The organism is Limnoglobus sp., from assembly GCF_059499385.1.
The window spans coordinates 55,230-110,585 of sequence record NZ_JCABYM010000153.1; the positions used below are offsets into that span (position 1 = coordinate 55,230).

The 55,356-nt window shown below is 66.5% G+C and carries 57 protein-coding genes and 1 tRNA gene (3 of these 58 only partly in view); 22 read left to right on the plus strand and 36 right to left on the minus strand.

Going from position 1 to position 55,356, the window contains the following annotated elements:
• A protein-coding gene (locus AC5JJ2_RS26490; protein WP_495861065.1) for a DUF932 domain-containing protein crosses the window boundary here: on the plus strand, positions 1-181 show its final stretch. Its footprint begins 959 nt before the window's first position; 181 of the gene's 1,140 nt are visible here — the last part of the coding sequence; the start codon falls outside the window, past its left edge; its stop codon occupies positions 179-181.
• A 105-nt stretch (positions 182-286) separates the two neighbouring features.
• Here AC5JJ2_RS26490 and AC5JJ2_RS26495 read toward each other — a convergent pair whose 3' ends face one another.
• Both AC5JJ2_RS26495 and AC5JJ2_RS26500 read right to left on the minus strand, forming a co-directional pair.
• Complete coding sequence (locus tag AC5JJ2_RS26495) at positions 287-586, minus strand: type II toxin-antitoxin system Phd/YefM family antitoxin (protein ID WP_495861066.1); 300 nt, start codon at positions 584-586, stop codon at positions 287-289.
• A 39-nt stretch (positions 587-625) separates the two neighbouring features.
• Complete coding sequence (locus tag AC5JJ2_RS26500) at positions 626-1,108, minus strand: YbaN family protein (RefSeq protein WP_495861067.1); 483 nt, start codon at positions 1,106-1,108, stop codon at positions 626-628.
• Positions 1,109-1,144: 36 nt separating this feature from the next.
• Here AC5JJ2_RS26500 and AC5JJ2_RS26505 point away from each other — a divergent pair, with 36 nt between their 5' ends.
• Positions 1,145-2,077 (plus strand): aldo/keto reductase, encoded by a 933-nt coding sequence (locus AC5JJ2_RS26505; RefSeq protein ID WP_495861068.1) that lies wholly within the window; start codon positions 1,145-1,147, stop codon positions 2,075-2,077.
• A 4-nt stretch (positions 2,078-2,081) separates the two neighbouring features.
• Here AC5JJ2_RS26505 and AC5JJ2_RS26510 read toward each other — a convergent pair whose 3' ends face one another.
• Positions 2,082-3,722, minus strand: coding sequence for an HD domain-containing phosphohydrolase (locus tag AC5JJ2_RS26510; protein WP_495861069.1), 1,641 nt, complete (start codon positions 3,720-3,722; stop codon positions 2,082-2,084).
• 499 nt (positions 3,723-4,221) lie between these two features.
• On the opposite strand from AC5JJ2_RS26510, the gene AC5JJ2_RS26515 reads away from it, so the two are divergent.
• Positions 4,222-7,626, plus strand: a complete 3,405-nt coding sequence (locus AC5JJ2_RS26515; RefSeq protein WP_495861070.1) for a hypothetical protein — start codon at positions 4,222-4,224, stop codon at positions 7,624-7,626.
• A gap of 268 nt (positions 7,627-7,894) precedes the next feature.
• Here the strand turns inward: AC5JJ2_RS26515 and AC5JJ2_RS26520 are convergent, their stop codons facing one another.
• Together AC5JJ2_RS26520 and AC5JJ2_RS26525 are read right to left on the minus strand one after the other, a co-directional pair.
• Positions 7,895-8,947, minus strand: a complete 1,053-nt coding sequence (locus AC5JJ2_RS26520; RefSeq protein ID WP_495861071.1) for a DUF6807 domain-containing protein — start codon at positions 8,945-8,947, stop codon at positions 7,895-7,897.
• A gap of 59 nt (positions 8,948-9,006) precedes the next feature.
• Positions 9,007-9,147, minus strand: coding sequence for a DUF2256 domain-containing protein (locus AC5JJ2_RS26525; RefSeq protein WP_495861072.1), 141 nt, complete (start codon positions 9,145-9,147; stop codon positions 9,007-9,009).
• 112 nt (positions 9,148-9,259) lie between these two features.
• On the opposite strand from AC5JJ2_RS26525, the gene AC5JJ2_RS26530 reads away from it, so the two are divergent.
• Together AC5JJ2_RS26530 and AC5JJ2_RS26535 are read left to right on the plus strand one after the other, a co-directional pair.
• Complete coding sequence (locus AC5JJ2_RS26530) at positions 9,260-9,811, plus strand: 3'-5' exonuclease (RefSeq protein WP_495861073.1); 552 nt, start codon at positions 9,260-9,262, stop codon at positions 9,809-9,811.
• Positions 9,812-9,828: 17 nt separating this feature from the next.
• Positions 9,829-10,185: a VOC family protein gene (locus AC5JJ2_RS26535; protein WP_495861074.1), complete on the plus strand. Its 357-nt coding sequence runs from the start codon at positions 9,829-9,831 to the stop codon at positions 10,183-10,185.
• Between the two features lie 50 nt (positions 10,186-10,235).
• Here AC5JJ2_RS26535 and AC5JJ2_RS26540 read toward each other — a convergent pair whose 3' ends face one another.
• Positions 10,236-11,831 (minus strand): hypothetical protein, encoded by a 1,596-nt coding sequence (locus AC5JJ2_RS26540; RefSeq protein WP_495861075.1) that lies wholly within the window; start codon positions 11,829-11,831, stop codon positions 10,236-10,238.
• A gap of 81 nt (positions 11,832-11,912) precedes the next feature.
• Here AC5JJ2_RS26540 and rsgA point away from each other — a divergent pair, with 81 nt between their 5' ends.
• The 7 genes from rsgA to AC5JJ2_RS26575 all read left to right on the plus strand — a co-directional run bounded on the left by rsgA (position 11,913) and on the right by AC5JJ2_RS26575 (position 16,803).
• Positions 11,913-13,016 carry a ribosome small subunit-dependent GTPase A gene (gene rsgA, locus AC5JJ2_RS26545; RefSeq protein ID WP_495861076.1) on the plus strand — a complete coding sequence of 368 codons (1,104 nt, stop codon included), beginning with the start codon at positions 11,913-11,915 and terminating at the stop codon, positions 13,014-13,016.
• Positions 13,017-13,550: 534 nt separating this feature from the next.
• The gene (locus tag AC5JJ2_RS26550) at positions 13,551-14,873 is read left to right on the plus strand and encodes a hypothetical protein (RefSeq protein ID WP_495861077.1); all 1,323 of its coding nucleotides are present in this window, start codon (positions 13,551-13,553) and stop codon (positions 14,871-14,873) included.
• Positions 14,874-15,086: 213 nt separating this feature from the next.
• Positions 15,087-15,575, plus strand: coding sequence for a hypothetical protein (locus AC5JJ2_RS26555; protein WP_495861078.1), 489 nt, complete (start codon positions 15,087-15,089; stop codon positions 15,573-15,575).
• Between the two features lie 40 nt (positions 15,576-15,615).
• Positions 15,616-15,744, plus strand: a complete 129-nt coding sequence (locus AC5JJ2_RS26560; protein ID WP_495861079.1) for a hypothetical protein — start codon at positions 15,616-15,618, stop codon at positions 15,742-15,744.
• Between the two features lie 211 nt (positions 15,745-15,955).
• Positions 15,956-16,028, plus strand: a tRNA-Ile gene (locus AC5JJ2_RS26565).
• A gap of 185 nt (positions 16,029-16,213) precedes the next feature.
• A complete protein-coding gene (locus AC5JJ2_RS26570; protein ID WP_495861080.1) occupies positions 16,214-16,588 on the plus strand; it encodes a hypothetical protein in 375 nt (124 codons plus the stop codon).
• Positions 16,585-16,803 (plus strand): hypothetical protein, encoded by a 219-nt coding sequence (locus AC5JJ2_RS26575; protein ID WP_495861081.1) that lies wholly within the window; start codon positions 16,585-16,587, stop codon positions 16,801-16,803. The genes AC5JJ2_RS26570 and AC5JJ2_RS26575 overlap by 4 nt, the downstream gene beginning before the upstream one ends.
• A gap of 276 nt (positions 16,804-17,079) precedes the next feature.
• On the opposite strand, the gene AC5JJ2_RS26580 is transcribed toward AC5JJ2_RS26575, so the two are convergent.
• Positions 17,080-17,661 carry an SRPBCC domain-containing protein gene (locus AC5JJ2_RS26580; protein WP_495861082.1) on the minus strand — a complete coding sequence of 194 codons (582 nt, stop codon included), beginning with the start codon at positions 17,659-17,661 and terminating at the stop codon, positions 17,080-17,082.
• Between the two features lie 177 nt (positions 17,662-17,838).
• Between AC5JJ2_RS26580 and AC5JJ2_RS26585 the strand changes: the two genes are divergently transcribed.
• Positions 17,839-19,845 carry a hypothetical protein gene (locus AC5JJ2_RS26585; protein WP_495861083.1) on the plus strand — a complete coding sequence of 669 codons (2,007 nt, stop codon included), beginning with the start codon at positions 17,839-17,841 and terminating at the stop codon, positions 19,843-19,845.
• A 309-nt stretch (positions 19,846-20,154) separates the two neighbouring features.
• Here AC5JJ2_RS26585 and AC5JJ2_RS26590 read toward each other — a convergent pair whose 3' ends face one another.
• Positions 20,155-21,552 carry a tyrosine phenol-lyase gene (locus tag AC5JJ2_RS26590; RefSeq protein WP_495861084.1) on the minus strand — a complete coding sequence of 466 codons (1,398 nt, stop codon included), beginning with the start codon at positions 21,550-21,552 and terminating at the stop codon, positions 20,155-20,157.
• A 94-nt stretch (positions 21,553-21,646) separates the two neighbouring features.
• Here AC5JJ2_RS26590 and AC5JJ2_RS26595 point away from each other — a divergent pair, with 94 nt between their 5' ends.
• Positions 21,647-22,783 carry a Gfo/Idh/MocA family protein gene (locus tag AC5JJ2_RS26595; protein WP_495861085.1) on the plus strand — a complete coding sequence of 379 codons (1,137 nt, stop codon included), beginning with the start codon at positions 21,647-21,649 and terminating at the stop codon, positions 22,781-22,783.
• A gap of 6 nt (positions 22,784-22,789) precedes the next feature.
• Here AC5JJ2_RS26595 and AC5JJ2_RS26600 read toward each other — a convergent pair whose 3' ends face one another.
• The 7 genes from AC5JJ2_RS26600 to AC5JJ2_RS26630 form a co-directional block, all read right to left on the minus strand.
• Positions 22,790-23,710 carry an RpnC/YadD family protein gene (locus AC5JJ2_RS26600; protein ID WP_495861086.1) on the minus strand — a complete coding sequence of 307 codons (921 nt, stop codon included), beginning with the start codon at positions 23,708-23,710 and terminating at the stop codon, positions 22,790-22,792.
• Positions 23,707-25,446 carry a redoxin domain-containing protein gene (locus AC5JJ2_RS26605; RefSeq protein ID WP_495861087.1) on the minus strand — a complete coding sequence of 580 codons (1,740 nt, stop codon included), beginning with the start codon at positions 25,444-25,446 and terminating at the stop codon, positions 23,707-23,709. The genes AC5JJ2_RS26600 and AC5JJ2_RS26605 overlap by 4 nt, the downstream gene beginning before the upstream one ends.
• Positions 25,447-25,795: 349 nt before the next feature.
• Positions 25,796-26,059, minus strand: coding sequence for a hypothetical protein (locus AC5JJ2_RS26610; protein WP_495861088.1), 264 nt, complete (start codon positions 26,057-26,059; stop codon positions 25,796-25,798).
• Positions 26,056-26,331 (minus strand): hypothetical protein, encoded by a 276-nt coding sequence (locus AC5JJ2_RS26615; protein ID WP_495861089.1) that lies wholly within the window; start codon positions 26,329-26,331, stop codon positions 26,056-26,058. The genes AC5JJ2_RS26610 and AC5JJ2_RS26615 overlap by 4 nt, the downstream gene beginning before the upstream one ends.
• 135 nt (positions 26,332-26,466) lie before the next feature.
• A complete protein-coding gene (locus AC5JJ2_RS26620; protein WP_495861090.1) occupies positions 26,467-28,011 on the minus strand; it encodes a glycosyltransferase family 39 protein in 1,545 nt (514 codons plus the stop codon).
• A 169-nt stretch (positions 28,012-28,180) separates the two neighbouring features.
• Positions 28,181-28,483: a hypothetical protein gene (locus AC5JJ2_RS26625; protein WP_495861091.1), complete on the minus strand. Its 303-nt coding sequence runs from the start codon at positions 28,481-28,483 to the stop codon at positions 28,181-28,183.
• A 197-nt stretch (positions 28,484-28,680) separates the two neighbouring features.
• Positions 28,681-29,133, minus strand: a complete 453-nt coding sequence (locus AC5JJ2_RS26630; RefSeq protein ID WP_495861092.1) for a tRNA (cytidine(34)-2'-O)-methyltransferase — start codon at positions 29,131-29,133, stop codon at positions 28,681-28,683.
• A 214-nt stretch (positions 29,134-29,347) separates the two neighbouring features.
• Here AC5JJ2_RS26630 and AC5JJ2_RS26635 point away from each other — a divergent pair, with 214 nt between their 5' ends.
• Positions 29,348-31,585, plus strand: coding sequence for a DNA translocase FtsK (locus AC5JJ2_RS26635; protein ID WP_495861093.1), 2,238 nt, complete (start codon positions 29,348-29,350; stop codon positions 31,583-31,585).
• A 10-nt stretch (positions 31,586-31,595) separates the two neighbouring features.
• Here the strand turns inward: AC5JJ2_RS26635 and AC5JJ2_RS26640 are convergent, their stop codons facing one another.
• Genes AC5JJ2_RS26640 through AC5JJ2_RS26650 form a run of 3 tightly spaced genes read right to left on the minus strand, consistent with a single transcriptional unit; the run spans position 31,596 to position 34,472 of the window.
• Complete coding sequence (locus tag AC5JJ2_RS26640) at positions 31,596-32,174, minus strand: hypothetical protein (RefSeq protein WP_495861094.1); 579 nt, start codon at positions 32,172-32,174, stop codon at positions 31,596-31,598.
• Positions 32,171-32,611, minus strand: coding sequence for a hypothetical protein (locus tag AC5JJ2_RS26645; RefSeq protein WP_495861095.1), 441 nt, complete (start codon positions 32,609-32,611; stop codon positions 32,171-32,173). Before AC5JJ2_RS26645 ends, AC5JJ2_RS26640 begins: the two co-directional genes overlap by 4 nt.
• 28 nt (positions 32,612-32,639) lie before the next feature.
• A complete protein-coding gene (locus AC5JJ2_RS26650; RefSeq protein ID WP_495861096.1) occupies positions 32,640-34,472 on the minus strand; it encodes an L-lactate permease in 1,833 nt (610 codons plus the stop codon).
• A gap of 246 nt (positions 34,473-34,718) precedes the next feature.
• Between AC5JJ2_RS26650 and AC5JJ2_RS26655 the strand changes: the two genes are divergently transcribed.
• Both AC5JJ2_RS26655 and AC5JJ2_RS26660 read left to right on the plus strand, forming a co-directional pair.
• Positions 34,719-35,120 (plus strand): hypothetical protein, encoded by a 402-nt coding sequence (locus AC5JJ2_RS26655; RefSeq protein WP_495861097.1) that lies wholly within the window; start codon positions 34,719-34,721, stop codon positions 35,118-35,120.
• Positions 35,121-35,318: 198 nt separating this feature from the next.
• A complete protein-coding gene (locus AC5JJ2_RS26660) occupies positions 35,319-36,317 on the plus strand; it encodes a DUF3500 domain-containing protein (RefSeq protein ID WP_495861098.1) in 999 nt (332 codons plus the stop codon).
• Positions 36,318-36,944: 627 nt separating this feature from the next.
• Here AC5JJ2_RS26660 and AC5JJ2_RS26665 read toward each other — a convergent pair.
• Positions 36,945-39,857: a WD40 repeat domain-containing serine/threonine protein kinase gene (locus AC5JJ2_RS26665; RefSeq protein ID WP_495861099.1), complete on the minus strand. Its 2,913-nt coding sequence runs from the start codon at positions 39,855-39,857 to the stop codon at positions 36,945-36,947.
• A 375-nt stretch (positions 39,858-40,232) separates the two neighbouring features.
• On the opposite strand from AC5JJ2_RS26665, the gene AC5JJ2_RS26670 reads away from it, so the two are divergent.
• The 3 genes from AC5JJ2_RS26670 (at position 40,233) to AC5JJ2_RS26680 (ending at position 42,254) form a co-directional block, all read left to right on the plus strand.
• Positions 40,233-40,811, plus strand: a complete 579-nt coding sequence (locus tag AC5JJ2_RS26670) for an RNA polymerase sigma factor (RefSeq protein WP_495861100.1) — start codon at positions 40,233-40,235, stop codon at positions 40,809-40,811.
• A gap of 103 nt (positions 40,812-40,914) precedes the next feature.
• Positions 40,915-41,718 (plus strand): hypothetical protein, encoded by an 804-nt coding sequence (locus AC5JJ2_RS26675; RefSeq protein ID WP_495861101.1) that lies wholly within the window; start codon positions 40,915-40,917, stop codon positions 41,716-41,718.
• A gap of 2 nt (positions 41,719-41,720) precedes the next feature.
• Complete coding sequence (locus AC5JJ2_RS26680; RefSeq protein WP_495861102.1) at positions 41,721-42,254, plus strand: hypothetical protein; 534 nt, start codon at positions 41,721-41,723, stop codon at positions 42,252-42,254.
• A gap of 95 nt (positions 42,255-42,349) precedes the next feature.
• Here AC5JJ2_RS26680 and AC5JJ2_RS26685 read toward each other — a convergent pair whose 3' ends face one another.
• Positions 42,350-43,096 carry a ComEC/Rec2 family competence protein gene (locus AC5JJ2_RS26685; RefSeq protein ID WP_495861103.1) on the minus strand — a complete coding sequence of 249 codons (747 nt, stop codon included), beginning with the start codon at positions 43,094-43,096 and terminating at the stop codon, positions 42,350-42,352.
• Positions 43,097-43,300: 204 nt separating this feature from the next.
• Here AC5JJ2_RS26685 and AC5JJ2_RS26690 point away from each other — a divergent pair, with 204 nt between their 5' ends.
• Together AC5JJ2_RS26690 and AC5JJ2_RS26695 are read left to right on the plus strand one after the other, a co-directional pair.
• On the plus strand, positions 43,301-43,789 hold the full coding sequence (locus tag AC5JJ2_RS26690) for a hypothetical protein (protein WP_495861104.1): 489 nt from the start codon (positions 43,301-43,303) through the stop codon (positions 43,787-43,789).
• A 366-nt stretch (positions 43,790-44,155) separates the two neighbouring features.
• Positions 44,156-44,773 carry a hypothetical protein gene (locus tag AC5JJ2_RS26695; RefSeq protein ID WP_495861105.1) on the plus strand — a complete coding sequence of 206 codons (618 nt, stop codon included), beginning with the start codon at positions 44,156-44,158 and terminating at the stop codon, positions 44,771-44,773.
• On the opposite strand, the gene AC5JJ2_RS26700 is transcribed toward AC5JJ2_RS26695, so the two are convergent.
• On the minus strand, positions 44,767-45,063 hold the full coding sequence (locus tag AC5JJ2_RS26700; RefSeq protein ID WP_495861106.1) for a hypothetical protein: 297 nt from the start codon (positions 45,061-45,063) through the stop codon (positions 44,767-44,769). The genes AC5JJ2_RS26695 and AC5JJ2_RS26700 overlap by 7 nt on opposite strands.
• 133 nt (positions 45,064-45,196) lie before the next feature.
• The gene (locus tag AC5JJ2_RS26705) at positions 45,197-45,472 is read right to left on the minus strand and encodes a hypothetical protein (protein ID WP_495861107.1); all 276 of its coding nucleotides are present in this window, start codon (positions 45,470-45,472) and stop codon (positions 45,197-45,199) included.
• Positions 45,469-45,648, minus strand: a complete 180-nt coding sequence (locus AC5JJ2_RS26710) for a hypothetical protein (protein WP_495861108.1) — start codon at positions 45,646-45,648, stop codon at positions 45,469-45,471. The genes AC5JJ2_RS26705 and AC5JJ2_RS26710 overlap by 4 nt, the downstream gene beginning before the upstream one ends.
• Positions 45,649-46,235: 587 nt before the next feature.
• A complete protein-coding gene (locus AC5JJ2_RS26715) occupies positions 46,236-47,120 on the minus strand; it encodes a glycosyltransferase (RefSeq protein WP_495861109.1) in 885 nt (294 codons plus the stop codon).
• Entirely contained in the window at positions 47,117-48,592 is a 1,476-nt protein-coding gene (locus tag AC5JJ2_RS26720; protein ID WP_495861110.1) for a hypothetical protein, read from the minus strand. Before AC5JJ2_RS26720 ends, AC5JJ2_RS26715 begins: the two co-directional genes overlap by 4 nt.
• Positions 48,593-48,595: 3 nt before the next feature.
• The gene (locus AC5JJ2_RS26725; RefSeq protein WP_495861111.1) at positions 48,596-49,513 is read right to left on the minus strand and encodes a hypothetical protein; all 918 of its coding nucleotides are present in this window, start codon (positions 49,511-49,513) and stop codon (positions 48,596-48,598) included.
• A gap of 13 nt (positions 49,514-49,526) precedes the next feature.
• Positions 49,527-50,900 carry a hypothetical protein gene (locus AC5JJ2_RS26730; protein ID WP_495861112.1) on the minus strand — a complete coding sequence of 458 codons (1,374 nt, stop codon included), beginning with the start codon at positions 50,898-50,900 and terminating at the stop codon, positions 49,527-49,529.
• A gap of 3 nt (positions 50,901-50,903) precedes the next feature.
• Positions 50,904-51,155: a phage tail assembly protein T gene (locus AC5JJ2_RS26735; protein WP_495861113.1), complete on the minus strand. Its 252-nt coding sequence runs from the start codon at positions 51,153-51,155 to the stop codon at positions 50,904-50,906.
• Positions 51,156-51,223: 68 nt separating this feature from the next.
• A complete protein-coding gene (locus AC5JJ2_RS26740) occupies positions 51,224-51,466 on the minus strand; it encodes a hypothetical protein (protein ID WP_495861114.1) in 243 nt (80 codons plus the stop codon).
• A gap of 52 nt (positions 51,467-51,518) precedes the next feature.
• Positions 51,519-51,956: a phage tail protein gene (locus tag AC5JJ2_RS26745; protein ID WP_495861115.1), complete on the minus strand. Its 438-nt coding sequence runs from the start codon at positions 51,954-51,956 to the stop codon at positions 51,519-51,521.
• A gap of 43 nt (positions 51,957-51,999) precedes the next feature.
• Entirely contained in the window at positions 52,000-52,494 is a 495-nt protein-coding gene (locus AC5JJ2_RS26750; protein WP_495861116.1) for a hypothetical protein, read from the minus strand.
• 158 nt (positions 52,495-52,652) lie between these two features.
• Entirely contained in the window at positions 52,653-52,985 is a 333-nt protein-coding gene (locus AC5JJ2_RS26755) for a phage head completion protein (protein ID WP_495861117.1), read from the minus strand.
• Complete coding sequence (locus AC5JJ2_RS26760; protein ID WP_495861118.1) at positions 52,978-53,514, minus strand: head-tail connector protein; 537 nt, start codon at positions 53,512-53,514, stop codon at positions 52,978-52,980. The genes AC5JJ2_RS26755 and AC5JJ2_RS26760 overlap by 8 nt, the downstream gene beginning before the upstream one ends.
• 71 nt (positions 53,515-53,585) lie before the next feature.
• Entirely contained in the window at positions 53,586-54,773 is a 1,188-nt protein-coding gene (locus tag AC5JJ2_RS26765; RefSeq protein WP_495861119.1) for a phage major capsid protein, read from the minus strand.
• Between the two features lie 48 nt (positions 54,774-54,821).
• Positions 54,822-55,356, minus strand: partial view of an HK97 family phage prohead protease gene (locus tag AC5JJ2_RS26770; RefSeq protein WP_495861120.1) — the 3' portion only. Its footprint extends 17 nt past the window's final position; only the last 535 of its 552 coding nucleotides appear in the window; the start codon falls outside the window, past its right edge — the gene reads right to left on this strand; its stop codon occupies positions 54,822-54,824.
• Positions 55,336-55,356, minus strand: partial view of a phage portal protein gene (locus AC5JJ2_RS26775; protein WP_495861121.1) — the 3' end only. It continues 1,167 nt past the right edge of the window; only the last 21 of its 1,188 coding nucleotides appear in the window; its start codon lies beyond the right edge, outside the window; its stop codon occupies positions 55,336-55,338. The genes AC5JJ2_RS26770 and AC5JJ2_RS26775 overlap by 38 nt, the downstream gene beginning before the upstream one ends.

Below are 55,356 nucleotides of genomic sequence, written 5' to 3' on the forward strand. Positions count from 1 at the left end.
CGCGAGCGAGCTGGCGACGCACCACGCGAAGCCGGCCGGCGGGCGGAAGCTGCAGGCGTTCATCGGCGACCTGGTGAGCGGCGAGTTCGACCTGGAGGGCACGGCCGACCAGTTCGCGGACTGGAAGGACTTCTTCGTGGACGGCTCGGCGCGAACGGTGGCGGCGAAGAAGAAGCGGTGAGTGTTGCATTTATTTAGCCGCCGGCTTGCCGGCGGGGTTTTGCGACCCCCGAAACCCCGCCGGCAAGCCGGCGGCTATATATCGTGATTTCCACCCGCTCGGCGATCACGACTTCTTCCCGGACAGTTTGTACTTCTTCGCGAGCTTGTCGAGCGCCTCCAGTGCCGGGACCGTCCGCCCCGCGTCCGCGTCGGCCTTGCTCGCCTGGAGGAACGCCATCATCTCCGCCCGCTCGGCCAGCTCCGCGAGCCGCTGGTACGCTTCCGCGTCCAGCACGACGGCCTCCGCCTTGCCGTTCACCGTCAGCACCATCGGCCGGCCGCTCTTCTTCAACTTCGCCATCACGTCCGGCGTGTTCCGCTTGAAGTGACTGAGCGATTGAATGTCGGTCGTAACGTCCAACATGGCCGGCCTCCGGGGATGAAATTCGCACCCGATTGGATGCTACTCGATTTCGGCCCCGGCCGCCACATCCGGTTTGGCCGTCGGCACGACGAAGAGGATCGTGGACACGCCGATCACCGCCCACAGGCCGATCATCCACTTCACGAACTCCGGCAACCCGGACAGCGTGATGCTCAGCGTCACGACCGTCACCACGGTGCAGACGGCCAGCACCTTCACCGGCCGCCGGATGCCGCGGTATTTCTCCCAGTCGGCGATGATGCGGCCGAACACCGGGGCGCGCCGCAGCCACCGGTCGAGCCGGTCGGACGACCGCGCGAAGCAGTAGCTGGCGAGCAGCACCCACGGCGTCGTCGGCACGCCGGGGATGAGCGCCCCGCTGACCGCGAGCGTCACGCACACGACGCCGACGCACACGAACGCGAGCCGCTTCGCCCCGCGGGCGCGGGGCGGCTTCGGCTTCGCTTCCAGGACCGGGTCGGACACGCGCACCTCGCGGACGAGCAGCCGGTAGTTTAGCACAATGACCTTGGGAATCCGCCCCGCGAGGTCACCGCCATGCAGCTGCGTCCGCTCGGTTCCACCGGCCTGAACGTGTCCGTCATCTCGCTCGGCGGGGCGGCGCTCGGCCAGCAGTACGGCCCGGTCAGCGTCGCGGACGCGGCCGACACCGTCCACGCCGGCATCGACGCCGGCATCAACCTCATCGACACGTCCGCGTTCTACGGCGAGGGCACGTCCGAAGAGATTCTCGGCGAGGTGCTGGCCGGCGGCTGGCGGGAGAAGGTGCTGATCTGCACGAAGGCCGGGCGGCACACGCGGGAGAGGTTCGACTTCACCCCGGCCGGGATGCGCTCCTGCCTCGAAGGCTCGCTCCGCCGCCTGCGGGTCGATTCCGTGGACATCCTTCTCGCCCACGACATCGAGTTCGCCGACGACTCCGAGCGGGTCTTCACCGACACGGCCGACGTGCTGCATCAACTCAAGAAAGAAGGCAAGACGCGGTTCGTCGGCATGTCGTGCTACCCGCTGCCGCTGCTGCGGACGGCGATCCAGCGGTGCAAGCTCGACGCGGTGATCTCGTACTGCCACTTCAACCTGCAAAACCAACGGCTGCTGACGGAGCTGCTGCCGGTTGCTGAAGCACACGGCGTCGGCGTGTTGAACGCCAGCCCGCTGGCGATGGGCCTGCTGACGAACCAGGGGCCGCCGCCGTGGCACCCGGCCGGCGAGGACGTGAAGGCCGCGTGCGCCGCGGCGGCGCAACTCTGCCGCGGCCGTGGGGCGGACGTGTCGGTGCTGGGGATGCAATTCTGTTACGGCGAGGAGCGCATCCCGAGCACGATCACCGGCACGGCGAAGCGCGACGAACTGGAGGCGAACCTGCGGGCGCTCGCGACGCCGACGGACGAAGCCTTGTTGAAGGAGGTGCGGGCCGTGCTGGAGCCGGTGCGGGACGCGACGTGGCCGAGCGGGCAGTTCGTCGCGTGAGGTCTCACCCCAGCACCACGTCGCCGCCGTAGGACTCGCCGGTGATGACCGTGCGGTCCATCGGCTGCGGCGGCGTCGGCGGGTCGAGCTTCGGCGGGCCGGCCGCCACCTCCACGTTCGGCATCAGCTCGTACATTACCCGCAGGATGTTGTCCCGAATCTCCAGGAACGCGGCGGCGCACTGCGGGTCGAACTGCCGGCCCATCTGCCGGGCGATCTCCGCGAACGCCACCTCCGGCGGCTTCCCCTTCTTGTCCTCGTGGTACGGCCGGTCGCTCGTGATCGCGTCGAACGCGTCACAAACGGCCACGATGCGGGCGAGCAGCGGAATCTCCTCGCCGGCCAGCCGGTCCGGGTAGCCGGTCCCGTCCCACCGCTCGTGGTGGTTCCGCACGATCGGGGTGATCGACGCCAGCTCCGGGATGCCGGCCAGGTACTGCGCCCCCAGCGTCGTGTGCGTCTGCATCTCGGCGAACTCCTTCGCCGTCAGCCGGCCGGGCTTCTGCAGGATCGCGTCCGCGATCCCGATCTTGCCGATGTCGTGCAGCGGCGTGCCGAGGCGGATCAGCTCCATCTGGTCGTCCGGCAGGTCGAGCTTCTCCGCCAGCATGACCGAGTACTGCGTCACCCGCCGGGTGTGGCCGCCGGTGTACCGGTCGCGGAGTTCCACCATGTCCGCCAGCGTCGTGATCGTCTTCAGGAAGAGTTCGCGCTGTTGGCGGAGGAGGTGCGAGCACTCGACGGCCGACGACATGTGCGCCGCCAGGGCGTCGGCGAACACCAGGTCGCTCTCGGAGAACGGGGCCTGGTAGACGCTGCGGTCCAGGTGGAGGACGCCGATCTTCCGCCGCGGCGTCCGCAGCAGCACGCACAGGACGGACCCCATCGCGCCGTCCGAGATGCTCTGCGTGACCTGGAACTCCTCCTCGCGGACGTTCTTGAACAGCATCGACTCGCCGGCCGCGAACGCCCGCTGCGCGAGCCGGCGGCTGAACGGGAAGCGGCCGCCCGGCTCCCGCGGGCCGACGGCCAGCGACCGCAGCCGGAGGCGGGGTTCGAGCAGGTTCTCCCCCTCGGCCAGGACGATCGCGCCGCGCTGCGCGTCGAGGACGCTGACGGCGTCGTTCAGGATCGTGTCGAGGAGCTGGTCTTCGCTCTGGAGGTGGACGAGGTGCTGGCCGGCGCGGAGCAGCGCGATGAGCTGGTCCCCGGCCCGCGGCGTCTGCTCCGTGTCCGGGGCGACGGCGGACCGGCTCGGCGACAGGGCCGCGGACGACATCGGCAGCGCGAGCTTCGCCGCGAGCGTCAGCTGGTCCGACGGCGGGCCGTCGAGCGTCGCTTCCGTGAACTCGACGATCATCGCGATCTTGCCGAACTGGACGATGTCCCGCGGCTTGATCGGCTGCTCGGCGTTCGGCGGGATCCGCTGGCCGTTGATGTACGTGCCGTTGGTGCTGTTGAGGTCGATGACGGACCAGCAGCCGTCGTTCCCGGCCCGGACCTCGGCGTGCTTTCGACTGACGGAGCTGTCGTCCAGGACGATTTCGAGCGTGTTCAGCCGGCCGGACCTAAGCAGGTGTTCGGAATGCCAAACCTTGCCCTTGATCGTGCCGCTGACACCGCGTAACCGGATGCCGCGCTTCACGTTGTGGCCCTCACCCCGGTGTCTACGGTCGGGCGATCCTCGGACAATGAAAGGTCCGGAACACCCGGAATGATCGGAGAAAGCGTAGAACACGAACGCGCGGATTGTGAGAGGGCGTATGAATAATGACGGAAAAACAGAGGACGCGGATTCTCCCGCCGCCCCAGATTTCGCAAGTTCCGGCGGTCGCGACAGGTCTCGTAGGGCGGGTCAAAGCTTTCGGCCGACCTACACCCTCTCCCCCGGCTTTGCGGGGGGGAGGGCCGGGGTGAGGGGGAAGACGCTCGCCGCGCCGGAAACGTCCCTTCCTGGTAAGGGAGGCGTTCCCCCTCACCCTAACCCTCTCCCCCGCAAAGCCGGGGGAGAGGGGATAAGAGTGTCGGCGGGTCGGCGGAAAGCCTTGACCCGCCCTACGTGAAGGCGTGACCCCCGGATTGTTGCGATCGCCGGGAAAACTGAGTACAGTAGTTCCATTTCCCTCGTCGTGCGAGTCACCCCGATGCCGGCCAAACTCGTTTGCGCGGATTGCCACTTCGTCATCGACGCGGCCGAGAAGGACCGGCCGAAGAACTGCCCGCAGTGCCACGCGCCCATCCACTCGTTCGCCCCCGAGGTCGCGCCGGCGAAGGCCGACGACCCGCCGAAGAGGGCGAAGCCGGCGACCGCCCGCCGCGCCCCGAAGGACGACGAGGACGACGCCCCGCGGCCGCGGCGGTCGCGGCGGCGGGACGACGACGATGACGACCGGCCGTCGCGGCGGGCCGCGCCGAGCGGGTCGCCGGTGCTGCTGCTCCTCGGCATCGGCGGGTTCCTGATCGCGGCGCTCGGCGGCCTCGGGTACGCCGCGTGGTCGCGGATGCGGGACCCCGGCCCGGCCCCGGTGCCGGTCGTCGTGGCACCGCCCGCCCCGCCGATCCAGCCCGTCCCGGCCGCGCCGTTGCCGGAGGCGAACGCGCCGCGGCCGGCCCTGCCGGACGCGGGCATGGCCAAGCCGATGGAACAGGAGAAGCAAGGCCCGGTCGCCGGACTCCCGGTCCCGCGGAACCCGCGGAACCCGCGGGTCGCGATCGAGCCGCCGAAGGCCCCGCCGGCCCCGCCGAAGCCGGAGGCCCTGCCGCTGAAGTTGCCGCCGGTCGATCCGCTGCCGCTGGCGGCCGCCCACGACGTGACCGACCGCCGCGAGATGTCGCTGCCCGGCGAGGTGACGGCCGCGTGCGTCGGCGGCGGCGGCCGGTTCGTCTGCCTCCACTTCGAGAAGCTCCGGCAGATCGGCCTGTTCGACACCACCGTCGCGAAGATGGTGAAGTACCTGCCGGTGACGAACGAGGGCGTGGCGATGGCCGCCAACATGGACCGGCTCATCGTCCACGACAAGACGGCCGACGTGTTCGTCCGGTGGAACCTCCGCACGTTCGAGAAGGAGGTCACGCTCCCGAACCCGACCGGCGTGACCGTCGGCCGGCTGCTCATGGGGTCGGCGACCTCCGGCCCGCTCGTCGTCGTGCCGAAGCAGGACCCGAACGCCTACCTCCAGGGGGAGGCGAAGTTCCTCGACCCGATCTCGCTGAAGGCGTTCGCGGTCGAGAAGTCGGCGAACGCCGGCGGGGTGAACGCGCTCAACGGCTACCTGTCGGAGAACGGCAAGCTGCTCGTCGGCCACGGCGGGTGGCACAACGAGTACTACTTCGGGCAGGTCGGCCCGACGTTCGACGTGAAGAAGGTGCAGATCAACGTCGTCGGCCAGCCGCGGCCGTCCGCCGACGGGCGGTTCGTCTACACGAACAACGGCATCTACACGGCGTCCGGGGCGGCCGTCGGGTCGCCGACCGCGACGAACTCCGCCGCCGTCGAGCCGGCGGTCCAGGGCGGTCTCGTCGTCCGGGCGTTCGCCCGCGAGACGCCCGGCTACGGCGGCCCCCGGGACCGGGGCGGCGACGCGGACGCGGACCTGAAGTTCTACCTGGACGGCCAGTCGGCCCCGTTCCTGACGTGGTCGAAGGTGGCCGTCCCGCTCCCCGGCGGCTACCAGCCGCCCGGCGGGGCGCTCGACCGCCGGTTCTTCCTCGTCCCGGACGCGAAGCTGTTCGCCGCCCTGTCCGCGACGAACACGAAGCTCATCCTCCGCCGGTTCGACGTGCTCGAGGAGCTGGAGAAGTCCGGCGTGGACTACTTGCTCGTCGCGTCCCGGCCGACGCCCGCGGTGCTCGGCAAGCAGTACACGTACCCGATCGTCGTGAAGTCCAAGAAGGGCGGCGTGAAGTTCAAACTCGAAAGCGGCCCGGACGGGATGAAGGTGGCGGACGACGGGAAGCTGACGTGGTTCGTCCCGCTGGACGCGTCGCCGGCGAGCGTGCTCATCACCGTCTCGGACGCGACCGGGCAGGAGGTGTTCCACAACTTCACCCTGGACCCGGTGTCCGCGGACGCGGTGGCGACGGCCCCGGCCCCGGCGGTCGCCCCGGCGTCGGCCGACCCGCCGAAGGCGTCCGTCTCCCCGGTCGCCGAGGCCGGCGCCGCGGTCGTCGAGGTTCCGACGAAGGTGTTCCCGCTGACGCCGACGAAGGCGGCCGACGGCGCGGAGGTGAAGCTGCCGGGCGCGGCCGACGCCGCGTGTACCGCCGGCGGGGGGCGGTTCGTCGTGTTGCGCATCCCGTCCGTGAAGCAACTCGCGATCCTCGACGTGTGCGAGGGGAAGGTCGCGAAGTACCTGCCCGTCGCGGAGGACAAGCCGCTCATCGCCGGCGGAATGAATAAGCTGTTCGTTTTGAACACGACGGCGAACGTGATCCAGCGGTACGACCTGCGGACGTTCGAGAAGGAGCTGACGGTCGCGAACCCGGTGGACGGCGGGACGCCGAAGCAGATCGTGATGGGCCACGCCGTGGACGGGCCGCTGCTCGTGACCCACGCCGACCCGACGCGGGGGTGGGGCGGCAAGCACGCGTTCCTCAGCCCGAAGACGCTCAAGCCGATCGAGGTGAAGGCCGGCACGAACATGGGGCACGGCGGCGGCGGCCTCAACGGCCTGACCGAGGGCCTCGTGCGGGCGTCCGCCGACGGCCGGGTGTACGGCCACTGGCGGCTGAACAGTTCGCCGACCGGCCTGTCGTGCGTCGTCCTGGCGGACGACGGCACGGCGGCCGGGCACTACGAGCACACGTCCGTCGGCCCGATCCTGCCCGGCCCGGACGGGACGCTGCACACGAACAACGGCCTGTACACGGCCCAGTTGAAGCCGGTCGGCACGGGGCACGCCCAGTACGCCACCGGCCCGGCCCGCGTCCCGGCGGCGCACGGCACGTTCTACCTGGAGTTCGAGACGACCGCGACCGCCCCGCGGCCGGGGACGACGATCCCCAAGAAGAAGGGGGCGGCGGACCCCACGCCCGGCGTCGTCGGGCCGACGGTGCGGATGATCGGCGAGGCGACGCCGCTGGTGAAGCTCGACAAGATGGCCGGGTACACGACCCCGGCGGACCGGGGCGAGCAGATGTTCTACCGCGGCGACGGGATCGCGTTCTACGACCGGTTCCACCTCGTCCCGGCGGCGAACGTGCTCGTCGTCCTCGACGCGGCGAAGACCTCGGTGTTCTTCAACAAGTTGAACATCAAGGAGAAGCTCGCGGCCGGCGGCTCGGACTACCTGATGGTCGTGAGCAAGCCCGGCGGCGCGGTGCGGGGCCAGACGTTCGCGTACAAGCCGGAGGTCTGGTCGAAGGGGGCCGGGGTGAAGTTCAAGGTGGAGACCGGCCCGGAGGGGATGACGGCGACGGCGACCGGCGTGGAGTGGCCGGTGCCGAAGGACGTGGGCCTGGGCACGGTGGACGTAATCCTGACGGTGACGAACGCGGCCGGGAAGGAAGTGTTCCACACGTTCAAGCTGGCCGTGACCGACGGGAAGTGACCCGACTTCCGAAGTCCGGCTTCGACTTCGGAAGTCGGACGGGGCCGGCAGCTATGGCGGACAGCGACCGGTTCCGGGTAGGTCGGCCGAGCCGAGGCCGACCAAGCTCCGCGCGGGAGAGGCGGTCGGCGGAGTCCGGACGACGCCCTGGGCGAGGCTCCCCGGTCGGCCTCGGCTCGGCCGACCTACCCGGAACCGCCGGCCGGTCGGAATCGCCCCTGCGCGACCTCGACTTCCGAAGTCGAAGCCGGACTTCGGAAGTCGCTCGCTACTTCGCGAACCCCGCGAACGCCTCGGCGACCTGGCCGGCGGCCGCGTCGCCGGCGTGGGCGTACACGCCGTACCGCAACTTCAGGTGCTCGCCCTTCGCCAGCTTCACCAGGTCGGCCTTGCCCTTCACGTCCGGGAACCCGGAGTCCTTGCGGCCGAACGGGTTGGCGGCCATCAGCCCGTAGGCGCGGGTGTGCCACGCGGACGGGTGGGCGTTCTTCGGGTCGGCGAAGATCGCCACGCCGACCGGCTTCCCGCCGACCGTGCCGCTGTAGTCGTGCCACGCCGCGAATTTGCCCCACACCGGCAGGTTGTCCTTCGCCTTCCCCTTCACGGCCGTGCCGTCGGCGCTCGTCACGACGCCGGCCGTGCCGTCCCGCTCCAGCCGGAACTCGTCGCTCACCCGCACGCCCATCGAGCCTTCCTTCGTGTCGCCGAACGTGACCGGGCAGACGCCGGCGTGCAGGTCGATGTCCAGCACGATCAGGTTTCCGGCCGGCCCGGCGGTGACGGTGATGGTCCGCACCTCGTCCAGGATCGTCACGCCGTCCGGCGTTCGCCACTCGTTGAGCGTGGTGACGCTGTTGCCGGCCGGCTCCTTGACGAGCGTGCAGACGATCCGCCCGTGCCCGGCCGACTCGGCCCAGAAGTCCACGCCGTGGATTCGCTTGTCGGACGACTTCGTCTTCATCGTCACGCCTTCCGGGATCACGTCGCCGTGGCAGAACCAGACGGACTTCTGGTGGAAGTGGTCCACCTTCTCGCCGGGCGTGCCGCGGACCATCGGCCACCCGCGGGTGACGGCCGTGCCGCCGGGGGCGTTGAGCGGGTAGAAGAACGGCTTCGCGAGCGGCTTCGTGCCTTCGCCCTTCTCGACCTGCACCGTGCCGGCGTACTGGTACTTCGCGACGACGGCGTCGCCGGCCTTGAACTCCAGGTGCGTGTCGGTCTTCGCGATCGTCACGTCGGCGGCGGCCCCGGTGGGTCCGAAGCCGACCGCGAACAGCAGGCCGAGTACCGAGTACCGAGTACCGAGGGGAAGGCGGCGCATGAGTTGATCCTTCGGCGGGAGGGGAGCGAGTGGCAGTATCGGCGGCGGCCGCGGCCGCGTCAAGGACGCGGCTTCTTCCGCCGGCAGCGGTCGGAGCAATAGCGGACGGCGTCCCAGGTCTTCGCCCACTTCTTCCGCCACGCGAACGGCCGCCCGCAGGCGGCACAGACTTTCGTGGGCAGGTCGGGTTTCTTGGGCATGTTGCCTTTGTAGAACCCGGAGCGGCAGCGACGGGGTGATGGTCTACCCCGTCGCTTCCGCTCCGGGTTCCACCGACTCGCCGCCACAAACTCACGCCCGTACACTGACGGGATGCCATCCCCGACGGGCCGATTCGCGGCGATCGACTTCGAGACGGCCGACCACGGCCGGGACAGCGCCTGCGCCGTCGCCGTCATCGTCGGCGAGGGGACGCGGATCGTCCAGGCGGCCAGCTTCCTCATCCGCCCGCCGCGGCGACAGATGCTGTTCACCCACATTCACGGCATCACCTGGGATCGGGTCAAAGACCTACCAACTTTCGGCGACCAGTGGCCGGCGGCCGCGAAGCTGCTCGACGGCGTCGAGTTCATCGCCGCACACTCGGCGGCGTTCGACCGCGGCGTCCTCCTGGCGTGCTGCCACGCGGCCGGGCTGGTTCCGCCGCCGCAGCCGTTCTACTGCACGGTGAAGCTGGCCCGGAAGGCGTGGGACGTTCGCCCGACCCGGCTGCCGGACGTGTGCCGCCACCTGGGGCTGTCGCTCAAGCACCACGACGCGGAGTCGGACGCGACGGCGTGCGCGAACATCGTGATCGCGGCGCGGAAGGAAGGCCACCCGCTGCACGGCCGCCTCGGCGACTACCGCGGGTGGCTGCGAAGGTAATACCAGGGGAAGGGAACATGAACCCGAACAACCACCGCATCGACTACGTCGAGCTGTCCGTCGCGGACATCCCGGCCGCGAAGGCGTTCTACCACGCCGCGTTCGGGTGGCCGTTCCAGGACTACGGCCCGACGTACGCCGCGTTCAACGACGGCCGGTTGGACGGCGGCCTCCAGAGCGATCCGGCGGAGCGCGGGAAGGCCCCGCTCGTCATCCTGTACGCGACGGACCTGGAAGCGACGCTGGAACGGGTGACGGCCGCCGGCGGCACGGTCGTGAAGCCGATCTTCGCGTTCCCCGGCGGCCGGCGGTTCCACTTCACCGACCCCGCCGGCAACGAGCTGGCCGTCTGGTCCGACCAGGGGCTGACGTAGGGTGGGTCGAGGCTTTGCGGGCCGCGAAGGCCCGGCGCCGCGCCACCCAATTACTGCGCCGGCACTAGCCACTCGGCCGCCAGGATTCTCAGCCCGGCCGACGGCGACGACGCCCCCAGCCGGACCCGCGTGGGGAGCCGCGTCGTTTCGAAGACGAGGTCGTGCCGCTGCCCGGCGGACGTGGCCGGGTGCGCGACCTCGCGATGCGCGACGCCGCCGTCGGACCAGACGAGCGCGACCTCCTGCCAACCGACGGTCGCAAGTTGCTCGACCCGCACGCGGAGGCCGAGGACCGGCCGCGGCGCGTCCGGGACGGCGACGGCCCCCGGTTCGCCGTCGCCCGCCGGGAGCGCCTCGGCCACGGCGACCGGGACGGCGACGAACGCCGGGTCCGGCGGCGTGCGGCGGAACGGGCCGACCCCGGCGTCCCGCAGCGCCGCGTAGTGCGTGCCGGTCGGGTCGGCGATTTGCCACTGGCCGCCGTGCTTGCCGGTCAGGAACAGCGCGGGCGTCCCGCGTCCCGCGTCGGCGAGCAGACCTTCTTGAATCGTGTGCTGGAACCGGGCCTGCCAGTACGCGTCTTCCGCGTTCATCCAAACGACGCCGCCCGCCGCGACGGCGACGAGGACCGTCACCCCCCGCGGCGGCCGGGCGTGCCGGCGGACGGCCAGCCACGCGACGGCCAGCCCGACGGCGCTGGGGGTGACGAACCGCTCGCCCAACCCCTCCCCGCGGTACCACGCGACCGACCCCGCGACGGCCAAGTGCCCGACCAGCCCCGCGACCAGCCCGGCCGCGCGGACCCGCTCCTCCGGCCGGACGAGTATCGCCCGCCCCGCCGCGAGCAGCCCGGCGACCGGCAGCAGCACCGCGGCCGCGGCGAGGACCGCCCGTAGTCCCGCGGAGCCTTCTAGCCCGGCCGGGCCGAACCCGAGCCCCAGGTAGCCGACGGCCGCCGTCAGGAACCCGGCCGCGTCCGGCCGGGCGTGCCGGCTGACCGGCGCGGGGGTCGTGAGTAGCACGAACGCGAGGTGCGCCGCCGCGAGGAGCGGCACGACCGCCAGCCCGACCGACCGCCGCCGCCACGCGACCCACCCCACCCACAAGGCCATCGGCCCTCCCCAGCCGACGCCGAACCCGCCGTTCAAGACCGCGAGCGCCAGGAACGCGGACGCGAACCCGGCGGCCCGCTTTTCGCATTCCAACGTGACCGCCCACGCGAACCCGGCGGCGCAGAACACGACGGCACTGAACGCCATCTGGTAGCTCATCAGCCACGCGAACCAGTGGCCCCAGTGCAAGAGGACCGCGGGGATGAGCACGTCCGCGACGGACCACCCGCCGCGGCGGACGGCGGCGAGCAGCAGCGCGACCGCCGCCCCGACGAACGCGAGCGTCGCGAACATGCCGGCCCGGAAGTCGAAGTCGGTCAGCCGCAGCGACGCGTACCAGAGGGACTTCGCCAGCACGTACCGGTGCTCGTTGTGGTGGGCCGTCACCCACGCCCACGAGAAGTCCGGCCGGAGCACCTCGGCCATGAGGTACCACTCGTCGCTGTGCGGGCAGTTGCTGCCGAACGCGGCGACGAACCCGACGGCGGCCGCGAATAGCCCGGCGGCGGCGAGCGGAACGACACGGGCGGTCATGAGCGGGCCTTGCGAATGCGCGAACCGGACGGCCCGGACCGCCCTCCGGGTCCGTATGCTGCCATCAGGCGGAGGAATCTTATGGGCGAGAAGAAGAAAAAGGTCCGCGTCGAGCTGCGGCGGAACCGGTCGAAGCCGCCGCGGGGGAACGACCTGACCCGGCAGTTCCAAGAGAACGCGGCCGAGGACGTGGCCAACACCGAGCGGGTCCGGGCGAAGGGGGACATCTCCCGCCACCGCACGATCGTCGTCGGCGACGACGCGGCCATGCCCGGCGTCGATGCCGCGTGCGTCCGCGGCCGCGTGTTCCGGGTCCACGGCCTGCACAGCTTCGTCGAGCTGGACGACGGCCGGACCGTCCGCTGCACCGTCCGCCGCGTGCTGAAGAGCCTGCAAACCGACGAGCGGAGCATCGTCACGACCGGCGACTGGGTGTGGGTAGCGGTCGGCAGCGACGGCGAGGGCGTCATCGAGCGCATCGACCCCCGCCACGGCGTGCTGACCCGCGCGTCCCGGCGGCGGGAGCACGTCCTCGTCGCGAACGTGGACCAGCTCGTCATCGTCATCTCGCTCGTCGAGCCGGACCTGAAGCCGCACCTCATCGACCGGTACGTCGCGTCCGCCGAGAAGGGCGGGCTGAAGCCGATCCTGGCGCTCAACAAGATCGATCTGACCGACCCGGTGCCGTTGCAGCCGCTCGTCGGCGCGTACTCGCGGCTCGGCGTCCCGACCGTGCTGACGAGCGCCCGCACCGGCGTCGGCATCGACCGGCTGCGGGGCTTGTTGAAGGGCCGCGCGTCCGTCTTCTCCGGGCAGTCCGGCGTGGGCAAGTCGTCGCTCTTGAACGCGATCGAGCCGGACCTGTCGCTGCGGGTCCGCGAGGTGAGCGAGACGACGAACAAGGGGAAGCACACCACGACGACGGCGGAGCTGATCCGCCTCTCGTTCGGCGGGTGGGTGGTGGACACGCCGGGCGTGCGGCAGCTCCAGCTGTGGGACACGCGGCCGGAGGAGGTCGAGGGGTACTTCAGCGACCTCCGGCCGTTCGTGGCGCTGTGCCGGTTCCCGGACTGCACGCACACGCACGAGGCCGGCTGCCGGGTGAAGGACGGCGTCGCCCGGAAGCAGATCAGCGACCGGCGGTACGTCAGCTACCTCGGCCTGTTCAACGGCGTGGAGGAGTGACCCATAGTAGTAGGCACACTCCGTGTGCCGTCTGCTGTCGGTCGCAGCGGCTTCCACGAACCCGCCGACACGCCAAAGAGACGGTACACGGAGTGTGCCTACTACTATTACAACCCGCACGTCCGCCGCAGAGTTGCTCGTTCGCCCAGCGTTTTCAGCCCCCCGCGGCCGGTTGAGTGCAAATCGACCCCGCGCAACTGGTATGCCACGGTAGCGTCGGCGTGGCGCGGTTGCGCCGGTCCTGGCGCGCGACGACCGGCCCGACCGGCACAACGTCGCTAGCTTCCGCCGGGCGCGCCCCGCAAGGTTTCGCGCACCCGCCCGCTTTGCCGGAATCGAACGACCCGCACGACGGGCGCATTCACATCCAGATAGGCGAGATTTCTCGGCTTCGCCGTCCTCGTTCGCTTTCCCATTCCCCGTTTGCGCGTCATCTTTCCGCAAGCACACGGCTTGCCCCATCGCGTTGGTCAGCGGCAAACGGAAGGTCGCGGCGGGGGGCGGGCGGTGTGTGGGGAACAGGGAGTGAGAGAGATGAACGTTCGCCGATTGAAGGTCTGTACGCTGACGGCGGTGGCCGTCGGCCTGACCGCGGCCGACGCCTCGGCGTTCGGCGGGCGGTTGCTGGGCGGGAAGTCCAAGGGCGGGGACTGTTGTGCCCCCGCCGACCCGTGTGCGACGGCCGGCGGCTGCGGCACGACCGGCGGCCCGGCGGCCCCGGCCGCGGCGGCCCCGGCGGCCGCCCCGACGACGGGTGGTGCCGCAGCTCCGGCCGCGGCCCCGGCCCCGGCGTACACGACGGTGAAGGAGACCATCATGGTCCCCACCAACGTGCAAGAAACCCGCACCGTCATGAAGAGCGAGTGGAAGGACGAGACCTACACCGCGACGAAGACGGAGCACGTCAACGAGACCCGGACCCGCACCGTGCAGGTCCGCGTCCCGAAGACGGAAACGGTGATGGAAAACCGGACCGTGACCAAGTGGGTCAACGAGACGGTGATGGAAACCCGGCCGGTCACGAAGTGGGTGACCGAGACGGTGATGGAAAAGAAGAACGTCACGAAGAAGGTCCCGGTCACGCGGACCGTCACCGTGATGGAGACGAAGTGGGAGACGCAGCAAGTCACCGAGATGAAGGAGCGGACGAAGCGGAACGTGAGCTACGTGCCCACGGAAGTGACCGTCGGCCCCGGCCTCGGCGACCGGCTGAAGGCGTTCTGTGACCCGTGCGCCCCGCCGCCGTGCGGCAAGACGGTCACGGTCTGCAAGAAGCAAGTGTCGTGCGAGAAGGTGTGCGAGCCGGTGACGACCTGCAAGAAGGTCAAGGTCTGCGTGCCGGTCACGAAGCAGGTCTGCACCTACGAGTGCGTGACCGAGTGCGTGACGGTCCCGGTCTGCAAGAAGCGGTGCGTGACGGAGAACGTCACCGTGCCGGTCTGCAAGAAGCGGTGCGTGACGGAGTGCGTGCAGGTGCCGGTCTGCAAGACGACGTACGTGTGCGAGTCGCGGACGGAGAACTACACCGTCTGCGTGCCGAAGTGCGTGTCCTACCAGGCCACCCGCAAGGTCTGCGTGCAAGTGCCTTGCACGGAAACCGTGACGGTGTGCAAGATGGTCCCGAAGGTGGTCGAGCGGCAAGTCGCGGTCGCCCCGGCGTGTGCGGCCCCGGCCGCCTGCGGCCCGACCGGCCCGGCCTGCCACGACGCCTGTGCCCCGGCCTGCGAGCCCGAGTGCGACCGGCCGAGCCTGCTCGACCGGATCAAGGCCCGCCTCGCGAGCCTGAAGGGCAAGAAGTGCGATAGCGGTTGCGACAGCGGCTGCGCCCCGGCCCCGGCCTGCGGCGGCTGCCACTAAGATGTAACCCGGCCGGAGGGCAAACCCGTCCGCCCTCCGGCACACAATCACGAACCCCCTGGGTGGCAACCCCCTCGCCGCCCAGGGGGTTCGGTGTTTTTGTAGGGCGAGTTTCCAACTTGCCCGTTGGCAGGCGTTGCGGCGGGTTTGGTTTTTGACCCGGCGGTCTGGAGTCGTTACGCTGCGGGTAGTCACCAGCGGAAGGGTGAACAGATGGCGGGGATGTGGGCGACCGGGGACGAGGCGGCACGATTGGCCGCACGGGGGTACGAGTTGGCCCAGGTCGGCCACCAGTTCGGACAACTGATCACCGCGTACCGCGCCCTGTTCGAGCAGCTCGGCCGGCAAGGGTTGGGCGAGAGCGAATTCGTGGCGAAGGCCGACCGGGCGACACTCGCCCGGCTGGAGGTCGTATTGGAGGAAGAGATCCGCCCCGAAGAGCGGGCGGTGTGGGCGGCGTTCGCGGGCCTGTTCGGGTTCGCCTGGGGGGATTGCGTCCGGGTGGCCCACCCGTCGCACCCGCCCGCCGACTTGGAGCCGTCCGGCCTTCAGTTCAACCCGCCGTCGGCCGGGCCGTTCGCGCTACTCCAAGGGCGGGCGCTGCGGCGGGACGGGCGGCCGGGCAGCCGCACCGCGCAGGCGTACCTGCAGCCCGGTGTCACCCAGGTGACCGTCCTTTCGTCGGCCGCCGGGCGCGGCTAGCGGGAGATCGTGGTTGTTTGACGACGGGAGGGCACAACCGATGGGCGACTGGTCGCCGCTGGAAGACGATGTCCTACTCAAGGGCACGCTGACCGTGTTCGTCCGCCGGCGGGACGGGCGGCCGTGCCGCGGCCAGCGGGTGACGATCAGCGGGTGCGGGTTCGTCTGAGGCGGGACTTCCGCCGTCACGGACGCGGACGGCACGGCCTCGGTCGAGGCCCCGTTGGGAAAGGTCGAGGTGCGAGTCGGCGGTGTCCGCGAGGAGGCGTGGGTCGCCGTGGACCTGGAGACGGTCGTGGAGATCGTTCTGCGCTAGCGCGGCAACGGCCGCAGGAAGGAGGGTGCGATGATACGCGATAGCATACGGCGGTCGTTCGCGGCCTCCCGTAGCTCAGTGGTCAGAGCGCGGGCCTTATAAGCCCGTGGTCGCGGGTTCGACCCCCGCCGGGAGGACTGTCGATTCACCATTCAGGCCGATAAGCGGCCGCGCTGGGCCTCGTCAACTGCTGTAAACTATCCAGATGGCCGCTCACCAGTCGCCCGCACCAATTTCGTCGGCCGAAACCCGTCGGCGGCGGGCACGGGCGTTGCGGTTGGCCCGTGCGGTCGGGTTCGTCGGCCGCGTCGAGTATCGGCATGTGTACAGTCAGACGGGCGGGGCGCAGTACGGTCGCGGGGCCGAGGAGGGCGGCGACCTGCTCACCGTGTACGCCGAGGCGTTCGAGCGGGACGCCGACCCGGAGGACTTCTCCCTCCGCGCGATCATCGCCCACGAGCGGGGCCATCAACTGGTGGCCCGCCACCCGCGGCTCGCGGCTCAAGCGGCCGGGTCGTCGCTCGCGGCCGAAGAGGTTCTCGCTTCGATACTCGGGGCGTTGGTGCTCGGGCCGGGTTCGGATCGTGACGCGCTGATGGCGAAGGCGACGGCCGAAGTGTTGGTCGGCGGCACAAGTGCGGACGAGGCGGTGAGGCTTGTCACGAACCTGTGGGAATCGCTAGAGGGGCTGCTATGATCGGTCACAAGAAGCTGAGTGAAGTGCGGGCGGAACTGGAAGCGGCCCTTGGCGGCGGCCCGCCCGGCACGGGCGAGGTGGCGGAGTCGTTGCGGCGATTCTTGGCGGCCGGCACTGTCGAAGGCAACAAGGCATCGTCGAATCCGGCCGTTTCTCAAGACGCTGCGAAGCGTGATGTACCTGCCGCGATTCCTACCACAGATTTGGATCGGTAGCCCGCCAAGAGGGTCTCAGATGTCAAAGGCCGCGGCCGGGACTACCGGGTTCTTGCTCGGTGCGGTGGTCGGTTGGGGCTGCGTTCTTATCGTTTGCGAGATGATCTGGGCCTATCGCGAGCGGATATGGCCCCCGACGGGTGAAGACCTCGAATACTTCGGCGTAATGATCCACCTGTTTCTTGCGAAATGCGTCGGCGGTCTCATGGCGGCTGTAGCGGGCGGGGCACTCGGCTGCTGGCTCGCGGTGCGAGAGTCGGGTGACCACCCGCCCGGCTAGCCCACCCGCGGCCGCGGCGGGGGGAGGCGGCCGCTGCCGTTCGGCGGGCCGTGCGGCGCGTCGAAGTGGACGCTCAGCCGGCCGGAGTCGTAGGCCGTCGGGCCGGCCCACATCGCCGCCTCCACGTAGCTCTTGAAGTGCGTGCCGATCAGCCGCTGCCACCCGCTGCCCAGGCTCGTCGCCGCCTGACTCGCGCTGATGCAGATGCCGGCGTCGGACACCTTCATCAACGTCTCGACGCCGCGCTCTTCCAGGTCGAACGTCACGAACGACCGGCCGGGGCCGGTCCAGTCCGGGTACATCTCGCACGCCCACGTCATCCGGTAGCCGGGCGACCAGACGACGACCGTGCCCCACAGGACGCCGCCGCCGCCGTGCCACGCCTCGTACACGCGGCCGCCGAGCTGCCCCTCGATCACGAACCCGGCCGGGTTCTCCGCCGAGAAGAAGTCCTTCGGCCACCAGTTCGACGTTTCCTCGACGAGCGCCGCCCACACCCGCTCCCGCGGGGCGCGGATCGACACCTCGAACCCCACCTGGTAGCTCTGCGCCGGTTTCATCATGCGGGGGTTCAACATGGGAGGCGATCTCGGCGTTATTCAAAGTAGTAGGCACACTCCGTGTGCCGTCTCCTTCACGCCGCGGAGACCGGCACGGAGTCGTTGCGACCGACAGCAGACGGCACACGGAGTGTGCCTACTACTATTTCCGCGCGGTACACTACACCTTAGCCTACTAATGCGAGCGGGGGAAACATGTCGATCCGACCAATTCTCGCGATTTCACTCGTCGTACTGTTTTCGCAGCTCGCCCAGGGTCAAACCCGGCCGCCGCTCGACCCGGAACCGAACGCCCCGTACCGCTGGCAGGTCGGCCTCCGCTGCGCAGACCACCCTGTCCTGTCCGACGTTGTCCGCACGCAACTCGCCCGCGAACTCCGGGCCGCGCTCCAGGCGTCCATCGAGTCGGCCGGCGAGGTCGAAGTCATCGACTTCACGAAGAACCTCGACGGCAAGAACCCGCTCTGGAAGGCGTTCGCCGAGAAGGGGTGGGCCGCCCTCGACCCGGATTCGTCGCGGCCGGTCAGCGACGTCAAGTCGCACGTCCTGACCGTGGACTACCGCGACGGCGTGTTCCACCTCGCTGCCCGGCAGCTCGACGGGTTCACCGGCATCGCGTCCCCGGTCCTGCGGAAGCAGACGACCCGCACCACGGACATGCTCGGCCGCGTCGCGTCCTTGCTCGTCGAGCCGGACTTCGGCCCCGTCGGCACGGCGTTCCCCGTCGTCGGCGAGGAGAACTACATGAAGGTCACGTTCCGCGGCACGGCCCTCGCGCCGGCGGACAAGTGGGTCAAGAAGGGGGACGTGCTCATGGCCTCCGCGGTCCGGGACGTGACGAAGCCGGCCGACCCGAAGAACCCCCTACCCCGCGACTTCCGCGGCCAGATTCCGACGATCCGCACGGCCGTGCCGTTCGTGTACACGCTCTTGAAGGTGACCGAGAAGGTGGACGACACCGGGTCGTGCAAGTGCGTGATCCTCACCCGGTTCAAGGACCCGTTCGGCCGGGACGCGCTCAACCGCGACGCCCGCCGCCGGACCGGGGTGCGGGTGATGAAGCTCGCCACCGTCGAGACGAAGGTTCGCCTGCGGCTCGTCAGGCCGGACGGCACGCCGCACGTGAAGGGGTCGCTGATCCAGGTCGCGGGCACGGACATGGACTTCGACGCGCAGCCCGGCCCGGACGACGTGTTGAAGTACGAGAACGGCACGTACCGGTCCGGCCGCGTGTTCAACAACGTGGCGTGCATCCAGGTCGGCGTCGAGGGCGGCAACCCGCAACTGTTCCCGATCCCGGTGCTGGGCGACGACCCGGTCGTGCTGCGGTTCGACGTGAAGCCGGAGGACGAGGAGCGGGCCGTGTTCGCCCGCGAGTGCAACGACTACCGCGTCCGCGTGGCCGACCTGTTCGTGTCGCAGCGGGCGCTGTTCGAGAAGGTGAACAAGCTGCTCGACCTGAGCAAGAACCGCGACGCGCTGGCGGCGGCCGAGAGCGGCCAGACGCAGCTCGCGGCCGCGCAGAAGGCGCTGACGGACGAGCTGAAGCAGCTCCGGGAGAAGCCCCGCGCCGCCGAGGAGGGGATCAAGCGCATCCTCGATTCGAGCGAGAAGCAACTCGCGGCCGTGGACAAGGGGCAGAAGGACATGGCGAAGACGATGGGCCTGCTCCGCGACGCGGCGAACGCGTCGGCCGACTCCGGGAAGTTGGAGGTCGAGTTCCGGTCGAAGGAGTTGGCCGAGCGGATCAAGGAGTACGTGTCCCACGGCGACGTGCCGGAGGCGCTCGAAGCCTACGAGAAGCTCATCAACCTGATCCCCGGCGACCAGGCGGTCAAGGACGCGCGGGAGAAGCTGCTCGCCGAGTGGACGCCGAAGGACGAGGAGCACCGCAAGGCCCGCGACACGATGAAGAAGTGGCTGACGGTGAAGACGTTCGACGAGTACAAGGAGACGGTGTTCCTGCTAAAGCGGGCGAACGAGGTGCTCATCAAGAAGAACGACAAGCTCGGCCTGCGGAAGCTCTTGAACACGTTCGAGCCGGCGTACACGGCCATCGGGAAGATGCTCAACGACACGGACGGCACGACGGACGAGGGGGTGAAGGCGGTGAGGGAGTTGGAGAACCTGACGGAGATGGTGCGGATCATCGAGGACGACGCCCGCCAGGCGCTGAAGCGGCTGGTGGGGGAACCGAAGTAGTAGTAGGCACACTCCGTGTGCCGTCTGCTGTGGGTCGCAGCGACTCGAACGAACTCCCCGCGGCACATAGTAGTAGGCACACTCCGTGTGCCGTCTGCTGTGGGTCGCAGCGGCCCGGACGAACGCCCCGACCCGCCGAGGAGACGGCACACGGAGTGTGCCTACTACTCTGCCGGTCACAGCGGCCCGGACGAACTCGCCGATACGCGGAGGAGACGGCACACGGAGTGTGCCTACTACTATGGTGGGCCGCGGCGGCTCGGACGAACTCCCTGATCCGCCGAGGAGACGGCACACGGAGTGTGCCTACTACTCTGCCGGCGCGAACCGCGCCTGGAAGAACCGCAGGTACTTCGGCTCGTACACCATCCTCAATCCCCGAATCCTCGCCCGCTCGTCGTGGACGGCGGCCACGCTCTCGGCCACCACGTCCATGTGCGCCTGCGTGTACACCCGCCGCGGGATCGTCAGCCGCACCAGCTCCAGCTTCGGGTAGTAGTGGTCCCCGGTCTCCTTGTTCCGCCCCGCGGACACGATGCCGCGTTCCATCGCCCGGACGCCGCTGTCCGCGTACAGCTCCGCCGCCAGCGTCTGGGCCGGGAACTTGTCCTGCGGCAGGTGCGGGCAGAACTTCTTCGCGTCCAGGTAGATCGCGTGCCCGCCGACGGGCCGCACGATCGGGATGCCCCACTCGACGAGCTTGTGCCCGAGGTACTCGACCTGCCCGATGCGGGCGCGGATGTGGTCGTCCTGCACGCTCTCGACGATTCCGCGGGCCATCGCCTCCATGTCCCGCCCGGCCATCCCGCCGTAGGTCTGCAGCCCCTCGAACACGACCACCAGGTTCGTCGCGTCCTCGAAAATCTTGTCGTCGTTGACCGCCAGCCACCCGCCGATGTTCACCAGCGCGTCCTTCTTGCCGCTCATCGTGCAGCCGTCCGCGTGCGAGCAGAACTCCCGCAAAATCTCCGCCACCTTCTTGTTCTGGTACCCCGGCTCCCGTTGTTGAATGAAGTACGCGTTCTCGACGGCCCGCGTCGCGTCGAGGAACACCTTGATCCCGTGCTTGTCCGCGAGCTGCTTCACGGCCTTCACGTTCGCCATGCTCACCGGCTGCCCGCCGGCCATGTTCACCGTCGCGTGGACCGTGATGTACGGAATCTTCTCCGCCCCCACCTTGCGGATCAGGTCCTCGAACTTGTTCAGGTCCACGTTCCCCTTGAACGGCAACTCCTTCTCGGGGTCGTGGGCGTCGTCGATGATGACATCGACGAACGTGCCGCCGGCCAGCTCCTGGTGGATGCGGGTCGTCGTGAAGTACATGTTGCCGGGGATGAAGTCGCCGGGCTTAATCGTGACCTTGCTGAGAAGGTGTTCCGCCCCGCGGCCCTGGTGCGTGGGGACGACGTGCTTGAACCCGTAGTGCGTCCGCACCGCGGCTTCGAGGTTGTAGAAGTTCTTGCTCCCCGCGTACGCCTCGTCGCCGAGCATCATGCCGGCCCACTGCCAGTCGGACATGGCGCTCGTGCCGCTGTCCGTCAGCAGGTCGATGTAAACGTCGGCGCTCCGCAGCAGGAACGTGTTGTACCCGGCCTCACGGATGGCCGCCTCGCGCTGCTCCCGCGAGAGCATCGCAATCGGCTCGACCATCTTCACCTTCCACGGCTCGGCCCACGACCGGCGGGCGGGGCGTTGGGATGCGTCCATCTGGCGTCACTCCACGGGCGGAACCTCGGGCCGGACCGTTTCGCTATTCTAATCCCGGACTCGTCCCCGATTTCCCTTCCCTCGGAGACCGATCATGGCCGCCACCCGCCGCACGTTCCTCGCCGCCACCGCCGCCGGCCTCGCCGCCACCGCCCGCGCCGAAACCAAGAAGGTCCGCGTCGGCGTCATCGGCTGCGGCAGCGTGTCCGGCGTCTACCTGCCGCACCTGGCGACGTGCCCGCACGTCGAACTCGTCAGCGCCTGCGACATCATCCCCCAGCGCGCGAAGGCGCGGGCCGAGAAGTTCAACGTCCCGAACCAGTACCCGGACATCGAGAAGATGCTCGCCGGGGCCGCGTTCGACCTGCTCGTGAACCTGACCGACATGCAGGAGCACGAGCGGCTGAACAAGCTCGCCATCGCCGCCGGCAAGCACGTCTGGAGCGAGAAGCCGCTGGCGAACTCGCTCGCCGCCGGGCAGCAGTTGCTGGAACTCGCGAGGAAGCAGGGGACGAAGCTCTGGGGCGCGCCGGCGATGGTCGTCAGCCCGGCGTTCGCGTTCATGGCGAAGGCCGTCGGCGGCGGGAAGCTCGGCCGCGTCGCGGCGGCGCACGCCGACTACGGCCACACCGGGCCGGGGTGGTCGTCGTTCTTCTACGAGAAGGGCGGCGGCAGCTTGCCGGACCTCGCCGTGTACAACCTGACGACGCTCACCGGCGTCCTCGGCCCGGCGAAGTCCGTGACCGCGATGACGAGCGTCGTGACGCCGACCCGCAAGATCGACCGCAAGGGCGAAATCAAGGTGGAGGCCGAGGACAACGCGATGGTGCTGATGGACCACGGCAACGGCGTGATCTCGCACGTCCAGTCCGGGTTCAACTACTTCAACCCGCACGGCCACGAGGCGAAGGAGGAAACCCGGCACAGCATCACGATCGTCGGCACGACGGGGTTCCTCGGCCTCGTCGGGTACGACTGGGAGCCGCACGGCGTGGACCTGGCGACGGAGAAGGAGCCGAAGGCGAAGCGGTACGTCACGGAGAAGTCGGACTTCGTCTGGCAGATGGGGGCGTCGCTGGCGGCCGAGAGCCTGGCGACGGGGAAGGAGCTGCTCGTCACGCCGGAGCACGCGCTGCACGTTCTCGAAATCATCCAGGCGACCCGCGAGTCGCAGGACACGGGCCGCCGCGTGGGCCTCAGCTCGACGTTCAAGTGGCCGGTCGTGGCGTGACCGCCGCTACAGGCCGAGGGCGGCGAGCGACGGGGCCTTGAGCAGGTCGCCCCCGAGCTGCCGGAGGGCCGCGTCCGGCAGCGCCCGCAGCTTCGCGAGCGATTCTTCCGAGAGAGAGCCGAAGCGATCCGTGAGGAGCGCTTCGAGGAGTTCGATCTGCCCGGCGCGGCGGCCTCGCTCAAGCCCTTGCTCCACGCCCTGCTCCAGCGCCTTCTCGTAACGGGTCTTGTTCACGGCCGGTACTCCTTCGATACTGTTCGCTTCCAGTATACGCTCGAACTCCTGCGTTTGCGCCGGGTCGAGCGGCAGGTAGGCTTCCACGCAGTCGCCCAGTAGGAACCGCTGCTGCTCCGTCAGCGGGGCGGTACCGAGCCGCCGTAACGCCTCGGCCCCGTACTCCGCCGCACGCTCCCGCGGCAGCCGCATCAGCGCCGACAGCGCCACGCCGAGCCAGTTGTCGCCCCGCAGGTACGCCTCCGCGTCCAGCCCTGGCAGGCCGACGTACAGGTAGCGGAACGTCAGCACGTCGAACTCCCAGAACGCCTCGACCACCGTGTCCGCGCCGAGACCGTCCAGCCCGACCTTGAGGTAGATCACGATCGACAGCACCGGCAGCCCGTGCCGCTGCCGGAGGTGGACGTAGTACGCCGGCAGCCGCGGCTTGAGCACCGTCGTCTTGTCCGGCGACTCGATCTCGACGTGGACGAGCGCCAGCCACTCGCCGCCGACCGGGTCGAGCGTCCGCAGCCGGGCGACGAGGTCGAGCCGGTGGCGGTCGCCGGCCGGCGGGTCCGGCAGCAGCTCCGTGTCGAGCCACTCGACCGCCGACAGATCGAACCGCCGCGCCCAGTCGGCGAAGAACAAGGTCAAGAAGTCCGCGAAGAACTCGCGGACGATCGTCTTGAACCGCTGGTCGTGGTCGGTCATTTCTCCGTGTACACCACGAACCCGATCATCATCTCCTGCCACGTCTGGTTGCCCCACCGGACGGTCGCCGCCGGGTCCGGGTTCGTCGGGTTCTTCGCCGAGTTGTCGTACCACGCCGTACACTCGATCCGCGACCCGGCCGGGATGTCCCGCGGCTTCGCCAGCTCGTAGTTCGCCTGCCAGTTGAAGTCGTACTTCGGCACGTTCAGCAGCACCTCCCGCGTGCCGTCCGGCGCGACGAGTTCGTACTTGAACGCCTTGCCGCGGACGTGCATGTGCGGCGTCATGATGAACAGCCGCGAGTCCTTCGCGAACGTGAACTTCGACTTCACCTCGTGGTTGTCCGCCCCCGGCGGGATGCGGAACTTGCCGTTCATGATCGACCAGTTGTGAATCTCGTGCTTCGGCGGCCCCTTCGCGTAGCAGATGCCGACCATCGACGAATCCTTCCCGGCCTTGCCGTTCGGCGTGTAGTGGACCTCGAAGATCAGCTGCGACCCCTTCGCGATCTTGCGGGCGTGGTCCTTCGGCAGGATGACCGGCGCGTCGCCGGGGACGTAGGCCCCGAGCATGTGCCGGCCGAAGTCCGCGCCGGCCAGGTCGAACAGCGTGCCGCCGGGCGGGAGGATGAAGCAGATGATGTGGTGGACGACGGCCCGGTACTCCGGCCGGACCTCGACGGCCTCGATCCACTTGTCCTCGGCGAACGGCTCGCCGACTGGCACGTACTGGTACGGCACGCCGATGCCGAGGAACGAGTTCGCCGGGACCGGGAACGGTTTCTTCATCCGCAACACCTCGTCCGGCTCGCGGGGCAGCCGCCACCCGTCGAGGAACGTCCGCGGTTGCGGCAGGTCCTTCGCGCTGCCTTCCGGGCAGCCCTGGTCGATCCACGCGAGCAGCGTCGCCTTGTCGTCGGCGGACAGCCGGCGGTCGTTCTTGAAGTGGCCGCGCGGGGCGTCCGCGTGCCACGGCGGCATCACGTCGTCCGCCACGACCTCGCGGATCATCGCCGACCAGCCCTTCGCCGCCTTGTAGCTGTCGAGCGCGAACGGCGCGGCCTCCCCGGCCCGGTGGCACTCCTGGCACTTCGCCTGGATGATGCGGGACACTTCCTTCGTGTACGTGACGGGCGGCCCCGAGTTGGCAGCCGGCTTCGCGCGCGTCAGCTTGCACCCGCTGGCCGTCGTTTCGGGGACTTTCACGTCCGTGCCTTCCAGCACCGCGTCGATGGCGTTCGCCAGCTCGCGGGTCGTCGCCTTCGCCTTGTGGACGCCGAGCGAGAACTGGTCGTCGATCCGGCCGCGGTAGCGGACCGTCCGCGTCGCATCCAGAACGAACACGTCCGGGACCCGCTCGACGTGGAACTTGTCGGCGACCGTCGTGCCGTCGTCCTTCAGCACGGGGAACGTCAGGCCGAAGTCCTTCGCCTGCTTCGCGACATCCGCCGCCGTGTCCGACTCGTGGCTGTAGACGGCGACGAATTGAACGCCGTCCTCCTTGTACTTCTTCGCGAGGTCGTTCAGCTTCGGGACGTAGGCGAGGCTGACCGGGCACGCCGTGCCGGGGAACGCGACGACGACGGCCTTCGCCGCCCGCGTGTTCTCGACGAGCGCCCACGGCTTGTTCGTGGCGGCGTCGGTCAGGGTGAAGTCGGCGGCCTTCGTGCCGAGCGGCGGGTTGGCGGCGAGGAGCGGGGAGGCGATGAGGAGCAACAGCCAACAGGAGCGGATCACGGTGGGGAACCTCCGGTTCGGGGGGGCGACTGCCATTATCGGGGGCGAGGACGGGTCGCGCCAAGCCGCAGAGTCGCGAAGATGGGAAGAGTCGGCGCGGGATTCCCGACGGGTTGTTTCTGACTTCCGGCTCGCCTCAAATCCAGAGGAGTGGAGCGAAACTCACAATCACGACGCGAGTTACGAAGAGGCCGGAATCTCGACCGATTTGCTGTCTTTTCGAGGGCCGGCAATTTTTACATTGTTCGTCTTGACAGGGCGGGGCGGTTTAGCGAAGGTATGCGTGCCTCTTCTCTGTTCCGGCCCCGCCGCTGATGGTGCAACGCCATCGACGGCGGGGTTTTTCTTTTCACCCGCGGTACCGCGCCTCCGTCACCACGACGACGTTCTCGTCCTCGAACACCTCGTACTCGACGACGATGGGCGGCGCGAACAGGATGCGATCGTTGCCGATCCGCGATTCGCCGACGGCCAGCGGCGAGCGTTCGAGCAACCGGTCCACCTCGGCCATCGCGTGGGTCACGGCCGACGCCTGTTCCCGCTCCGTCGCGGCCATGTAGGCCCACGCCAGGGCCTCGACCGCCCGCCGCGGCCAGACGACGCGGTAGTTCATTTCTTGTCCGTCCCCGCGACGAGGGACTCGAACAGCTCGATCGCCTCGGCCGTCGGCAGCGCCTGCCCGGCGCGGAACTCGGCGACCGCCGCCGCCCGCCGGGCGGCGGCCTCCGGGCCGTCCGTCTCGGCCTTCGCGTCCCGGTACGCGTCGGCGACGGACCGCTCCGGCAGGACGGTAACCATCACCCGCGTCGGTTTCGTTACCGTGAGGGGTTCGAGCAGGCGTAGCGCGCCCGACGGTTCCAACACGGCCTCGACACTCTTCGTCATGACCGACCTCGCAGTTCGCGGAAGAACGCTGTACCCGAATTCTAACGCATCCGACAACCCGATTCGACAAATCCAACGTCGCGCATCGGTCAGACGCCCACGAGTTCGGCCGCCAACAGGGGAGTAATCGTGGGGCTACCGGGCGGCGAGGCCTTGAGCCGGCGGGACGAACGCCACGCCCACCCGCGTCGGCGGGACGTTCGCGGCCGTCGCGAACGGCAGTACGATCGCCGGTTGTGCCGCCACCCGCGGGAACCGTTCGCGCAGCCCCGCGGTCGCGTCGTCCCCCTCGCGGGCCGCGTTCCACAGGATCACCCCGCCCCGCGCGTTCAGGTCCGCGTCGCCGGTCCACGGGCAGTCGGCCAGGTCCAGGTAGTCCATCGTCCCGCGGCTGTACAGGACCGGACGGTGAACGGAGTAACAGCACACCAATCCGGCCCGCCACCCCTCGCCGGCGACGACCGGCGGCGCGCCGCCGTAGGCGGCCGCCCACCGCCGGTTGACCTCGGCCGTCAGCTCGCGGCCGGGGAACGTCGTCCGGCCGCCGACGCCGTACAGGTACGGGTTCGCGTACTGCCGCCCCACGACGAACGCGAGCATCACCGCCGCGACCGCCGCCCACCGCCGGAGCGCGGCGCGCACCGCCGCCGGCGTCGCCGGGCCGCGGAACGTCGCCAGCGCCCAGACGCCGAACGGCGTCCACAGCGGCGACCCCCACAGCTCCCGCAGTTGGCAGCCGGTCAGCACGGACAAGCCGATCAGCGCGGCGAACGGCCCGATCACGGTAAAGTGCAGGAACGACGGCGAAACCGGTTTGGCTTCGACCGGCGGGTTCGCTTCCCGCCGTCGGAGCAGCGGCCAAAGCACGAACGCCACCGGCGCGAGCATGGCCGCCTGCGTGCCGAGGAACTGCGCCGGCTGGCTCACGTGCGCGAGCGCCCCGCGGGCCTCGGCCGTCCGTCGCTCGGCGTACCGGATCGTGATGAAGTCGTTCTTCACCAGCCACAGGGCGTGCGGCAACACGATCACGGCCGCGACCGCCGCCGCGAGGTACGGCCCCGGCGTGCGGAAGATCGCGCGGTGCCTCCGGTCGAACAGCACGAACGCGAGCACGGCGAGTACCGCGAGGCCGATGGTGTACTTGCACAGCACGCCGAGGCCGGTGACGCCCCCGACGGCCAGCCACCACCGCGTGCGGCCGGTCGCCAGCGCGCGGTGGGAGCAGACGACGAGCCACGCCCAGGCGAGGTTGAGCAGGACGTTGTTGCCGTACTCGGCCGGGTTGTTCGTCAGATACTTCAGCCCGTCGAGGGACAGGGCGGCGACGAGCGCGAGCGGCGGCGACAGGTATTCGCGGCCGAGCCGGTACGCGGCGAGCATCGTCAGCGACGACGCGGCGTAGCCGAGCAGGTAGACGCCCCACACGTCGCCGGGCGACAGCCGGGCGGCGAGGTCGGCCAGCCACGCCGGCACCGGCGGGTGCTTCGGGTAGCCCCATTCCCACGTTCCGCCCCACGACAGCCACTCGGCCAGGTCGAGCGGCGGGTTGTGGTGCGAAGCGACGACGGCGACGGTCCACACGACGGCGCGGACGACGAGCCAGACGGCGAGGAACAGCTCGATCCGGGCAACGGCTGACAACGGGGCGGGCGCGAGCCGGGGAACGACGAAGGCGAGCATGGCTGCAGTTCGTATCGCGCCGGTGGCCTGCCGGTCAATGCGAACGCTCGACTTCCGAAGTCCGGCTTCGACTTCGGAAGTCGAACGGGGCCAGCGCCGACGGAGGGTGGGGACCGCTCCTGCACCACATCGACTTCCGAAGTCGAAGCCGGACTTCGGAAGTCGGGCCTCACGCCGCCCGCAGCTCCACGCTCAGCACCGGCGACTCTTGCAGCCGCACCTCCCGCGACCGCTGGCCGAGCGAGTTGTAGAACACCACCCGGTCCTCGCCCGCCGCCCACACGGCGCTCGTCTTCAGCTCCCGTGGCCCCTGGACGTGGAACACCACGCCCCACGGCTTCCCGCGGCGCTCGATCGGCGTCTGGAAGAACGGCGTCTGATTCAAGTCCAGGGCGTCTTGCTCGCAAAGCGTCTGGCGGACGTACCGACACAACTCCTCGTAAGTCGGCAGGGCAACGACCGGCTCCGACATGCTTCCCCCGTGGCAGGCGTGACTGGCCGCCGTGCGACGACCGCCCCGCGGCGAGTGGTGAACTCGTCGTGACGGGTCCGGCCCGGCGTCAGGTGAGTGGGTGTGCCCAATATGTGCCACACGCTGGGGGACGTGCGCGGTCTGCCGAGGCTGCGAAGGGAAAGCTTCTCAGGAAATCGCGTCGGCCTCTGCGGGTTCTACCAGCGGTGCACCTGCCGCAGCGCCTCGTACACGACGATGCCGACAGCCGTGGACAGGTTCAAGCTCCGCACGTGCGGCGTGAACATCGGGATGCTGATGAGGTGCGCCGCGTACTTCTCGCGGATCGCCGGTGGCAGGCCGGTCGTTTCTTTCCCGAACAAGAGACAATCGCCGTCACGGAACTCGACGGCGGTGTAGCTTCGCGGCGCGGGGTTATCGACGAGCCACAGTCGTTCGAGGCCGAGTTGCTCGAAGTCATCGAACGAGTCGTGCCGGTGGAGATCGACGTGCGGCCAGTAGTCGAGGCCGGCCCGCTTCAGCTGCTTGTCGTCGATGGTGAACCCGAGGCGGCCGACGAGGTGCAGCCGCGACCCGGTGGCGGCGCACAGCCGGGCGACGTTCCCGGTGTTCGGCGGAATCTCCGGCTCGAAGAGCGCGACGTGGAGCATTATCTTGTGGAACCCTGAGCGGAAGCGACGGGGTGCGGGACAGGCTCCCGCACCCCGTCGCTTCCGCTCAGGGTTCCACCTCCGGATGCGAACCTGCGGCCCCTGTCCCGATTGTTCTGTCGAAGCCGATTGTACGTGGCGGGGAAGCCCGGAAACGGCCCGCTCCGCCGCCGCCGCCGCTTCGCCTCAAGTCGCCGGGTGGGACAATCAGAGTATGAGTGAATCGCCTCCCCCGCCCCGCCTCCGGCTCGACGGCATCGCGTGGGCCTTGCTCGCCGTCGGATGCCTCGTCGCCGCCGCCGTCGCGACGTACCCGCCGCTGACCGGTCTCGACCCGCTGCTCGGCCCGGACACGGCCCTCGTCGTCGCGCCGTTCGCGGACGCCGTCGGGTTCGCCGCGTTCGTGTATCTCGCCGGTTGGTTCCTGCTGACGCTGCTCTACGTGCTGCGCCGCGGCTTCCTCCGGCTGACGGTCCGCGCCCTCGGCTGGGCCGTGTTGACCGCGACGGCCGCGACCGTCGCCGACTACCAGATGGCGAAGCTGCCGCACCCGGCGTCCGCCTACGGCGCGGGCGGGTCCGTCGGCGCGTACTTGCGGTTCCTGACCGACGACCACGTCCCGGCGAACCTCGTTTCCACTGTCATCGGGCTGTCAGTCCTCGTCGGCGTGCTGCTCGTCGCGGACCACCTCGTGCGGGCCGTGCTGCGGTACCTCTGGAAGACGCTCCGCGGCCTGGTCGCCGGCTTGCGGTTCGGCAACCGACTGGTGGAAGTGGGCAGTAACAAGGTCGTCCAGGGCGTGACGAAACTCGCGACCCGCGACCCCGCGCCGCCGACCGCCCCGCCGACAACGCCCGTCCGGCCGGTCGTCGCCGACATCGGCCCCGTGCCGATCATCAGCCACACGGAGGTCGTCGATCTCGCCGCCCCGCCCGCGGCGGAACAGGAAACGCTCATCGACTTCCAACTGCCGTCGCTCGCGCTCCTCAACGACGCCGACCCGTTCCCGGTCGAGGACCACGAGTCGTTCCTTCGCGAGCGAGCGACCCTCCTCGAGAAGACGTTCGCGGACTTCGCCATCAACGTGAAGGTCGTCGGCATCCACACCGGCCCGGTCATCACGCAATACGAGATCGCGCTGGAAACCGGCCTGCGGCTGAACAAAGTCACGACGCTCGCCGACGACGTGGCGCTGAAGCTGAAGGTCCCCAGCGTCCGCATCGTCGCCCCGCTGCCGGGCCGCGACACCGTCGGCATCGAGGTTCCGAACGAGCACCGGCAGACGGTCCGCCTCAAGGAACTGATCCTCGCGACGCAGGCGAAGGCCGCGAAGATGAAGCTGCCGGTCTTCCTCGGCAAGGACGTGGAGGGCCGGCCGCTCTGCTACGACCTCGCGGACATGCCGCACCTGCTCATCGCCGGCCGCACCGGGACCGGGAAGTCGGTCTGCCTCAACACGGTCCTGCAGAGCTTCCTGTTCACCCGCCGGCCGGACGAGTGCCGGCTCATCCTGATCGACCCGAAGCAGGTGGAATTCAGCGGGTACGCCAACATCCCGCACCTGATGCACCCGGTCGTCACGAAGAACGAGAAGGCGGAAGCAATTCTCGCGTGGGCCGTGGACAAGATGGAGGAACGGTACGAGCTGCTCCGCCGCGCCCGCGTGCGGAACATCGCCAGCTACAACGAGCTGGCGTGGGACGAAATCCTCCGCCGCGTCGATCCGCAGGACGAGAACGAGCGGCAGAAGCTGCCGGCGAAGATGCCCTACGTGGTGATCGTGATCGACGAGGTCGGCGACCTGTTGATGGCGATGAAGAAGGAGGTCGAGTCGCACATCATCCGCCTCGCGCAGAAGTCGCGGGCGGCCGGCATCCACCTGATCCTGGCGACGCAGCGGCCGACGGTGGACGTGGTGACCGGCCTCATCAAGTCGAACCTGCCGGCCCGCATCTGCTTCCAGGTGGCGAGCCGATCGGACAGCGGCGTCGTCCTCGACGAGAAGGGGGCGGAGAAGCTCCTCGGCCGCGGCGACATGCTGTTCCTGCAGCCCGGCACGAGCACGCTCGTCCGCGGGCAGGGGGCGTATGTGGACGACCAGGAAATCGAGCGGGTGACGGCCGCGATCGAACTGGACACGCCGAACTACGACACGGAGCTGCTGAACGTGAAGGCGAAGACCGGCGACGGCCTCACCGCGGACGGCGACCTGGCGGAGCAGCTCCGCGCCCGCGACGAGATGTACGAACAGGCCATCGAGATCGTCGTCCGCGAGCAGCGGGGCAGCACGTCGCTGTTGCAGCGGGCGTTGGGCATCGGCTACGGCCGCGCGAGTCGGCTGATCGACTTCATGGCCGAGGACGGCATCGTCGGCAGCTACAACGGCAGCAACGCCCGCGACGTGCTGGTAACGCCGGAGGAGTGGGAGTCGCGGAAGGCCGGGGTGGGCTAGCCGCGGACGATCACGTCGCCGGCGCGGGTGTGACGGTCGCGCCGAGCCGGGCGGCGACGGCCAGCGACGCCTCGTACTTCGCCTCGGCCGCGCGGCGGGCCTCGTCGATCACCTCGACGACGAACCGCTGGCCGGCCGGCGGGAGGTCGTCCCACACGGCCGCCCACCGCGACCGCAGCCAGCCCGCGGCCGCCGCCCGTTGCCAGTCGATCAGCGAGTGCGCCCACCGCGCCGCCAGCTGCGGGCCGGCCGTCGTCAGCACCTGATCGGCCAATGCCGGCGGCGGGGTCGGGCCGGTGGCGTCGAGCGCGGGCCAGAGCCGCGGGTTCTTGAGTGACTCCCGGAACTCTTGCAGCACGGCGGTCCCGCCGTCGGCAAACCCGCCTGTGGAGAGCGATTGCCAGGCCGCCGCGAACCGCTCGACCGCCTGTTGAATCCGGCCGGCCAGCTCGACGACCTCCACCTTTCCCGCCGGAATGAGATCAATCGTCTCCACGTCCGGTCCCCACTGGCGGCGGCCCGTTAACTCCACGACTTCCAACTTCACCGGGCCGTTCGTCAGGCGCGGGGGAGGGTTTCGCGGTTTCATGATTGCATCACCTCGAAGTACTCGCGGGCCAGCGGTTCGCCGTCGGCGTCGTCCACGGCCCGGAGCAGAACTTCGTACCGGCCCACGCCCCACAGCGGCACGTTCCGCACGGCAAACACGAAGTCCCGTACCCCGTCGCCCGCGCGGAACGTGATGGTGTACGGCCCGTACGTCTCCGTCAACCGTTCGCCGTCCGGGGCATCCGCCCAGCCGAATTCCAACTCGAAGTCGTGCGCCCCTTCTCCACCGAAGAACCGTGTAAACAGGCGGAGTACCTTGGCCGGCTTCGGGTCGGCGGGCGATAGGCCGAACCGAGCGGGGACGAGGTATTGGTAGGTCACCCCGCGCAACGTGTACGGGTTGAACGGCCGGGCCGGCGGGCGAACCTTTGCCGCGCGACAGAGCAAAAAGTGTTGAACCGTGGGCCGGTCGTTCATGGCACGTCCCATTCTACCAGACCGCCGCCTACGGCTTCGGCACCATCGCCGTGAACGGCGGGACGAACGCCTGCACGGCCGTCATCGCGCCGACCACGCACGCCAAGAAGACGCTGTGCCAGACCACCGCCTTGAAGATGTCCGCCTCCTTGCCGATCTGGTTCGTCCCGGCCGTCGCCACGCAGATGCTCTGCGCGTCGATCATCTTCCCCATCACCCCGCCCGTGCTGTTCGCCGTGCAGATCAGCACCTCCGCCTGCTCCCGCGTCAGCTCCGGCAGCACGCCCGTGTCGTGGACCTGCCCGGCCGTGATCTTCTGCAGGCTGCCGAACAGCGCGTTGCTCCCCGCGTCCGTCCCGGTCAGGAACACGCCGAGCCAGCCCAACAGCGCCGCGAAGAACGGGTACAGCACGCCCGTCTCGGCGAACGCCACGCCGAGCGTCGCGTCCATCCCCGCGTACTTCGTCACGTAGCTCAGCCCCAACATGCACGCGATCGTCGGGATCGGGATCTTCATCTGCACGAACGTCTTCACGAACACCCGCAGCAGCACCGCCGGCGACGTGCGGAGGAACAGCGCCGAGATGAACACCGCCGCGATGCACGGCGTCCCGGCCGCCGTCAGCCACTTGACCTCGAAGATCGCCTTCTCCAGTCGCTCCGCGCCGGTCGCGCCGGGCTTCTGCAGGCGGTCGGCGCGTTCCACTTCTAAATGCAGCGACGGAATCTCGACCACGTAGTACGACTTCGCGACGCCGAGGTCGATCGGCCCGGCCTTCTCGACCTGCCGGGCGATGCCGATGACGCCCAGGCACAGTGCCATGATGACGAACGGCGACCACGCCTTCGCGACGAGGCCCGGCGTCAGCGGTCGGGTGTCGGCGTGCGTGTCCAGGACTTGCTTCACCTGCTCGACCGCCTCCGCCGCGTGCGGGTCGGTCGGCGAGGCGGCGGTCGGCGCGGTCGGCTTGCCGGTCATCGGGTCGATGTCCGCCGGGAACCGCCACTCGTTCTTCGGCTTCCACACGAACCGCAGGAACAGGGCGAGCGTCACCATCGAGAAGATCGACCCGCCCACGTCCGTCAGCGGCCACAGGGCGATGCCCGGAATCCAGTTGTGCATCGTCGCGAAGAAGTACTGGAAGACGCCGAACGACCCGCCGCCCACGAGGAGCGCCGGCCACACCTCGAACGTCTGCTTCCAGGTGCAGATCACCTTCACCATGTAGAACGGCACGAGGCACGACAGGAACGGGAGCTGGTGGCCGCACATGGTGCTGATCGCGTCGCCGGGGATGCCGGTCACGCCGGAGAGGACGAACACGGGCGTGCCGAGGCCGCCGTAGCAGACCGGCGACGTGTTCGCGATGAGGCAGATCACCGCCGCCCGCAGCGGCGGCATCCCGAGGCCGGCGAGCATCGCCCCGCAGATGGCGACCGGCGAGCCGGACCCGGCGGCCCCTTCCATGAGCGCGCCGAAGCAGAACCCGATCAGCACGGCCTGTACCCGCGCGTCCCCGCTGAGGCCGCCGATGGAGCGGCGGATGATCGCGAACATGCCGGTCTCGACGGTCAGGTTGTAGATGAGCATCGCGCCGAACACGGTCCACCCGATGGGCAGGAGGCCGAAGGCCGCGCCGTTGACGAACGACAGCACGGCCTTGTCCGCGGGCATCTTGAACACGGCCACGGCGAGGAGGATCGCGACGACCGACCCGGCCGCGCCGGCCCAACTCGCGACCCACCGGCGGCCGACGAGCAGGTAGAAGAGGACCAGCACCGGCAGCGCGGCGACGAGCGTGGACGCGAACCGGTTGTTGAGCGGATCGAGGTTTTGAATGTAGGTATCGGCGAGGAGCATGGGAGGTGCGAACCCGGAGGGAGGTAGTTCCGACGATGCTATCAATCGCTGCCTTCGACGCAAGCCGGAAGATCGAAACCGGGGGAACCTTGCGGGTGCGGCGGTCGGGGTGAAATGCGTGAAGTGGCCGCGCCGCGGTAGCCGAGTCAATGGGGGGAAACACTACCGGCAGCGGGCTTCACGCGGACTCGGCCAACGGGACGGTCGGTCCGCCTTCGCCCAACCGTTTTTCGCGGAGTATTGCTCATGATCCGCACGTACAAGGTGCTCCTCATCGTCGGCCTGACCGTGTTCGGCGTCTGGGGGTGCGGCAAGTCCGGCACGCCGACGGCCGACGGCGGCTCCCCGGCGGCGAAGGTCGCGAAGCTGGAGGAAGACTTGAAGGCGGCGACCGCCGCCCGCGACACGTTCCGCCAGAAGCTCGCCGCGGCCGAGGATCAGATGCGAACCGAAATCGCCCGCGGCCAGGCGCTCCAGAAGGAGCGCGACGACCTCTCCGCGAAGCTGAAGCAGAAGGGGACCGAGTACAAGGAGCTGCAAGGGCAGTACGAGGGCTTCCGCAAGAACCTGAAGGAGTTGCTCGGCAACGCGGAAGTGGCGATCACGCCGAAGGCCATCCCCGCGACGCCGGTGAGCCTCATCAAGTAAAGAATGGCCCGCAGATGACGCCGATAAGAGCGCAGATGAAAACCGGATAAGACCGAAGAACGATCTCGGTTTTGATCCTCTTCATCTGCGCCGAAGTCCGCGTCATCTGCGGGCCATTCTTCTTTCACCTCTCCCGTCGTGGCGGTATCATCAAGTCGCACGCCGCCCGTCCCTCTCTCACCCTGTCAGGAGTTGGCCATGACGCCACGCGACGCTCACGACTGCCCGGAATGCCACGGCCTGTTCGCCGCCACCGACCGCCGACGGTTCCTCGGCCGCACGGCCGCCGCCCTCGCCGCGCTCGGCGGCGTCGGCACCGCGACCCGCGCCGAGGCGAAGGCCAAGCCGGCCGAGGACCTGGTGCGGGAACTGTTCTCCACGCTGACGGCCGCGCAGAAGAAGGTCGTCGTGCTGCCGTGGGACCACACCGTCACGAAGGGCCTGCCGACGCGGCTCGGCATGTACAACGCCCCGATCCTGAACCAGAAGATGTCCGCCCACTACACGAAGCCGCAGATGGACCTGTTGGACAAAATCTTCCGCGGCATCTGCGCCGAAGGCGACGGGTACAAGCGGCTGAGCCGCGGCGGGAACTTCGACGCGAGCGGGGCGTTCACGAACATCGGCGCGCACGTCTTCGGCGACCCGACGGACAAGCAGAAGTTCTCCCTGGTGTTCAGCGGCCACCACCTGACGGTGCGGTGCGACGGCAACTCGGAGCCGAACGCGGCGTTCGGCGGCCCGATGTACTACGGCCACACGCCGGACGGCCTGAGCGACGAGAACGTCTTCTTCTACCAGACGCAGGCGGTGCGGAAGGTGTACGACGCGCTCAACGAGAAGCAGCGGAAGGCGGCGAGCATCGAGGGGACGCCGGGCGAGCTGGCGAAGTCGGTCGAGTTCCGCAAGAAGCACCCCGGCCTGCACGTCTCGGAGTTGTCGAAGGACCAGCGGAAGCTGGTCGAGGACACGATGCGGGAGCTGCTGTCGCCGTTCCGCAAGGAGGACGCGGACGAGGTGATGGACATCCTGAAGGCGGTCGGCGGGCTGGAGAAGGTCCACCTGGCGTTCTACTTCGAGGAGTACGGCGACGCGATCAACTGGCACTTCTGGCGGCTGGAGGGTCCGGGGTTCGTGTGGAACTTCCGGGTGCTGCCGCACGTTCACACCTACGTGAACATCGCGAAGCTGGCGTGACGGCAGGAGACTAATTGCAAGGTTGTGAAGGCGCTGAGAGAATTCGATTCGATCTCCGCGCCTTCGCGATTTTTATGGGGCCCGTCTTCGGAAGCGACTCTGAGCGAAGGACGTCCTCGAGCACCCACGCCGGCGGCCCGTGGGACACTTCGGGGTGCAAGTGATCGTCACGCGAGTGCCCGCTTAAACAGCCCGCTGTTGGAGCGCCTCATGCCAACGACCTACCATTCCGCGAGCAAAGGTACGATTCAACGCGTCGTCGATTGCGAGTGGTGTGGGTGCCAATTCGAATACACCCTGATGCGTCAAGGCATCGTGCCGGCCCCTTCGTGGTCGGAGGAAGACGATACGGATGCGGCCGTCGAGGCTCGCCAGCAAGCACACCTTGATTGGACGTACGGTAACGAGCACGACCCCGTGCCGTGTCCCGAGTGTAAGCGGTATCAAACGGCCATGCGGCCCGCCGTCCAACGGTACTACTACGGGCGACAGAAGATATTAGGTTTAGGTCCGACCGAGTCGTTGCTCTTCCTGGCCGGGGTCATGCCGGCCCTCGGTCTTCTATTCATGGGGGGCGGTCCGCAGGCCGCATACCCGCTCTGGCCGATCGGGGTCGCGGCCGCACTGCTACTCGTCGCGGCCCTCGCGTATGTCGTCCAATCGGCTCTGGCCGGGCGGTACGACCCGGAACGCGACCCCCGCGGGCCGGCCGACCGCGGGGTCGTGGTTCGGTCGGGCCGGGCCGGGCCGGGCGGTTAGCGGTTCGCGGCCGTTTTCGGCTTTCGACCGCCCGTCTTGCTCGACCCGGCGGATTTCCCACGCCTTGACCTCGTCGTCCTGACTGGCCGTCACGATCCGCGTGCCGTCCGGGCTGAACGAGACGGAAAGCACGTCGTCCTTGTGTCCCTTGAGCGTGAGGGTTTCAAAACCGGTCTTGGCGTCCCAGATTTTAACGGTTCGGTCCCAACTCCCGGTCACGACCCGCGTGGCATCCGGGCTGAAGGCGGCGCAACTCACCCCCTCCGTATGGCCTCGAAGGGTGAGTAGTTCCGCTCCCGTCTGTGCGTCCCACACTTTCGCGGTCTTGTCCTGGCTCGTCGTGATGATTCGGGACCCGTCCGCGCTGAACGTGGCGGAGACGATGCCGTCGGCGTGCCCCTTTAAAATTCGGGTGGCCGCCCCGGTTCCCGTATCTCGCACCGTGGCCGTGTTGTCGGTGTCATCGGTCGTGACGACGCGGGAACCGTCCGGGCTGCGTGTCCGAATTTCGTCGGGCGACTCCTCCTTGGGACGGGGGTGGGCGTGGGCTTCCCCCATGGCGTCGAAGACTCGGGCCGTGTGATCCTCGCTGGCCGTCACGACGAGCCTTCCGTCCTGGCTGAACGCGACCGAATTCACCGCCGCCTCGTGCCCGGTGACCGTTAGGAGCAGTTTCCCACTGGCGGCGTCCCAGTTCCGTACCGCCCGGTCGTCGCTGGTCGTTACGATCCGACTGCCGTCCGAGCTGAACGCGGCGGCCGTCACGGAAAGGTTGTGCCCTCTGAGCGTGAGCGTATTCGCCCCGGTTGCCGCGTTCCAGACCTTCGCCGTCTCGTCCTTACCGGCCGTCACGATGCGGTCGCCGTCCGGGCTAAACGCCGCGGAGTACACGGCCCCGTCGTGTCCCTTGAGCGCGAGCACTTCCGCCCCGGTTTTCGCGTCCCAGACCTTCGCCGTGGCGTCGAAACTCGCGGTCACGATGCGGGCACCGTCCGGGCTGAAGGCGGCCGACTTGACATGAAAGCTGTGCCCCTTCAGGGCGAAGATTTCCCGGCCCTCCTTCGCGTCCCAGACTTTCGCGGTGTCGTCCCAACTCGCGGTCACGATGCGGGCACCGTCCGGGCTGAACGCCGCGGCCGTGACGCCGGCGGCGTGGCCGCCGAGCGTCTGAAGCACCGTGCCGGTTTTCGCGTCCCAGACCTTCGCCGTCTTATCGTCGCCGGCCGAAACGATCCGTTCCCCATCGGGACTGAAACGGGCGGATTGTACGATGTCGGCGTGCCCCTTGAAGGTGACGACCGGCCTCCCCGTTCTCGCGTCCCAAACCCGCGCCGTCTTATCCGCGCTCGCGGTGACGATGCGACGGCCGTCGGGCGCGAACGCCGCGGCGATGACGCCGGCGGTGTGCCCGCCGAGGGAGAGCAGGTGGGGGTGACACAGCCGATGAACGTAGTGCCAATCCCATCCGCGTAGCTTCGGCGGGCAGAGGTCGAGGAACATCCGCGCCCGCGGCAACTCGTTGCCCTGAAACGCGAGGTGGGCGAGGTTGACGTTCCGCGCGAACGCGAGGCGTTCCCGCTCGTCGGCGATGTCGTCCTTCACTTTTCGGGCGATCCCCTCCGCCACTTCCGCCCGCCGCCTCTCCCCTTCGGCCGCGTCGCGGGCTTCTTCGGCCTGCCCCTTCAATCCCTCCGCGATCCCCTTCTCGGCGACGGCCTCGCGCCACAAGGCCGTTGCCGTGGCCGCGAACGCCCCGAGGAGCACGACCGCGGCCGTCAGCACCCACGCCGCGGCGGCCGTCGGATTCCGTCGGCCCCAGAGCACCGCCCGCTCGATCCGCGTCGCCCGCCGGGCCGCGATCGGCTTCCCCTCGATCCATGCCTCCAGGTCCGCGGCCAGCCCGTTCGCCGTCGGGTATCGGCGGTCCGGCTCCTTCTCCAGGCACTTCAGGCAGACCGTCTCAAGGTCGTGTGGGATGCTCTTCGACACCGCCCGCAACGTCGGCGGGTTCGACTCCTGGATCGTGATGAGCAATTCAAGGTCCGTGTCCGCCACGAACGGCTTCCGGCCGGTCAGGCACTCGTACAGCATCACCCCCAAGGACCACACGTCGGCCGGCGGGCCGACGAACTTCATCGCCTTCGCCTGCTCCGGGGCCATGTACGCCGGCGTCCCGGCCGCGTCCTGGGTGCGGGTCAGGTCGCTCGCCGTCCGCTTCGCCAAGCCGAAGTCGGCCACCTTCGGCGTGCCGTCGGCGGCCAGCAGCACGTTGCCCGGCTTCAGGTCGCGGTGGACGATCCCCAGGTCGTGGGCCGCCCCGACGCCGGCCGCCACCCTCGCGATCAGCTCCGCCGCCACCCGCGGGGCGAACGCGGGGCCGGCCTTGATCCGGTCGGCCAGCGTGCCGCCGGTCAGGTACTCCATCGCGATGTACGGTGCGGAGAGAAGTTCGGGCCTGTCAGCGGAGCTTCCCACGGCCCGAACGCCATCGCACTCGCCGAAGTCGTGGACCTCCACGACGTTCGGGTGCTTGACCGCCGCGATGACCTGCCCCTCCGCCAGGAACCGGGCCTTGTTCAGCGGGTCGGTGCTCAGCATGAGCTTGAGCGCGACCTTGCGGTCGAGTTTCGTCTGCCGGGCCTCGTAAACGACGCCCATGCCGCCGCGGCCGATCTCGCGGAGCACGTCGTAGCCGGGAATGGTCGGCAGGCCGAGCAGCGAAGAGGCGGACGGGACGGCCGTTTGTACCTGCGTGCGGTCGGTCGGCGTGGGGTCGGTCATGGGCGCGGCCTCGGCGGGATGCGCCGATGGTAACCGATGCGCGGGCCGGAAGGAAGCGACCGGGCGGATTCTGACGGCTTTGTTCCCTCCCCCCTTGGGGGGGAGGGTTAGGGAGGGGGGTAAGCCTTCCTCCCGCGGTGAGGATCGCGTTCGAGGTGGGAAGCTCACCCCCCTCCCTAACCCTCCTCCCCAAGGGGGGAGGGAATAAGACCAAAACCGTCGGCCGCGCCAACATCCGCCGGCCGCTGGCGTTACACCCGTATGAACGGACGGGTTCGCGGCGGGCCGAACGCCCCGGTTGCTGGACGGACACGACCGGCCGCGGTATCGTGGAAGCAGCCCCCGCACCCGATACCCCCGACCCCGCCGACCCGCGTGGCGCACGACCCGGACGTCCTCCTCCCCGGCGAGGAGCTGCGATGGATTGAAGCCGCCCAGCACGGCGACCGGCAGGCGTTCGCCCGCCTCGTCGAGCACTACTGGGACCGCCTCTACCGCTGGCTGTTCCACCTCACCCGGAACCGCCACCAAGCGGAAGACCTCGCCCAGGAGACGTTCGCCAAGACGCTTGCCGCCCTCGGGTCGTTCCGGCCGGGCAGCAACTTCCGGGCGTGGCTGTTCCGCATCGGGCACAACAACTTCGTGAACCTGAAGCGGGGCGAGCGCCGCACGAAGCAGCAAATGCCGGACGACGTGCCGGCCGCGGCCGCCGGCGGCGGGACGCTCGACTACCTGGCCGACCGCGAGGCGCTGGCCGTCGTCGTGAAGGCGATCCAAGAGTTGCCGCCGGAGTTCCGCTCGGCGCTTCTGCTGCACACGCAAGAGGGGATGTCGTACCGCGAAGTCGCGGCCATCCTGAAGACGACGGAGGAAACCGCCCGCTGGCGGGTGTTCAAGGCGCGACAGAAACTGATGAAGGTATTGAACCCGGAGTTAGTGCCACCGGGGAAATGAATAGAGCCACAGATAAACACAGAGAGCACAGATAAATCCAAGAAATGATTTTTTCTGATCTGTTTATATCCGTGTTCATCTGTGGCTAAATGTTGGTGTCATCATGAAGTGTGAAGCCGTACAGAATCGGTTGCTCGACTTGCTCGGCTCGGACGTGCCGACGGAGTTGCTCGTTCACGTGGACGGGTGCGAACTCTGTCAGCGGTTCCTGGAGCGGGCGCGGGCGCTCGACGCGGAAATCGCGACCCTGCCCGTGCCGTCGTCGGAGGCGGCGAAGCTCGCGTACCTGGATTCGCTCACCGCGGCCGGGCCGGTCATCAAGACGGTCCCGTCCACGCTGGCCCGCGGGTCGGTGTCGCTGCGGGAGCTGCTCGCGAAGGTTCCCGTGCGGCCGGTGGCGACGGCGGCCGCGGCGGTCCTCGTCGGGGTCGGCGTGTGGTCCGCGTGGCCGGTCGGCGGGCCGCCGGTCGCGAAGGCCGACCCGCCGCGGCACGAGTTGCTGCAAAAGGTCGTGACGCTGAACACGGAACTGGCCGGGGTCACCGCGCCGAAGGACCGGGTGGCGAAGCTGGCCGGGCTGGCCGCGGACCTGCGGTCCGAGACGCGGGCGCTCTCGAAGGCGGCGCAAAAGGACGACATGCTGGCTCTGGCGAAGATGTACGAGAGCGTGGTCAACCGCGGGATCGTGACGCAGGCGGAACAAATCACGATGTTCAACACGCCGTCCCCGGCCGAGCGGAAGGCGGCGTTGAAGGCGGCGACGGCCGAGCTGTCGCGGGCGGCCACGGAAATCACGGCCCTGGTGCCGACCGCGTCGCAGCAGGTGCAGCCGCTGCTGCGGCGGATCGCGAACACGGCCCGCGACGGCGAGGCCCGGCTGCTCAAGCATCCCGACGGGGGGGCTTAACCGTGCGCCGACTCGTCTTCACCACGTTCGTTCTCACGTTGCTCTCCGTGTGGGCGTCCGGCCAGTCCGCGCCGGGCGGCCCGCTGGCCGGGGAGCAGTTGAAGCTGTTCGAGGGCAACCGCGGCCTGCTGGAAGAGTTGGTGGACCGCACCGTCGAGCTGGCGAACGCGGACACGCCGGTGGCGAAGGTGCGGGCGTGTCACGAATCGACGAAGGCCCTCGGCCGGGCGCTCCGCGACGCGGCCGACCGGGACGACGCCGACCGCGTGACGGAGTTGAGCGACCACCTGACGGCCGTGATCAATCACGGACTGGTTCCGACGATCGACGACGCGCGGAAGACCGTGCCGGTGGGGACGCAGGCGGAGAAGGAGCTGTTCGAGCTGACGAGCGTGGCGACGCAGGACGCGGAGCGGTTCGAGCTGGCGATCCCGGCGCTCGGCAAGGTCGGCGGATCGAGCAAGGTGCAGGACGCGCGGGCGAAGCTCCGCGGCGCGAACGAGGGCCTGAAGGACCGCAACCGGTCGCGGGAATAGTAGTAGGCACACTCCGTGTGCCGTCTCGTTCACGCTCCCAGCGAGTTCGTCCGGGTCGCTGCGACCGACAGCAAACGGCACACGGAGTGTGCCTACTACTTTGTCCCCCTTTTCACCACCACCCGTTCTCCACTCCGAAACGCCTCCGCCGTCAGCCCGGTCGGGTTGCTCCGCACCGTGACCGCGCCGGCCGTCCACGTGTCCCACACCGGGGCCGGCCCCGCGTCCCCACTTCGCACCGCGGACTCTCCGCGATTCCCCCGGCTCACGACCACGAACGCCGGCTGACACCACGTCACCACCGCCGCCGGCAGCGCCGCCCGGCTGCCGTGGTGCGGGGCCATCAGCACGTCGCACGCCGTCGGCGGCAGCCCGAGCACCCGCGCCGCCCCCGCTTTCTCCAAGTCGCCGGTGAAGAGGAACGTGTGCCCGCCGTGCTTAACGTGCAGCACCAAGCTCCGCTCATTCTCGCTGCCGTCCGGCCCGTCGCGCGGCGGGTGCAGCACGTCGAACGTCACCGCCCCCGCCGTGAAACGATCACCCGCCGCCGCGACGCGGCTCGGCACGCGGCGGTCCCGCAGCGCGAGCAGCACGTCCGCGACCTCATGCGTCGGCTTCGTCGCGAACGACGGTGTCATCGTCACCTGCCCAATAGGGAAACGGCGAAGCAGCTCGACGAGGCCGTTGAAGTGGTCGAGGTCGGCGTGCGAGAGGAACAGCTCGTCGATGCGGCCGATGCCCCGATCCCACAGAAACGGGGCGACGATTCTTCGCACGGCGTCCGGCCCGGCCATCGACCCGGCGTCGTAGAGCAGCACGCGGCCGTCCGGTGTTTCCAGCACCGTACACCCGGAAACAGTTTTAACAACTGGCAATCGACTTGACTAGAGCATGTGTTCCCGTGTACAGTGGCCCGACATTGATCTTTGACAACTCGGTCCGATAACGTGGTCCGGGCGGGTCGAGCCTTCGGGAGTTCCCTACCCGGATCGTGGACGTGTTCTAGGCTTCGGCCGACCGTCCATCACTCAACCGGAGTTCTGCCAATGAACGTGACGAAGGTGGAAGATGTGCCGTCGCTGGTCGAGCAAGCCCAAGTCCTGATCGAGAAGCATCACGGCGATGCCGTCGATGCCGCCCGATCCATCGGCGAGCTTCTGGCGTTCGCCAAGAACGTGCTGCGTGGCAAGTATCAGAAGTGGGCCGAAGACAACATCAAACTGACGGATCGCATGGTGCGGAACTACAAGAGGCTGTTCGAGAACTGGCACTTGGTCGAGGTTGCGAAAGGCAACGGCGTCTTCGGCAACAGCGACGATCAGTACCGTTACACAATCGTCGGTTGCCTCAAGTGCATCAGCAACGGCGGTAAGAAGCCGACCAAGAAGAAGAAGAAGGCGAAGGCCGAACGTCGTCTGCGGGTCGAAGCCGACGTATTTACGGCTGCGGCGAAGAAAGCGAAGGTGAGCCAAGAGGCTGCGGAACTACTTCTTCGTGAACTCGGCTACAAGGTCGAAGTTCTGACGCCCGCCTAATCGTCTGCGGAAATCAATTTCCGGTCGAATTCATTGCGACGTATTTTTTACCACGCCGGAGGCCCGGCGTGGATTTGCTCCAATTCATGAAATTCCACTTTCTCGTTGACATTAGAAGCGTAAGCATGGGAGAATGTTCACGACAAATTATTCAGCTAAAGGTGGCAAATGTCTCGACTTCCTCAAATCGCAGGTATGACACCTGAATGGCGTGCCGAAATATCTCAACGTCTGAACATTGCTAGGGTCTACTCAAGTGCTGTGCTAGTTCACGGGTCAAAGCTTCCACTCAAAAATTTTGAGATTGGAACCGCAGTTATGCTAAGAGTAGACGGTGAGACTTTCGCCATTACAGCGAAGCATTGCGTGACCGACGATATGGAAATAGTTTGTAATAAAGAACAGGGTAGTTTCGATAGGCCGCTTGATATTCTCGGCAGCGTAGAGCATCAAACGCTTGATTTGGCTCTTGTAAAGGTGCGTGACACGAGGTTTAATGCGATAAGCATAGATCAAATTGCCATTCCTAATCCAGCCGTATTAACATCTAGGTCGGCACAAAACGATGGAACGGTTATCTGGGCCGCTGGTTATCCTGCTTGCGAGATTGATGTGGTCGGTCCAAATTCTTTGGACATCGGACTTTATGCAACGGGTGTCGAGTTTGTCAACGTAACTGATGAGAGGATAACGGTCCACTTTGCGGAAGAAGGAATACGAATGGGTCACGATGGATCGTACCCAAGACAAGGACCGTATCCTCAAAGGCCAAACGGGATGAGTGGCGGCGGAGTGTGGGCGCAAATGGCCCACACGGGAGGATTGTTCACTCCTGAGCGTCATGTAAAGCTGTTCGGTATATCGGAATCTTGGCTGCCCTCAACCCGTGAATTTTATTCGGTGAATTCTCTACAGATTCTTCGGCTGTTGTTTGAGACGCATCCCGATATTGCGAATAACCATAGGCACCTTTTACCTCAGTGACGGCAAAGTCGTAATTCCTTCAAGAAGTCCTTGTAGCCGTCTTCACTGAATACAATGTCCGTGTGATACTGGCTGGCTTCGTAGTTCATGCTCTTGACCCGGAACGTCACCGTGTCCGGGTCGTAGATCGTCAAGAAGGCGGGTAGTCCTGCCCGTGTCGCCAATCTCGCCAGCGTCGTGTTGTTGGCGTTCCGCACGTTCTTGTCCTTCGCAGATGCGTTGACGTGCTTGTATTCGACGAGTGCGACCGGCTCGCATCTGTCGTACTCGATGGTCTTAAACGTCTCCATGTCAGCTTCTCCTTCCCTGGTGATGATGGCGTCGATGTCCGTCATCGGTAAATTAGTAGACCAAGTGCGATGGCGTTCACTGATCCAAGAATCACGCCACCCATTTCTCTCAATTTTACGGTTGTCATCACTACTATACATTGTCCTCCGTGTTTTCACTAAATGCGGAATTCATCTGTTCTGAACCCGGTAGCTCGTTGCTACCGGGTTTCTTCCTTTCAAGCTCCTTCACTAAATCATCGTCCTCTTGGATGATGCGAATAATTTGCCGTGCCGTGTAGCCGGTCAACTTTCGCTTCTTGCCCTTGTAGCGAACGAAGACCGTCTCCAGTAATTCTTCCCTCCGCAGCGCATCCAGCAAGGCGTTTAGCTCGGCCGTGATTAGCTCGATGTCGTCCAGGTCGTTCATTTGGCTCCTTTGACCGTGTTCACGATCATGGCCCGAAGGATGTCGGCCTGGGAGATTTGGTAGCCGGTTCTCTCTTGCTCGGCCCGCATGTGTTCCTTGAACTGCTGGAACAACTCCGGCGTCAACTGCACCGTCACCTGGGTTGATGGCCTCTCTGGGTTCTTCGTTCTCTTCACTGAATACTCCTTGTGGTTTTGGACAAAAATATCTATGCACCAGGACGTGTTTTCTCTCGCAAAAATGTTACCGACCTGCTAATATATGGTAACGGTGAACAGCAACCCGACCGGAACCCGTCGGCCTGTTCTGACAAAACCTGCGACGGTCTGACCAGTGGTCAACCGCACCAGCTACGGCGACGAGGCCGTTAGAGCGTGTCGCAAGTCACAAGGTAATCTTTACGTTCGGAAACACTGTACCAGGACTGCCAAGTCGTAAGACGAGTTGTGTGTTATCTCGGCAGCACAGGGCGTAGAGTTAGGCGTGTAACAACAGGTTCACTGACCTAGCGATAGTGTCATAAAGAGATGTCTTCTTCAAGAGGTTGAAGCAAGAGTAGAGCGTTACGCCCGTAGCTCCTCTTCCCTTCTTCCTTTTATCTTTATCTCTCTTTATCTTCACCTGGGCCTCGGTACGCACTTCGCCGACCCTTCATTGAGTACAAACGAAAACGGCCCGAAGGATCGTGAGACATCCTTCGGGCCGTTTAGCGTCGAGGTTGAAAGAGACGGTTACTTACGGTTCACCGAATCCATCCAACGAGTTATTTACGCATCGCCGTTCTGGTTTTGCCACACCCGCACGGCTTCTTCTTCTCGATGGCTTGCTTGGCGGACTGCACGGTGATCGTCGGCTTACCGGCACTGGCCGCAGCAATACGCATCAAGGCTATTCTCTTCTTGTGGTCCGTGACACCGGCGAAGTGAATGAACTGGCCGGTGTGCCATTCTTTCATGCTCTTGTCACGGAACCATTCCCAATGCAAATCACTCGGCATGTCCCATACCTTATAACCGTTCATGCACAGGCGGATGCTGATATTGTTCTGTTCGCTACAGTGCCGACCGATGAACGGCTTCGTCATCGGCTTGAACGCATCACGGTGTTCCCGGCTCGCCACCCACACGCCGCTGTTGAGCATATACGGCGGAACCACGGGCATCGGGTATCCCTGGCTTTTGACCAATTCTTCGATCTCCGTGTAGTACCACGCAAAGCCGCCGGTCATGTACGGAAGGTCGTCGTGCTTGCCGACGTGATCTTCGGGAACAATCTCGAACAGGTTCGGTGCGCTGTCCCGGACAATCACGTCGGCGTCGATGTAAATGATCCGTTCGTAGTGGTCGAAATACTGTTCAACACGGAACTTGTCCCACAACGGGTAGATTGGAATCGTCGCCGTGTTCGCCGTGATCTCGTGGTAGTCGGCGTTGCACTTGCTGGCGTAGCGGCGGATCGACTTCCGGCTGATGTCCAGCATTTGTAGGCCACGGACGCCGATGCCGAGTGTAATCACGGCCACCTTCGATGTCGGCGTGATCGTCGGCAACGGTGGCAACGGAACCGGCTCGATCATGTCGTTGATCGACCAGAACGGCGTTGCCGCAGCTACCGTCAAATCCATCTTGTTGTTCGCAAACTCGGTCATGGCATCGTCACCGTTACTGTAGCCGGATAGTCGCAGCACAACGGGCAGTCGTCGTTGTCCAGGCTCATGATGTTCTCGCCGTCGCAGTCCCATTCGCTCAGCGGCTTCTTGTACGTCGCCACGATGTCCGGCCCGGCGAACAACTCGAACACCATGTTCGGGCCGTTGCAGTACAGGTAGACCGTTGCGGACGTGCTGCCCTGGCAGTCAATCACGTCAAGAACGAGTTCGTACCAGAAGGTTTCTTCCGTGTCGAAGGCCAAGTTCCAGGTGCGGTTGAACCCGGCACAGTCCAGGCACTCGTCGGACGTTACGCCGCTGACGACCGCCGTGGCCGTTTCCACGCCGTCGCAACACTCGCCGTCCGGTATCTCGTCGCAGCACAGGTCAACGAACTCGGCCGGACATTCGGTGAACGGAATCCCGTTGTTCGTACCCTGTTCCAGCACGACGCACCCTTGACCGTTCCACTCGGCTTCCCACTTGCACAGTTCCAGGTTGCCGTCATAAAGCTGGATTGACCAGAACCCTTCGCATTCCTCATCGCCGGGCGGCGTGAGGTACAATAGGTTCCCGCCCGGCCCTTCCGCAATGTAGGTGCTGCCGGTCAGAACGAAGGCGTAGGTGACGCCGTTGATCGTTACCGTGAAGTCGCACTGGTCGCACGGCGGCGGCGGCGGGTCGTCGATGCACGGGTAGCAGCACGGCAAGCTGATGTAGCTGGTGCTGTAGCTGTCCTGTTCCAGCGAACAGTTGTTGAAGCTGAACGCCGTCGTGGTGATCGCCAGTTGCGGCGACGGACAGCCGTTGCTTAACGTGATGGCTGTCACGGCCGAGAACGTGCCGGAGAGGTTCACGTTCAGCTTGCCGTCTTCGCCGATCTCCAGGCAGTTCCCGGCATCGACTTCCAGCTTACACCCGACCGTGTTCACCAAGCCGGGTCCGGCAAGGTCGGCCGACTGCACGCCGATCTTCTTGCCGCCCTCGAACGTGATCCCGCAACCCTTGTCCAAGTAGAAGTTGCACTCTTCCGCCGACCAGTTGATTCCCTCTCCGGCCGCACTCTCGCCGTCGAGGACGATGGTTCCGGCATCGCAGCCGGAAGGATCGTCCTCTTCTTCCACGATGCGCAGCCCGCAACAGGCTTCGACGACGCTGTTGGCGTTCACGACCCACACGCTACCGCCGTCCAACGTGTCGCCGGAACGCTGGCCCATGTACCGCCGACCGACGACCAGCGTGTCGTCGTCGTTGGCCGGGAGTGCGATGACCGAGGCGAACGTCTCCCAACCGAGGTTCACGGCGTCGTAATACGTCACCGTCCCTTCGTACTCGCCCTCCGAGGCCACGGTGATCTCGACCCACCCTTCCTGTCGGTTGCTCCCACCGGACGCACCGCTACCGCCCACGTCGGACTTGTTCAGTAGACGTGTGAGCTTGTCGGCCGTGCCCTGTGATAAAACGTAGGTCATGTGTTACGGTGCTAGGATGTTCGCAAATGCCCGCTGCTTGGAATCTTTGAACAACAGGTAAACGAGCGGGTCGCCCAACGCCAGCTTCCGGCCCGCACCATCGAGCGGAACCGGGTCCGTGACGAAGTTACCCTGGCTGTCCTTGATCTTCTCGTTCGGCATGACGGTCGAGACGTATTCGTAAGTCCCGCAGTCGAGAACACGCACGTCCCAATCAGGATCGCCAATCAGGAAAGTGATGTCGATCTGGTAGTAGTAAAGGTTCTGTTCCCAGACGGACTGGATTTCGTAGCTGCTACACTTCAACGTGTTCGGTGCGAATCCCAAGAAGGTGTCGTTGTTCACGGCTCCCGTGTAATCGGCCTTGCGGTTCCACGGTGCGAAGTTTAACCAAGTCGTGATCGTGAACCCTGGGATGTACCGCTTCCGCATGACCGGCGGCGAGAAGGCTTGCCCGTTGCTGGCCCGTACCTTCTTGCTCGGCGTGCTGTAGTCCGTCGTCATCGCCTCTTCGACTTCGATGGTCACGGACTTAATCATCAACGGCCGTAGCGTCGGGTCTTGGTTCGCTGCCGCCGTGGGTGCTTCACCGGCGTTTAGATCGGTGCTGCCGACGCCGAAGTCGAACGGCTTGGAATCGTAGTTCGCAGTGAACTTCCAGATGTTCTTCTGGCCCGGCACGGCCTCAACAGCTTGACCCTTGCACCGTGCCCACAGGTCTACTTCACTGCCGCCGCAATCGTACTGGCTGTACAAGCCCAAGTCGTACTTCAAGCCGACAGCCAGAGCTACGGCCCGTGGCCCGTCGTCGTCGTTGCCGTCGGATTCAACGATGAATTCCCGCTTGTATGTCCGGTATCCCTGCTCGTCGATGGAACCCGTTCTCGGCAGTTCGTAGATGTTATCTTCATCAATCGCCATGCCGTATGTAGAGTTACAGAACCTTAAATCCCACGTTGCGGTTCAGGATTTCGGCAATCTGACCGAGTAGCTGGTTCCCTTGCTGGCGAAGCTGGTTGCCCTTCTTCATCAAGTCCTCTTGCTTCTGGCCTTCCATCTCGAAATTCGCAGCGATGCGGGCGGCGTCCTGTGATCCCTTCAAGGCTGCCGCAATGGGCTTGAAGTCGGCCGTGCCGTTCTGCCCGATCTGGCCGGGATTGTTCAGCCGGTTGATTCTGTCCTGTAGCTTCTTCGTGTCCATCATGCCCGCTTGGAAGGCGTCGAAGAACTTGTCCACGGCGTTCATGTTCTGGCCGAACGGCTTGTTCCACAAGTCGTTCCAGCCCTTGTCACGGACTTCCCGCCCGCCCTGTACGAGTGCCTGATCGTCGATGGCCCGGCCGATGATGACTGCGCCCTGGCCGACGAAGGCGTCGGCGGCGTTCTGGGCCTTCGCCCAGATGTCCATCAATGCGGCCGTGGCTTTGGCGACGTGCTTCAACACGCTCAGGGCGATGTTCCCGAACTTGGCGAAGTTGTTCCCGGACGTTCCCAACGCTGCGGAAATGCCGTTCCCAAGCTGCTCGATGAACGGTGCAAGTGAAATCACAACCTCGTCGAACACTCGGCTAATCTTCGCCTGTGCTTGTTGGAAGGCTTCCGTTGCAAGCTGGGCCTTCGCTACTTGCTCGGTGCTGACCTTGTACTGGTCGGCCATCGCCCGGAGTTCTTGCGTGGACTTGCCTAACAGCCCGACGAGATTCTTACCCGTGTCTTCGCCGAAGGATTTCAGCAAGGCGTCAACTTGCTCGGCCGGGTTCTTGATGTTCTCGATGGCCCGGAAGAGTTCGTAGAACTGTTCTTCCGGGTTGAGCTTCACGAAGTCCGCCGCACTGATCTTCAACTTGTTGAACAAACTGGTGGCGACTTCGGACGTACCGCTGAGAGCTTCCCGGCCACGGCCCGACAACGTGATAAGACCTTCAAGGAAGTCCTTCGTGTCGCTGCCTGCGGCTTTGGCTGCACCGGCAATCCCAGAGAACTGTTCGGGTGTGAGGCCGAGAGACGTGGCGATGCTGCCTTGCTTCGCAAGGTCGCCGATCCGGTCAAAGGGTGACGTGAGGGTGTCCGTCAGCTTGCTCGTCAAGCCGGACGCCACACCCATCACGCCACCCGTCAGGACGGACTTGAACCCGCCCGACAGCCCTCCTCCGAGCTTTCCAGACAAGCCCTTGAACGCATCGCCGATCTTGGTTCGGATCGAAGACGCCCATGACGTGATTGTCTTTTCCGACTTGCCCAGACCTTGCGTGAGCGGGTTCTGGTTGGTCGAGAGTACAAGTGAGCTAGTGCCGAGTGTTTGAGCCATGCCTTATGTAGCATTGTTATTCACGGCTTTGGCCCAATCCCTTAGAGCTTGATTCGATTGCTTCGCATCGAGGCGTTCGGGCGTTTCCCAGCGTGGCACGAACTTGGCGATGGACGGCGGGTTCTTACATTGGGTTGCGGCCATCGTGTGAGCGATGATCGCACTTCGCACGTCGTCGGCCACGAACGTGAACGGCTCCAGGTCGTGATAGGCTTCGTACCATCCCAGTTGATCGGCGGTGAGTTCGTCGGCCAAAGTGAACACGCACTCCTTCCGTTCCCGTGCAAGACGGAACAACGTAAGTAGTGCTGGATTGGCTTTGATTAGTTTTTTTTAGCGTCGTGCTGGCCCACGGCGTTGACCGTGACGCACAACTCCAAGAGCTTCGTGGCCGTCACCGGGTCTACGCCTTCGGCGTCCTCAACCGTGGCGAACATCGGCTGGCCCTGCGTGTTCTGGACGCACAGGTGCAGCATGTAGAAGTCCGCCCGCCACGGAGTTTCCTTCATCGTGTTGTGCAGGTGCAGGACGTGGGCGAGTTCGCCCGCCGTCATCGGGCGAATCATCACTGCCACGCCGTCAACGTCGTGGCGGTGTGGTTCCGGCTTCTTGAATGGATTAGGCAACTGTCACCGCCCCGCAGACCTTGATCTTGACCGTGACGGAAACGATTTCCTCGGTGGTGATCTCCGATTCCATCGACATGACCACGCCTTTGAACGTGAACGTCTGCACGCCACCGGCCGTGACGCCGTTCTCGTCCGGCCCGCTGATCTTCCACTTGTTGTCGTTGGCCCCGGTCTTCTTCAAGCCCTTCAAGGCGAAGATGGCCGAGTAGACCGTGGCCGTGTAGTTGAACTTCACTTCGACCGTGCCGCCGTCGGCCAGCCCGAACAGGAAGTCCTTGTAGCCGTCGGTGATGCCGAGATGCACCACGTCAACGACGCTGTGTTCACTCGACGGAAGTGTGATGCTGGTGACTTCGGCCACGTCCGTGAAGGTGCTGCCGTTGTCCGTGCTATAAGATGCCTTGCTGCCAATGCCAAGAATCGCCATAGTACCTCGTGAATGCTGAGACGAAGTATCTATGGCCGGTCGATCATTTCTTTGACATCATCTGGGCGAGTTGTTCCCGGAGCTTCGTGGTAAGGATCGTCTGGAACTCGTTGCCGCACCGACTGTACGCCCGCTCGATGTAGTGCCGGGCTTGGAGCTTCGTGGAGCCGAATTGCAGAATGCTCCCGTATCGTGACGGTCTGATGTAGTCGTTGATACCGGGCTTCTTCTTGAACTTCTTCACCAGATTCTTGAAGAATTTGGTGCGGACGATTCCTTTGCGAAGTGCTTTGGCCTTCTTCGCCGCAACCTTTTTCGCACGGCTGGCCCGCTTCGCACCGACCTTCCTGGCCCGAGCGATGAACCGGCCGAGCTTCGTTTTCTTGCGCTTGGCCCGTGCCTTCGGCGTCCTGGTCGTCGTGGTCGTGGTCGTGGACTGCTTCTCCCGCTGTTTCTTCTTCTTGAGCTTCTTCACCTTCGTGGACGGCCCGACGACGGCCGACCAGACGCCCTTCTTGAACTGCGTTTTGATCCTCATCGCCCGTTTCAGGAACCCGGTACGTTCCGGTGCGGCTGCCACGACCGCAGCCTTTGCCGGGACGGTGGCTTTATTCAGTGCAACCCGAATTGCACGATTTAGTCCTGAACCACGGACGTATTGAAGGTTGCCCAAGTCGAGTTCGATGTGGCCGGTAATCATACGTCCAGAGATTCGTAGACGTGCGCCGCCACGATGATCTCGTCTTCTCCGTACACGATGCTGTCGATGATCCAGGTCTGTTCCCATTCCGGCCGGTAGAGACGATCCAACGCCGATACCGTGGGATAGTTGCGGATGCGGATGGTTCCGTTCTGGCCCGCTTGGTCGGCTCCGTAGTCGTCCTGGCGGCGTCCCGTCTCCGGCTCCACGTTGGCCCACAAGTAGCCGTCGTGCGTGTAGCTCGCCACGTCCTGACCGATGTTGTCCTTCGTGTTGCTTCTCTTCATCCAGTGAAGACGTTCGTTGTAAACCCCGGCCTTGTTACGCATGGGCTACTCCTAAACTGCCTCGCAGTTGTTGAACGACGTAGGAGAACCCGGCCGGGACTTCGGCCAGTTGAACGTCACTGAATGCTTCCCGGTTGGCGTAAAGGTGTGCAGCCAAGAGCTTCGTCACGACCTTGAACCGGGCCGGACATGTGTTCCCGGCGGTGAACGTGATCGTGATCTGGTCGAAGGATTCCGGCTCGTCGCTGGTGATCGTGACTTTGCCGGTCGAGAGTTGCGCCGTGAAGTCCAGGTCGGTTTCGTCGCCCTGGTCGTCGGCCTTCACCGAATCAACGCTGACGAGCGGGCGGCGTGGGATGAGGACTTCGCCGTCCGTCGGCCAGTCCGTGATCGTGGCGACGAACTCAGCTTCACCGGGAACGAAGCCGGTAGCGTCCATCAGCATTTCGACGGCGGCTTCCAGGTACTCTTCCAGAAGGTCGTCGGCACTGTCGTCGTTCATCGACAGGTGTAACTTGAAGTTCTCCAACGAGACGGGCGGCGTGGGCGGTGTGGTGACGGTGATTTCCATGCCGGTATATAGACAAACCCGGCATGACATTTCTGCCATGCCGGGTTCGGCCTCCAGGTAACAGTCTACGATTACGGAGCGTCGAAGCTGTTCAGCGTCTTAACGCCCGCCTTCGTCAGCCAGCGGCCGTCGAAGGCTTCGTGCAACACGAAGCCGACCTGACCGTTTGCGGCGTACAGTTCGTTCATGCGGGTGAGCGTGCTGCCGCCGACCCGACGGAGTTGGTACTTCTTCAGCGCACCGAACAGGATCAACGGCTGGTTGTCGCCCGGCGACGAGATGGAAGTCAAGCCGTTCGAGATGAAAACAGGGTAGCCCAAAAGCCGCTTCACGACACCGCTCTGGATGTCCGAGTTCACGAGCAACCGGCCTTGTAGGTCTTCAAGCTGGCGGATCGCCTGCCACGTCGCATCGTGCATGATGAAGCCGACGCCCGGAAGGTTCCGGTACGCCAACGGCACGGACGTTTCCAGTGCAATCAGTTTCGCCTGGGTGATCGGATTTCCGGTCGCCAAGTTCACGCCGACCGAGACGCCGTTCAGCATCCCTTCCGGTGCGGAGCTACCGGCGTTGCTGCCGACGACGGCGGCGTCCAACGCCCGGCCCATCCGCTCGGCGAACAGGTCGGCCAACATGGACGGGAAGTCAACGACGGAATCCCGGATGACTTGGTTGCTGACCTTCACAATCGGGCTGTAGTAGTCCCACGACTTGAACACGACCTGACCGAACGTCGGGTCGGACGAAGACCCGATACCGGACGCTTCCGTCACGATACTGGAAGCGTTCGCCGTGTCGTCCACCGTCGGCCACGGGTAATCCCGGCCGTCCTCGGTGCTGAACGTGCTGATGGCGTCCGTGACGGTGAAGTAGTAGCTCAGTGCCTTGTCAAGCTGCGAAGAGAAGGACTGAGGAACGGTGAATCCCCCGGCCGAGTTCGTTCCCTTGCTCAAGGCACGAACGTCGGGCTGGCTCCGGTCGCCCATCGCCCAACTGCGGAAGGCTTCGTCGTTGCGGTCTTTGTTGGCGGCTTCGATGTTGTTGTTGAAGCCGATCTGACGGCGTGGCTGGCGTAGCTCGGCTTCCGCCCGCTCCACCTTCTCGGTCAATTCTTTGGATCGCTGTTGCTCGTTGGCCTTGTCGAACTCGGCGTAAAGATGTTCAACCTTCTCGGCTTCATCCTTGCTCAAATCCCGCTGTTCGGCCTTTGCGTTTTCAATGATGGCCTTAGCGTCGGCCAAAAGCTGATTGTGATTCATGTATCTCCGAATGGTTTGCTTGCCAATCGGAGATATGTAGCCGTCGTGTTACATTTTTCGCAGCATGTAGTTCAATTCCGCCTCGTGACGGACCATAAACGTGTCGGGCGGTTCCACTTTAGTCCGCACGGCGACGGACGTACTTGAATATGCCGGTTCGTTCACTAAAGCGATGTGCATCAAGTCCAGGTCATGAACTGTACGATGCGGAAGTCCATCTCTCTGCTGCCAGCTATCCTTCACCGTGGCGAACTTGAACGACATCGCCTTCACGTCCCCACGATGCACGGCTTCCTTGATGTCGGACGCCCAAGTCGGTAGGTCGATCTCAAAGGCTAGACCACGCTCGTCGGTGTTCAGGCGCAGGGTTCCCGCCGACGTGCGGCCGAGCGGTGGCCGTGCGTCCTCGTTGTGGCTGTAGTGGGCCGTCACGTCGCTGCCTTGATTCAGTGAACGATTGAACGCCGTCGGGCTGATCGTCTCCACGAACTTCCGGCCTCGTTCACTGAGTACCTGCGACGGGCTGTTGAACACGGCGGCGTAGCCGACCAGCTTCCCGCCGTCACTGCTGAGGTTGCTGCTG

Coding starts and splice junctions, on each gene's coding strand:
- AC5JJ2_RS26495 (WP_495861066.1), bottom strand. CDS start 586: ATGTTGGACGTTACGACCGACATTCAATCGCTCAGTCACTTCAAGCGG.
- AC5JJ2_RS26505 (WP_495861068.1), top strand. CDS start 1,145: ATGCAGCTGCGTCCGCTCGGTTCCACCGGCCTGAACGTGTCCGTCATC.
- AC5JJ2_RS26515 (WP_495861070.1), top strand. CDS start 4,222: ATGCCGGCCAAACTCGTTTGCGCGGATTGCCACTTCGTCATCGACGCG.
- AC5JJ2_RS26520 (WP_495861071.1), bottom strand. CDS start 8,947: ATGCGCCGCCTTCCCCTCGGTACTCGGTACTCGGTACTCGGCCTGCTG.
- AC5JJ2_RS26525 (WP_495861072.1), bottom strand. CDS start 9,147: ATGCCCAAGAAACCCGACCTGCCCACGAAAGTCTGTGCCGCCTGCGGG.
- AC5JJ2_RS26530 (WP_495861073.1), top strand. CDS start 9,260: ATGCCATCCCCGACGGGCCGATTCGCGGCGATCGACTTCGAGACGGCC.
- AC5JJ2_RS26535 (WP_495861074.1), top strand. CDS start 9,829: ATGAACCCGAACAACCACCGCATCGACTACGTCGAGCTGTCCGTCGCG.
- AC5JJ2_RS26540 (WP_495861075.1), bottom strand. CDS start 11,831: ATGACCGCCCGTGTCGTTCCGCTCGCCGCCGCCGGGCTATTCGCGGCC.
- rsgA (WP_495861076.1), top strand. CDS start 11,913: ATGGGCGAGAAGAAGAAAAAGGTCCGCGTCGAGCTGCGGCGGAACCGG.
- AC5JJ2_RS26550 (WP_495861077.1), top strand. CDS start 13,551: ATGAACGTTCGCCGATTGAAGGTCTGTACGCTGACGGCGGTGGCCGTC.
- AC5JJ2_RS26555 (WP_495861078.1), top strand. CDS start 15,087: ATGGCGGGGATGTGGGCGACCGGGGACGAGGCGGCACGATTGGCCGCA.
- AC5JJ2_RS26560 (WP_495861079.1), top strand. CDS start 15,616: ATGGGCGACTGGTCGCCGCTGGAAGACGATGTCCTACTCAAGGGCACG.
- AC5JJ2_RS26575 (WP_495861081.1), top strand. CDS start 16,585: ATGATCGGTCACAAGAAGCTGAGTGAAGTGCGGGCGGAACTGGAAGCG.
- AC5JJ2_RS26580 (WP_495861082.1), bottom strand. CDS start 17,661: ATGTTGAACCCCCGCATGATGAAACCGGCGCAGAGCTACCAGGTGGGG.
- AC5JJ2_RS26585 (WP_495861083.1), top strand. CDS start 17,839: ATGTCGATCCGACCAATTCTCGCGATTTCACTCGTCGTACTGTTTTCG.
- AC5JJ2_RS26590 (WP_495861084.1), bottom strand. CDS start 21,552: ATGGACGCATCCCAACGCCCCGCCCGCCGGTCGTGGGCCGAGCCGTGG.
- AC5JJ2_RS26595 (WP_495861085.1), top strand. CDS start 21,647: ATGGCCGCCACCCGCCGCACGTTCCTCGCCGCCACCGCCGCCGGCCTC.
- AC5JJ2_RS26600 (WP_495861086.1), bottom strand. CDS start 23,710: ATGACCGACCACGACCAGCGGTTCAAGACGATCGTCCGCGAGTTCTTC.
- AC5JJ2_RS26610 (WP_495861088.1), bottom strand. CDS start 26,059: ATGAACTACCGCGTCGTCTGGCCGCGGCGGGCGGTCGAGGCCCTGGCG.
- AC5JJ2_RS26615 (WP_495861089.1), bottom strand. CDS start 26,331: ATGACGAAGAGTGTCGAGGCCGTGTTGGAACCGTCGGGCGCGCTACGC.
- AC5JJ2_RS26620 (WP_495861090.1), bottom strand. CDS start 28,011: ATGCTCGCCTTCGTCGTTCCCCGGCTCGCGCCCGCCCCGTTGTCAGCC.
- AC5JJ2_RS26625 (WP_495861091.1), bottom strand. CDS start 28,483: ATGTCGGAGCCGGTCGTTGCCCTGCCGACTTACGAGGAGTTGTGTCGG.
- AC5JJ2_RS26630 (WP_495861092.1), bottom strand. CDS start 29,133: ATGCTCCACGTCGCGCTCTTCGAGCCGGAGATTCCGCCGAACACCGGG.
- AC5JJ2_RS26635 (WP_495861093.1), top strand. CDS start 29,348: ATGAGTGAATCGCCTCCCCCGCCCCGCCTCCGGCTCGACGGCATCGCG.
- AC5JJ2_RS26640 (WP_495861094.1), bottom strand. CDS start 32,174: ATGAAACCGCGAAACCCTCCCCCGCGCCTGACGAACGGCCCGGTGAAG.
- AC5JJ2_RS26645 (WP_495861095.1), bottom strand. CDS start 32,611: ATGAACGACCGGCCCACGGTTCAACACTTTTTGCTCTGTCGCGCGGCA.
- AC5JJ2_RS26650 (WP_495861096.1), bottom strand. CDS start 34,472: ATGCTCCTCGCCGATACCTACATTCAAAACCTCGATCCGCTCAACAAC.
- AC5JJ2_RS26655 (WP_495861097.1), top strand. CDS start 34,719: ATGATCCGCACGTACAAGGTGCTCCTCATCGTCGGCCTGACCGTGTTC.
- AC5JJ2_RS26660 (WP_495861098.1), top strand. CDS start 35,319: ATGACGCCACGCGACGCTCACGACTGCCCGGAATGCCACGGCCTGTTC.
- AC5JJ2_RS26665 (WP_495861099.1), bottom strand. CDS start 39,857: ATGACCGACCCCACGCCGACCGACCGCACGCAGGTACAAACGGCCGTC.
- AC5JJ2_RS26675 (WP_495861101.1), top strand. CDS start 40,915: ATGAAGTGTGAAGCCGTACAGAATCGGTTGCTCGACTTGCTCGGCTCG.
- AC5JJ2_RS26690 (WP_495861104.1), top strand. CDS start 43,301: ATGAACGTGACGAAGGTGGAAGATGTGCCGTCGCTGGTCGAGCAAGCC.
- AC5JJ2_RS26700 (WP_495861106.1), bottom strand. CDS start 45,063: ATGGAGACGTTTAAGACCATCGAGTACGACAGATGCGAGCCGGTCGCA.
- AC5JJ2_RS26705 (WP_495861107.1), bottom strand. CDS start 45,472: ATGAACGACCTGGACGACATCGAGCTAATCACGGCCGAGCTAAACGCC.
- AC5JJ2_RS26715 (WP_495861109.1), bottom strand. CDS start 47,120: ATGACCGAGTTTGCGAACAACAAGATGGATTTGACGGTAGCTGCGGCA.
- AC5JJ2_RS26720 (WP_495861110.1), bottom strand. CDS start 48,592: ATGACCTACGTTTTATCACAGGGCACGGCCGACAAGCTCACACGTCTA.
- AC5JJ2_RS26725 (WP_495861111.1), bottom strand. CDS start 49,513: ATGGCGATTGATGAAGATAACATCTACGAACTGCCGAGAACGGGTTCC.
- AC5JJ2_RS26730 (WP_495861112.1), bottom strand. CDS start 50,900: ATGGCTCAAACACTCGGCACTAGCTCACTTGTACTCTCGACCAACCAG.
- AC5JJ2_RS26740 (WP_495861114.1), bottom strand. CDS start 51,466: ATGATTCGCCCGATGACGGCGGGCGAACTCGCCCACGTCCTGCACCTG.
- AC5JJ2_RS26745 (WP_495861115.1), bottom strand. CDS start 51,956: ATGGCGATTCTTGGCATTGGCAGCAAGGCATCTTATAGCACGGACAAC.
- AC5JJ2_RS26750 (WP_495861116.1), bottom strand. CDS start 52,494: ATGAGGATCAAAACGCAGTTCAAGAAGGGCGTCTGGTCGGCCGTCGTC.
- AC5JJ2_RS26755 (WP_495861117.1), bottom strand. CDS start 52,985: ATGCGTAACAAGGCCGGGGTTTACAACGAACGTCTTCACTGGATGAAG.
- AC5JJ2_RS26760 (WP_495861118.1), bottom strand. CDS start 53,514: ATGGAAATCACCGTCACCACACCGCCCACGCCGCCCGTCTCGTTGGAG.
- AC5JJ2_RS26765 (WP_495861119.1), bottom strand. CDS start 54,773: ATGAATCACAATCAGCTTTTGGCCGACGCTAAGGCCATCATTGAAAAC.